Genomic DNA, 57,671 nt, shown 5'->3' with positions numbered 1-57,671 from the left:
AGCTCGCCAACCGAACGCACCCGGCGGTTTCCGAGATGGTCAATATCGTCGATATCACCGCGACCATCGCGCAAGTCGACCAAGGCTTTGACACAGGCCACGATATCTTCGCGGCGCAATGTGCGCACGGTATCTTCCGCATCCAAGGCCAAACGCATGTTCATTTTTACCCGGCCCACTGCAGAGAGATCATAACGCTCACTGTCAAAGAACAAGTTATCAAACAAAGCGGAGGCCGCATCGACGGTGGGTGGCTCGCCGGGACGCATCACGCGATAAATGTCCATCAATGCTGTGTCGCGAGACATGTTCTTGTCCATCGCCATTGTGTTGCGCATGTAAGCGCCCACATTCACATTATCGATGTCGAGCACTGGGATTGTGGTGATACCCGCATCCAGCAGCTCTTTCAAAGAGCCGCCGATGACTTCGCCATCTTTGCCCAGCTCCCAAGTTAACTCATCACCGGCTTCCACATAGATGGCACCTGTTTCCTCGTTAATGATATCTTTGGAAACGAATTTACCAACGACTTGATCGAAAGGCATCAGAAGATCTGATACAGCCCCTTCGTCGATCAATTTTTTGACCGCGCGCGGCGTCACTTTCTTGCCGGCTTCAGCAATCATCTCGCCAGTTTTTGCGTCGACCAAATCATAGGTTGGACGTGTGCCCCGCACACGCTCAGGGAAGAATTTAGTGACCCAACCGCTGCCTTTTTTGAAGGTAAAGTCGACGGTTTCATAATAGGCATCCATGATGCCCTCTTGGTCGAGACCCAAGGCATAGAGCAAAGTGGTGACCGGCAATTTACGGCGACGATCGATTCGCGCGTAGACAACGTCTTTTGCATCAAACTCAAAATCAAGCCAAGAGCCACGGTAAGGAATGATCCGGCAGGCAAACAGCAATTTGCCTGAGGAATGGGATTTGCCCTTGTCGTGATCGAAGAACACACCAGGGGACCGGTGCATTTGGGATACAATAACCCGCTCTGTCCCATTGACCACAAATGTGCCGTTTGGTGTCATCAAAGGCATATCGCCCATGAAGACGTCTTGCTCTTTAATGTCTTTAACCGATTTCGCACCAGTGTCTTCATCTACATCAAAAACGATCAAGCGCAGCGTCACCTTCAAGGGAGCTGCATATGTCATATCGCGCTGTTGGCACTCTTCCACATCATATTTTGGTTTTTCCAGCTCGTATTTTACGAACTCCAAAATTGCGGTTTCGTTGAAATCTTTAATCGGGAAGACCGACTGAAAAACACCCTTGATGCCTTCGCCGTCGAGCGGCTGCGGGGAGTCACCAGATTTCAAGAACAAATCATATGAGGATTTTTGAACCTCAATCAAATTTGGCATTTCTAAAACTTCACGGATTTTTCCGTAATATTTGCGCAAACGTTTTTGACCTAGGAATGACATAGCCATGCGTTACGTAACCTTTCATCTCGACTGTCGCATTGCCGTCGGGGACCGGCGATGCGCACATCTGAGAACGGGTTGTGGTTCGGCCTATTCTTGAGTGTCGTCCCAAAGACACTCGCCCGACCTATGAACCTACCCTGAAAGACGCCCCAATTTGGGCGCCTATCAGGAGAGATGTGCCGTTTCATCGCACCGGCTTACGCCAGTTACTTTAAGACGGCAAAGGCTGAGGGCAGAAAACTGCCCCCAGCCAATTTCAGAACAGGTCTGAAATTACTTTACTTCGACTTCAGCACCAGCAGCTTCGAGCTTGGCTTTGATGTCGTCAGCTTCCGCTTTGTCGACGCCTTCTTTGACAGCTTTGCCGCCAGCATCGACCAATTCTTTAGCTTCTTTCAGACCCAGGCCAGTGATGGCGCGGACTTCTTTGATGACGTTGATTTTAGATCCGCCCGCAGCAACAAGAATTACGTTAAATTCTGTTTGCTCTTCAGCTGCACCACCACCACTATCGGCAGGACCAGCCATCATGACAGCGCCGCCAGCAGCAGGCTCAATGCCATATTCATCTTTCAAAATAGTTTTCAGTTCTTGTGCTTCAAGCAGTGTCAGACCTACGATGTCTTCTGCAAGTTTTTTCAGATCAGCCATTTTAGACTCTTTCCAATTAATAAGTGTGTTCCAACGAAGGGTTTAAACCCACGAGGATGTTTTGGTTGCTTAAGCAGCTTTCTCTTCGATCGTCGAGAGAATGTTTGCGATATTGCTTGCAGGTGCGCCAATGGCCCCGGCGATGTTGCTGGCAGGTGCACCAATGCAACCCACGATAGAAGCAATAAGCTCCTCGCGACTTGGCATTGCGGCAACAGCTTTGACACCGGCGACGTCCAATGCGTTATCGCCCATCGCACCACCGAGGATATCCAGTTTTGGATTGCCTTTTGAGTACGCCTCAACCACTTTGGCAGCCGCCACAGGGTCTTCGGAATAAGCGAGAACGGTCATACCCGTCAGAAGGTCTGCGATGCTTGCGCAAGGCTTCCCATCAAGGGCGATTTTGGCGAGCCTGTTTTTGGCAACACGCACAGACCCACCAACTTCACGCATTTGCGCGCGCAGGTCCTGCATTTCAGCAACTGTCATACCCTCGTAGCGGCTAACCACCACGACGCCAGAGCTTTCAAAGATTTGACCGAGTTCTTCGACCAACTTCCCTTTCAGTGCTCTATCCACAGTTTCACTCCAAATTATGAGGGGCTTTTAAGGTCCCCTCGGCTCATTTCTGTGGCAGTTTCCTGCCACGTTAGAGTCCATGATATGAGACCAAAGCCAAAATCACCCAAAGGAAGCCTTCCGGAAATTCGTCCTAATCTCCATCTCAGGCAGGAAATTAAGCCTCGCGACACCCACCATCTCGGACAGAATGACACCCCGGTCACAATGTGCCAGGGGTGTCGAGGCTTCGTTTAGGGGATTCGCAAGGATTGGGCAAGGGCTCAAATGGTTTTTGGCAAAGACTAAAATCCACGCGCCCTGGAGCCGCCACAAACGAAAAATGGCGGGCCCAAGAGCCCGCCACTTCTATACATGCTATGACAAGCGCAGCTTATTGGCCGGTGGCGTTGTCAACGTTCAAAGTTACGCTTGGGCCCATTGTTGAGCTCAAAATGATTTTCTTCATGTAAGAGCCTTTCGAACCTGACGGTTTCGCCTTGGACACTGCATCCACAAATGAGCGCACGTTCTCAGCCAATTTCGCATCATCAAAGGACACTTTGCCAATGCCGGCGTGAATAACGCCAGCTTTTTCGACTTTGAATTGAACCTGACCGCCTTTGGCCGCTTCCACCGCTTCTTTGACATCCATCGTCACCGTCCCGATTTTCGGGTTTGGCATCAGGTTGCGTGGGCCCAGCACTTTGCCCAAACGACCGACAACGGGCATCATATCCGGTGTCGCAATGCAGCGGTCAAAGTCGATCTTGCCGCCTTGCACGATTTCCATCAGATCTTCCGCGCCAACAACATCCGCACCGGCGGCCAAAGCTTCTTCTGCTTTCGGGCCACGGGCGAACACAGCAACCCGAACGGATTTACCTGTGCCGTTGGGCAGGTTCACTGTACCGCGAACCATTTGATCGGCGTGACGCGGGTCAACACCAAGGTTCATCGCAATCTCAAGTGATTCATCAAATTTCGCAGTCGCGACGCTTTTGATCAACACCACAGCCTCTTCAACTGTGACCATAGATTTACCAGCGAATGCAGCGCGTGCGGCGGTGGTGCGTTTTCCGTATTTTGCCATCTTACTTCACCTCTATGCCCATAGACCGAGCTGAGCCCAGGATGATTTGCATTGCGCCTTCGATATCGTTGGCATTCAGATCTTTCATTTTCGCTTCGGCGATTTCTTTCACCTGAGCGACTGTAACAGTTGCCACAGTTTCACGACCTGGATTTTCCGCACCGCGTGGGCGGTTGCGTTTGCCAACAGGTTTCAAGCCCGCGGCTTTCTTAAGGTAGTAAGAAGCTGGTGGGGTCTTAACATCCATCGAGAACGATTTGTCCTGATAATATGTAATCACAGTCGGGCAAGGTGCACCTTGCTCCATATCTGCTGTTTTCGCGTTAAACGCTTTACAGAATTCCATTATGTTGATCCCGCGTTGACCCAATGCCGGGCCCACTGGCGGGGAGGGGTTGGCCGCACCTGCAGGGATCTGCAGTTTCATCGTACCAGCGATTTTTTTAGCCATATCGGCTGCTCCTTTTTCAAACACCCATGATCGCGATCATTGGGCTATGTTGATGTGGTCCGGCCTGTCACGCGTGACAGAAACCTCCCACATGCCCCAACGGGCAGATTGCGCCAAGGGCGCAGATCGCTCAAACCTGTTTTGAGACCTGAGTGAATTCCAATTCTACGGGGGTGGCGCGGCCAAAAATAGACACGGTCACTTTCAAGCGTTGGTTCTCATCATCGACTTCTTCCACGTTGCCATCAAAGCCTTCAAAATGACCACCGTTGATTTTAACCTGCTCACCAATGTCAAAGTGAATCAATGTACGCGGGGTATCTTCACCCTCCTGAACCCGGTTCAATATTTGGTTGACCTCCGCATCACGCATGGGCATTGGCCTGCCCTGTGGACCCAAAAATCCGGTGACGCGATTAATAGAAGTGATCAAATGATATGCCTCGTCAGACAGCTCCATCCGCACCAAAACATAACCCGGCATAAAGCGACGTTCTGTCGTTACTTTCTTACCACGGCGCACCTCGATTATCTCTTCCGTAGGGACCAAAACCTCTTCGATTTGCTCTTCCATATTGGAATCGGTAGCCGACTGGCGAATGGTTTCTGCGATCTTCTTTTCGTAGTTCGACAGAACACTTACGGAGTACCATCTTTTTGCCATTGTATGGCCCTTCACCTTGATCGGGCCTGGCCCGAAAATTCAAACTTCAACGCATTCGGCGCTAAATGAAAACGGGCGTGAGGCCGAATCGCCGCACGCCGCGAGTTGTTCGTAAGCCCAGTACCCTCCATGGCCCCTATTTTCAAGAGCCGGCATCGGAGTTGTTTAGAACATTCCTAAGACAGAGCGCAGCCCCAAGCGGATAACAAAATCCACGCCAGAAAAGAAAATCGCCGCAATAATCGCCAGAAGCAAGACCATCGCAGTGGTGATCAACACCTCGCGGCGGGTCGGCCATACAACCTTTGTGATCTCCGCCCGTGTCTGCTGGATAAATTGAAATGGGTTCGTGCGCGCCATGATGATCCTCAGAACATTTGTGATTATGCGCAGATACGCTGACTTGACCGGTGTTTCAACCCTTTGAAACACATCATTCGAGAACTGAGATTTTGCCGGCTCGGCCAAGTGCCTGAATATCCTGCCCATAGGCAGCCTGGCTTTCGCGCACAAGTTCCTCCGGCCAGGGCAAAAACTTCGGGTAGGAGTCAGAAACGGCGAAATCTTCCCGCGCCACCGCACCAAGGCGCCCGCCATAGCCTGCCGCATGCCAGGTGCAACAGGCCTGCACTGCGCGCTCTGAAAGCCCTTCGTGCATCCGTTTTCCCATATGCGATGGAATGTCCGGACGCGGCTGGCCCAATAGCGTGTCCAAAATTTGCAGTAACAGCCTGTGATAGTCCTCATATCGCCATATCGAAACCTCAGCCACGCCAGGAATCGCAGCGATGGGGCACAAAATATCAGACCATTTTACAGCCGTCGGATCTAAGCCTTTTGAAAACCGCTCCCAAGTTTAGAAGCGTCCTGAAAGCAGCAATTGATTGTAGACAGACACATAATAGCTGGAAGGTTACCGCACGGCCATGGCGATTTGCAACAGATTGGGCGCGACGAGCTGCGCCAGTCGAGCAAATCGCTCAATAGCTTTCGGGCATAGGATTGCCCGATTGGGGCCGTTCATCAAATCCTTAAACCCGCCAATGATATTTTCTTCCGAGATCAAAAATCGCGGTTGGCCAGCCGCCAAGGCAGCAAGTTTACGTTTCTGCTCATCCGGCGTGTCGGACCTGCCTAATGCGCGCCACAATGTGCCAAACGCATCCCGAATTTTCTCAGGCCCCAAATAGGAGCAGCCGCTTTTCACAAACAGGTTTTCATTCTCGAGCAACCTATTTTGTAGATGAGTACTAGCGGTCTTATGCGCTCCAGCGTGTATAATTATTTTAATAAATTTATTTTGCATTTCAATTGCAGCATTTAACATTGGGTCTGCATTACCCATACCATTACAAATGTAAAGGAATTGCAATTTCTGGCGCAATTAGCGCAAGTCCAAGTTTTGTTGTTTATATTTATATTATCGCATTGAGAGATTTATTTATCTATCTAGGATTGGCGATGACCTACTCTCCCACAGCTTGAGCTGCAGTACCATCGGCGCGACCATGCTTAACTTCCGAGTTCGGGATGGGATCGGGTGTTTCATTGGCGCTATGATCACCAAACCAAGATAGACAAATTCTGATTGTTATTAGCAATCAAACTTTGTGTTCCAAGTTAAGTATTTTATGCGGCAATTGTGTATGGCTTTTGGATCAGTATTGGCGTGTCTGCCTTCTACTGGATCAAATCAAGCCTATCGGACCATTAGTACCAGTCAGCTGAACGTGTTACCACGCTTACACCTCTGGCCTATCGACGAGGTGGTCTACCTCGGTCCTCAGGGATACCTTGTTTTGAGGGGGGCTTCCCGCTTAGATGCTTTCAGCGGTTATCCTGTCCGATCATAGCTACCCAGCACTGCCGTAGTCGACAACTGGTCCACCAGTGGATCGTTCACCCCGGTCCTCTCGTACTAGGGGCAACTCCTCTCAAGTATCCTACACCCACGGCAGATAGGGACCGAACTGTCTCACGACGTTCTAAACCCAGCTCACGTACCTCTTTAAACGGCGAACAGCCGTACCCTTGGGACCTGCTCCAGCCCCAGGATGAGATGAGCCGACATCGAGGTGCCAAACGGTGCCGTCGATATGGACTCTTGGGCACCATCAGCCTGTTATCCCCGGCGTACCTTTTATCCGTTGAGCGATGGCCCTTCCACTCGGGACCACCGGATCACTATGGCCGTCTTTCGACTCTGCTCGACTTGTCAGTCTTGCAGTCAGGCTGGCTTCTGCCATTGCACTCAACGAGCGATTTCCGACCGCTCTGAGCCAACCTTCGCGCGCCTCCGTTACGCTTTAGGAGGCGACCGCCCCAGTCAAACTACCCACCATACAGGGTCCTGGATCCGGATAACGGACCGCAGTTAGATAACAAGCAAAACAAGGGTGGTATCTCAAAGGAGGCTCCACAAAAACTGGCGTTTCTGCTTCAAAGCCTACCACCTATTCTGCACATGTTGTGCCTGTTATCAGTGTAAAGTTGTAGTAAAGGTGCACGGGGTCTTTCCGTCTAACCGCGGGAAGCCTGCATCTTGACAGGCAATTCAATTTCACTGAGTCTATGTTGGAGACAGCGGGGAAGTCGTTACGCCATTCGTGCAGGTCGGAACTTACCCGACAAGGAATTTCGCTACCTTAGGACCGTTATAGTTACGGCCGCCGTTTACCTGGGCTTCAATTCGGAGCTCTCACCCCTCCTTTTAACCTTCAGGCACCGGGCAGGCGTCAGACCCTATACGTCGTCTTGCGACTTCGCAGAGCCCTGTGTTTTTAGTAAACAGTCGCCACCCCCTGGTTTGTGCCCCCAGCTTCCAGTTGCCTAGAAACCGGGCCTCCTTCTCGCGAACTTACGGAGGTATTTTGCCGAGTTCCTTCAACATAGTTCTCTCAAGCGCCTTGGTATACTCTACCTATCCACCTGTGTCGGTTTAGGGTACGGTCTGATGGAGGGCTATTTCCAGGAACCACTGAACTGCTGGGGCAACTACGCCTGATCCAACAATCTTCGTGATCCGTCACTTCCTCCTGGCCCAGGAATATTAACCTGGTTCCCATCGCCTACGGCTTTCGCCCTCGGCTTAGGGGCCGGCTTACCCTGCTCAGATTAGCTTTAAGCAGGAACCCTTGGATTTTCGGCGAGGGGGTCTCTCACCCCCTTTGTCGTTACTCATGTCATCATTCTCACTAGTGATCTCTCCACCGGATCCCTCACAGGCCGGCTTCACAGAAAGCTCCTTGCGTCCAGTATTTTACGCGCAACCACAAAGGCTCGAGAGCCCGCGCAGTCCGCTATAAAACGAAGGACGCATGGAACTATGTCACACTACGCTCCGCTACCATGCATTAAATGCATCCGAAGTTTCGGCTCATGGCTTGAGCCCCGTTACATCTTCGCCGCAGGACAACTTGATTAGACCAGTGAGCTGTTACGCTATCTTTAAAAGATGGCTGCTTCTAAGCCAACTTCCTGGTTGTTTTGGTCGTCCCACCTGCTTTCCCACTTAGCCATGAATTAGGGGCCTTAACTGTCGGTCAGGGTTGTTTCCCTTTTCACTACGGGCGTTAGCACCCGCAGTGTGTCTGCCATCTAGTACTCCCGGGTATTCGGAGTTTGGTTAGGATCAGTAAGCCTGTGGGGCCCCATTACCCATCCAGTGCTCTACCCCCCGGGGTATTCGGATGACGCTCTACCTAAATAGATTTCGCGGAGAACCAGCTATCTCCGAGTTTGATTGGCCTTTCACCCCTAGGCACAACTCATCCCGATCTTTTTCAACAGATGTGGGTTCGGTCCTCCAGTTGGTGTTACCCAACCTTCAACCTGGTCATGCCTAGATCACTCGGTTTCGGGTCTAATGCATCTAACTCAATCGCCCTATTAAGACTCGCTTTCGCTGCGCCTACACCTAACGGCTTAAGCTTGCTAGATACACTAAGTCGATGACCCATTATACAAAAGGTACGCTGTCAGGCCGCAAGGGCCCTCCAACTGATTGTAGGCGTCCGGTTTCAGAAACTGTTTCACTCCCCTCGTCGGGGTGCTTTTCACCTTTCCCTCACGGTACTGGTTCACTATCGGTCAGTAAGGAGTACTTAGCCTTCGGAGGTGGTCCTCCGATCTTCGAACAGGATTTCACGTGTCCCGCCCTACTTAATACGTCCAATCATGCTTCCTATACGGGACTGTCACCCACTTTGGTTGTGCTTTCCAACACATTCTAGTCACACTCATGGCTCGGCTGGTCCCCGTTCGCTCGCCGCTACTAGGGGAGTATCTAATTGATGTCCTTTCCTCCGGGTACTTAGATGTTTCAGTTCCCCGGGTTTGCTTTTATAACCCTATGTATTCAAGTTATAAATACTTGGTTTTGCATCTAGATAAGCGCGCAACATATAATAACCAACTCGTGTCTTAATCCCAAAGGATCAAAATTTACCGGACAAGGTCCAGCACGGGGTGGTTATCGCTACGCGATAACTAGAAACAATCAAGTGGGTTGCCCCATTCGGAAATTTATGGATCAAAGCTTATTCTCAGCTCCCCATAACTTATCGCAGAGTATCACGTCCTTCATCGCCTCTTACTGCCAAGGCATTCACCAAACGCCCTTTTCGCGCTTGATTTGATCCAGAAGAAGACAGGCCTTTTGCATGTCCTGCCAACATCATCCGAAGATGACTAAATTCTGAACCAAAAGTCATACAAAATTATTCCCATGGGCCCCCGCTGGTTCAAAGAGGGGGCAACATTCGTGCCGCCACTGCCCGGATAGAGCAGCGACGATGAGTAAAACCTTGCGGAATTACTCAGGTATAATTGTACTTAACTTGGAACAAAATTACTTTGTGAACTGTTGCTATAAAAGACAGCGTGACAAAAGAATAAGATAAATCCTACCCCTCTTACACGATGCCAAACAACATCACGATACACCCTACTTGGTGCACCAGTAATTCTGATGTTTGTATCTCTCTTTACGATGTCAAGTCAGCCCGAAGACCGATCAATGTCCAAGTTGGACAGCAAAACAACAAAAGTTGCTTAACTTTCAAACTTAAATCCTTGGTGGAGCGTATCGGGATCGAACCGATGACCCCCTGCTTGCAAAGCAGGTGCTCTCCCAGCTGAGCTAACGCCCCCTTTAAGGGTGTAATATATGGTGGGTCGAGGAGGACTTGAACCTCCGACCTCACGCTTATCAGGCGTGCGCTCTAACCACCTGAGCTACCGACCCAGTGGATCTTGCATAACAAGATCGACAACGCCCGACAGGTGACTTGCAAAACAAGTCTGCCGAAAGGGCCGGTGGTGGTCCAATCAGGCGGCTGATACAAGCCGAAGGCTTGCAATTTCTGAAGAGATATGAGGACGGCTCGGCCCAAGTCCATCAAAAGATGAACTGATGTTTTGATATGCAAAGGACATATCATGCTAAGTGATCTACGAGTAAGACAAAAGTCTTGCTGCTAAGATCATCCTTAGAAAGGAGGTGATCCAGCCGCAGGTTCCCCTACGGCTACCTTGTTACGACTTCACCCCAGTCGCTGATCCTACCGTGGCCGCCTGCCTCCCCGAAGGGTTAGCGCAGCGTCGTCGGGTAGAACCAACTCCCATGGTGTGACGGGCGGTGTGTACAAGGCCCGGGAACGTATTCACCGCGTCATGCTGTTACGCGATTACTAGCGATTCCGACTTCATGGGGTCGAGTTGCAGACCCCAATCCGAACTGAGACAGCTTTTGGGGATTAACCCATTGTCACTGCCATTGTAGCACGTGTGTAGCCCAACCCGTAAGGGCCATGAGGACTTGACGTCATCCACACCTTCCTCCCGCTTATCACGGGCAGTTTCTCTAGAGTGCCCAGCTTAACCTGCTGGCAACTAAAGATGTGGGTTGCGCTCGTTGCCGGACTTAACCGAACATCTCACGACACGAGCTGACGACAGCCATGCAGCACCTGTCACTGCGTCCCCGAAGGGAACGTACCATCTCTGGTAGTAGCACAGGATGTCAAGGGTTGGTAAGGTTCTGCGCGTTGCTTCGAATTAAACCACATGCTCCACCGCTTGTGCGGGCCCCCGTCAATTCCTTTGAGTTTTAATCTTGCGACCGTACTCCCCAGGCGGAATGCTTAATCCGTTAGGTGTGACACCAACAAGTATACTTGCTGACGTCTGGCATTCATCGTTTACGGTGTGGACTACCAGGGTATCTAATCCTGTTTGCTCCCCACACTTTCGCACCTCAGCGTCAGTATCGAGCCAGTAAGCCGCCTTCGCCACTGGTGTTCCTCCGAATATCTACGAATTTCACCTCTACACTCGGAATTCCACTTACCTCTCTCGAACTCAAGACTAGCAGTATTAAAGGCAGTTCCAGGGTTGAGCCCTGGGATTTCACCTCTAACTTACTAATCCGCCTACGTGCGCTTTACGCCCAGTAATTCCGAACAACGCTAACCCCCTCCGTATTACCGCGGCTGCTGGCACGGAGTTAGCCGGGGTTTCTTTACCAGATACTGTCATTATCATCTCTGGCGAAAGTGCTTTACGACCCTAGGGCCTTCATCACACACGCGGCATGGCTAGATCAGGGTTGCCCCCATTGTCTAAGATTCCCTACTGCTGCCTCCCGTAGGAGTCTGGGCCGTGTCTCAGTCCCAGTGTGGCTGATCATCCTCTCAAACCAGCTATAGATCGTAGGCTTGGTAGGCCATTACCCCACCAACTACCTAATCTAACGCGGGCTAATCCTTCTCCGATAAATCTTTCCCCCGAAGGGCGTATAAGGTATTACTCTCCGTTTCCAGAGGCTATTCCTTAGAGAAGGGCATATTCCCACGCGTTACTCACCCGTCCGCCGCTCACCCCGAAGGGCGCGCTCGACTTGCATGTATTAGGCCTGCCGCCAGCGTTCGTTCTGAGCCAGGATCAAACTCTCAAGTTGAAATACAGTTACCTGTATATCCTTGACGTTCGAACCTCTGCACATCGTCCCGCTGTTCAGGCGGGACATCATTTCTGTCCATTGTGCTTCAGTTTCAAAAGAAACAAAAACCTAACAAACAGTGAAGCTGACCTTACATCATCGGACATCCTCATAAGAAGTAGCCCTAGTAAGTCGATATGCAGTTGTTTGTTCATCGAATGAACCAAACCGCCCACATATCTCTTCAGATACCAATATTTCAAATAACGTGACACAAAAATAATCAAATTACGCAATTACTTATGCGCAAAATGAAAAACTCGTATCGGTTGTACTTCTCCGAACCGTAGTCCTAATGACCCGTCGTTCGCACCGGTGTCGCTCAGCGCCGCCGGTAGACGTGGGTTTAAGGTTCCCTGCTGAGAGTCGCAAGAGCTATTTTCATCTTTCTTTCATTTTTTTCATTTCCCACAATTTCGGCGAATTCTGGAGGAGCTACGCAATATTTGAACCCAAAACGAAGAGCCAGAGAAACAATCAATCACACCGAACAACTCAAAGCAATCTTTGGCTGCCGGGGGCTATTATTTGAAGCACCAATCAAAGAAACAGCCGCGAATCTATGCGCCTGCGCCGCGCCTTTTTCGTCCCGGGCCTGGCCGTCCAGCTAGGATGTTGTGGTCACGGCGATTCCCACCAGCACCAAAACCAAAGCACTGCGCGCCACCATAGGCAGGATCTTCATCAGCTTAGGGTTCAGGGCCTGCCCTTTTTTTGCCATCGCCTGCGGATAGGTATTTATAAAGATCACCACCCCGAGCAAACCAGTCGCCCCTAGAAGTTTAATGTTGAAAGCCAGCCCAAGGTTCATGCCCCCATAGACACGATATGCCAATCCAAACCCCGTTACCCACAGCAAGACAATCGCCACCAAGCCGATCCGCGCCAATTTCGCCATTGTTTTTTTGCGTCGCGGCAGACGGCAGTTCTTTTGCTAGTTGGTGCTCTTTCATCAAAAGATTATTGGCAACGCCCAAGCCACCAGCCAAAAATAGCCCTAAAAAGTGAAAGAATTTCAAAGCTACGACAGATATCGTATGACCAACCTACTCACTAAATGATTATTTATCTACAGAAAGCCATATTCTTAAAGCCAGGTCAAACAGCATTGCCTTCGCAGCCTGCATGACACATGAACACGTCATAGCGCGTGGATTTTCCCAAAATCTGATACGAGTGAGGTTTGATACCAGGCATTGGTGCGGCTTTGGCCGGCCATTTCAGGACCACCCGCTGGCGCGCATGGCGAAGTGCCACCTGCATCAGCGCCACTGCATCCTCATCAGTGCCGACAATCTCCCTCACCTGGCGCAGCTCGCGTTTGACCAAGGCGGAATTCTTACGCGGCGGGTGCATGGGATCAATCAATATCGCCTCAGCGTTCAATTTTGGCAAAAGCGCTTTCGCATCCCCATGCAAGACAGTCATCCGCGAAAGAATCGTGCCAAATATACCCCCCTCCTGCCGCGCGCGCGCCATGCCGTCTTGCAGTAAACCATGCATGACGTCAGAGCGCTCAATCATAGTCACCTCGGCACCAAGTGAAGCCAAGAGAAAGGAATCGCGACCAAGGCCTGCTGTAGCGTCGACAATTCTTGGCGTTTTACCAGCGCGCATACCCATCGCCTTGGCCAAATCCTGGCCGCGCCCACCACCAAAGCGCAACCGATGCGCCACAGCTCCAGTCACGAAGTCGACCCGTAAGGCGCTTTTTGCTGATGTCACGACAAGATATTTGGCGACAGGTAAATCAATTTGGGGCGATCCGAGTCGAAAGCCGCTGTCACCGCCTCTTGCATCTGCACCAATGTCTCTGGCGCAGACGCATCTGCCCCATAGGCCCTCGCCAGTTCCAGAAAATTTGGATTTTTCGCAATGACCGCATTGGGTGCAATCTGTGCGCTGCGCATACTGTCCTCAATTTCCTTCAACCTGCCATTGTCCCAGAGGATAATCGGTAGCGGTTGGCCAAGCTCAACGGCTGTGCCCAGCTCTTGCACAGAATACTGAAACCCATAATCCCCCGCAATCGCCAGCGTCGGTTTGCCGGGCCGCGCCACTGCACCACCAATAGCGGCCGGCAGCGCATAACCCAGCGTACCAAAACCCGAGGGATGGTGCCAATGTTTCGCGCGGGTCATCGGCCAAATTTCATTGGCCACATAGGCAAATTGCGTCATATCTGAGTAAATCATCGCATCATCGGGAATAACCGCATGCAAAGCCTCAGCGATCGCAATTATCCCAGGGCGCTCCGCTGCAATTTCGCCCCGCCAAAGTTCGCGTTGATCCGCCACCGATCCGGCCTGCCACTGCGAACGGGAATCCGCCATCAAAGACCTGAGGCTGGCCATCGCCTCTTCAGCCCGCGCGAGGATCGCCAACTCCGCGCGCTGCGTATCCGCCAGACACTCGGGGTCAATATCAATCCGGTACAGAGGGCAGAGATGCCCCAGATGCGCACGCCATAAATCCACCTCCGCCAATTCAGTCCCAATTGCGACGACGCAATCTGCCTGTGCCACAATTTGCGCCGAACTGGGGCGTGCCAAAGCCGCCCCAAAATTGAAAGGATAATCCCAGGGGACAATCCCGCGCCCTGCATAGGTCTCAAAACAGGCCGCCCCGCAAGCCTCAAGAACCGAAGCGATATCGGCGCCAGCTTCCGCCGCCCCGCCGCCAATGACAAATAACGGCTTAGAAGCCTTAGAAAGCTCCTCGGCGAGTGGGCGCAGATCCGCAGAATACGCTCCAACTGCTTCAGCAAGCCCCACCGGCCGGCGCGGCGCAGGGTCCGCCAGCCCTTCCAACTGAGCGATGGGCACTTGGATATGCTTGCTGCGGGGGCGGTGAGTTTGAAACTCAAGTATGGCGCGGTCAATCAAATTATAGGCCGCCTCGGCTGTATTGGCCTGATAAGACCAATCACAAACGCTCCCAGCGGCAGCCTCTTGATCCAACATTTGATGCAACTGCCCGCGCCGGGCCGCGGTTTCATCCAAACAGCTCGACAACACCAACATCGACACGGAATCCGAAAAGGCTTGAGCCATCGGTGTCATAATATTGCACAGACCCGGTCCGGTAATGACATAAGCCACACCCGGCTTGCCAGTGGCCCGCGCGTAGCCATCAGCCATAAAACCCGCGCCCTGCTCATGGCGCGCCAGGATGTGGCGAATACCGGCCTCTTCAATACCGCGGTACATTTCCTGATTATGTACACCAGGAATTCCAAAAATGACATCCACGCCGCGATCTTTTAGCATATGTGAAATCTGTGCCCCTAGGGGTTTGGTGTCCGACATCAATTCCTCCAGAACCTAAGTGTGAATAATGTATAGACCGCCAGAAGCTCCAACCGTCCAAGCAACATTGTGAAGGCCAAAATCCATTTTGCGCCATCGCTTAATGTGCTGTAATTGCCCGACGGGCCAATCACCTCTCCCAAACCCGGCCCAATATTGGCCAGAGCCGCCGCCGCGCCAGAGAAGGCTGTCAACAAATCAAGCCCAGTGAGCGCCAAGGCCATCGCCGAGACCCCAAGCGAGACGAAGAATATCACAAAGAAAGAAATCACCGAATTGATGACGTCCATACCCACAATTCGGCCCTGATACCGCAGGTTGAAGATGCCGTTGGGACTGTGAATTTTGCGCAGCTGCATGTGAATGGCTGAGACCAATAGTTGATAGCGAAACACTTTGACCGAGCAAGACGTTGACCCGGCGCACCCCCCCACAAGCCCGGCATAGAAAAACACCACCAGGGCCACCGGGCCCCAGCTGCTGTAATCGGCGCTGGCGTATCCCGTCCCGGTGGTGATCGACACCACATTAAAGAGCGCTTTTCGAAAGCCCAATTCACCCGAAAATTGATACCCCTGCCACAACACCAGAGTTAAAAACCCAACAGTCACCAAAAGCACGATGAAAAATACGCGCACTTGAGAATCGTGAAACAACGAGCCAGGCGCCCCGTTGATCAGCTGCACATAGCGCACGAAAGGCAGGGCCGCCAAACACATGAACACCACAGCGGCATATTCCGTTGAGGCACCAAATTTCACAAAAGAGCTGTCATAGGTCGAAAATCCCCCCGTCGCGATGGTGGTCATCGCATGCAGCACCGCATCAAAACTGCGCATACCCGTTGCGATGTAGATCACCGCACAGGCCCCCGTGAGCCCGACATAGAGCCAAGCAACTTGCGCGGCGATTTCCGTTGCGCGGGGCAAAATTTTACCGAAGGTGTCAAAGCCCTCTGATTTAAAGATTTGCATCCCGCCCACGCGCAGCTCCGGCAAAAACACCATAGCCACAACAATAATCCCAATCCCGCCCAACCATTGCAGGATCGAGCGCCAGAGCAAAAGGCCATCGGGCAGGTAATCCAAACCTGAAATCACCGTCGCACCTGTGGTGGTCAGCCCGGACATGGCTTCAAAAAACGCATCGGTAAAACTCGAGTCCGTTGCGCCCAAGGCAAACGGCAAGGCACCAAAAATCGGCAGGGCCAGCCAAACCCCTGAGGTCAGCAAAAACGTCTGTTGTAGGGTGAGGCCCCGCGCCGCCTCTCGTCGCGTCGCCAAATACATCACACTGCCAGTCAAACAGGTGATCAGAGCAGATTCCAAAAAAACGCCCGCATGCCCATTACCTCGAGACATATCCAAGGCCATGGGAAACATCATAGTGAGCCCCAAGCAACTCACCAGCAAACCGATCACATTGAAGACGGGGCGTACATCAAACATGCGTTAAGCGATGGCAATGAATGCCCCGCAAGTCAAGCAATCAGCCAACGTGAAAGAGGTTTGCAAATGTGCTTGGATCCATACTGGTTTGCGCAAAAGTTGCACCCTCGGTCAGAACAGAAATAGCATCATGGCTGTGAAGACTTTCTTGATGGCTGGCGATCACGCGGAAATCTCCAATGCGCGGGTCACTTTGCAATTGCTCACAGAACAACCGAGCGGCATCTTCGACAAAAATCGGATTGGCCGCGTTTAACTCCGCAAAGGCTTGCTCATCTTCACGTTTGACCATAACCTGTGTCTCGGTTGCCACCGCTTTGCGGCAAAGTTCGACCAAATCTTCAAACCAAAGGCGCGGCTGCCCCTCTGCCAAGACAACCGAGATCCGCGCCACAGACCGCTGCGAATGCGGCGTGGCCAACTGCCCACGCTCACGGCGCGCGTGCTCGGACAACTCCAACGAACACGGGCAGGTAGACGAATAGACATAATCGAGATGCACAATCTTGTGACGCGCCCCCGCGCGCTCCACAACTTCCAAAGCAATGTTGTAATATTGAAAGCCACTCAACCCGCTGCGCAGGCTTTGCACCTGCATCGGAAAAGACAGGCGCATTTGCAGCCGTGCATCAAAACTCTCTAAGTCAGTTTTGTAATCATCCAGCGTGCGCGCCATCACATCGAAGCTAAAGGTCTCCTCCGCCTGGCGATAAAATGTGCGCATAATGCGCGACATATTAATACCCTTTTTCTCTGCATCCAAAGAAACCGAACCAGTGACTGAGGCCTCCAATACCAAAGGATCAGAGTCCCGCGTTTGAAACCGGATCGGTAAACGGAAATTGGAAATCCCCACATGTTGGATGAATTTTTGCGCACCGCGGATCAACGAGGTCGGGCCGTTTTGTAGATCAGGCAGGGTGCGGATGTAGTCGGCATCCGCCACAAAATCCTGCGCATAATCACGGCTCAGGTCTTGCGTTTCATCTGAACAGCCCACATTCGATGCGGCGTCATCCATGGATGGAAGGTGAATATTCACGGCAATTTCCCCTTTCAAAGGTGCGGGCCTAATCCCAGTTATTTTGGGGATCGTCGGGCAGGATTTCAACTTTTTTCTACTCGAGTTAGTTTGCATAGAAGAATTTCAAGCGCCTTTAACCGATTATACCGCTGTACCCGCCGCATCCAGCGCCGCCATTAGGTCAGCCTCAAGATCTCGAGCACTCTCAAGCCCCACCGAAAACCGCAACAATCCCGGCGTGATGCCCAGCAGGTCTTTTTGCGCCTGCGGCAAGCGCTGATGTGTTGTGGTCGCGGGATGGGTGATAATTGACTTCGAATCCCCTAGGTTGTTGGAAATAAGAATGATCTCCAAAGCATTCATAAACCGAAACGCGCGTTCCTTGCTGCCAACATCCAAAGCCATCACTGTCCCGCCCGCGCCCATTTGCGCCTGCGTCAGAGCAAACTGCGGATGGGTTTTCAAGCCAGGATAAATCACGCGCGCGAGATCTTTCCGGTACAGCAAAGACTCTGCCAATACATTGGCCGTCTCAACCTGTGCACGCACACGCAGTTCCAGAGTTTCCAAACTTTTCACCATCATCCAAGCGTTAAAGGGGCTCATCGCGCCGCCCGTATGCTTCATAAATGGCTCTATGATGCCACGAATGACATCTTTCGTTCCCAGAACCACCCCGCCCAAGCCACGTCCCTGCCCGTCGATGTGTTTGGTGGCAGAATAGATCACCACATCAACGCCCAATTCGATTGCCTTTGAGTAAACGGGTGTTGAAAACACATTGTCCACCACCACATAAGCGCCCACCGCATGGGCGAGCGCAGAGACCTGCGCGATATCAATCACCTCCAGGGTCGGGTTGGAAATACTCTCAAAGAATACCAGCCTTGTCTGCGGGGTAATCGCCTCAGCCCAAGCTTGCATATCCAAACCATCCACCAAAGTTACCCGTACGCCAAAGCGCGCCAAAACATCTTCTAAAACGTAAAGACAAGAGCCAAACAGCGCCCGCGCCGCCACCACATGATCACAGGCTTTCGTCATTGCGACCAAAGCCCCATGCACCGCCGCCATACCACTGGCCGTGGCAAACCCATCTTCGGTACCCTCCAAAGCGGCGATCCGCTCCTCAAACATCCGCACAGTGGGATTGCCATATCTGGCATAAATAAATTCATCCGTCCCGGCCTGCTCAAACCGCGCCTCCGCCGCCTCGGCAGAGGCATAGGCAAAGCCCTGTGTCATATAAATTGCTTCAGACATTTCAGAAAACTGCGAGCGCCGGGTGCCGGCATGCACCGCGAGTGTACGTTTATCGCGTGTCATTTGACCCTCCTTAAAGGCACAAAAAAACCCACCGGTGAAAGGCGGGGTCTCTGTCATATCCCAAACCCTTTTAGCAGCTTATTTAACGTGGCCCGCAATCCGGTAACAAATCGCCACGCGTCACGAATAATGACCCAGCCCAAGAGGGTCAACAGTCAAAATCGCCCATTTGCCCCTTGCGCTCAAAGCGATAGCCCGAATACTGGCCCAAAGCGGCAATAGGACAGGTGCGATGATCGATTTTTACTACTGGCCCACACCGAATGGATGGAAAATCGCAATTGCGCTTGAGGAAATGAACCTTCCCTACACCGCGCAGCTGGTGAACATCGGCAAAGGTGAGCAATTCAATCCCAATTTCTTGAAAATTTAGCCCAACAACCGCATGTCTGCTATTGTCGATCATGACGGCCCCGACGGCGCGCCGCTCGCCCTCTTTGAAAGCGGCGCCATCTTGCAATATCTGGCGCGCAAGACAGGGACATTCTATGGCACAACCTATCGCGACCAGCTGGCCGTCGATCAATGGCCAATGTGGCAAATGGGTGGGCTTGGCCCCATGGCAGGGCAAAATAACCACTTCAACAAATACGCCCCGCTTATGGGTGAGGATTTGACCTACCCCCAAGACTGATACACCCAAGAAACCGCCCAGCTGTATCGGGTGCTCAACACCCAGCTGGAGCAGAACGACTATGTGGCAGGTGCTTTTTTCTATCGCCGACATGGCGATCTGGCCCCGGGCGTCCCTATGGGAGGGCCAAAACAGACACTCGAGGATAAACCGCATATGGCCCGCTGGCTGCAAGCCTGCGCCGCGCGCCGCGGCGTTTCCGCGGGCCATGGGATACATTTAGATCTGCGCGCAACCCCGCAATCCAGTGACAAAGACAGCTTTAATCACCTCTTCAAAGCGACATAGCCACTCTGGCCCAGCGCCTTGAGCCTGCCGGAGGCAGGCGAGAGGAAAAAGGTCATGCGGCGCAGCCGCACCGCGCGGTCACGCCCGGTCAGTCATCTTTTTCCAGCGCATATTTTGCCAATAGCGCCGCTTGACTCATAAAAAAGCCAAATAACACCGCCGTTAGGCCAAAGGTTTTAAAATACACCCAAGTCTCCGTCGAAAAGAACCTCCAAATCACCTCATTGAGCAGAGCCAATCCAAAAAACACCGCCGTGAACCGGCGTGTCAAAATCATCCAGCCCTCAGCCTGCATCGGCAACGCGTCCTGCATCACCAACCGGAGATAAGACTGCCCGCGCAGCAATCCAAACCCCAAAAGCCCTGCAAAAATAAGATAGATCAGCGTCGGTTTCATTTTTATAAATTGCGGGTCATTCAGCCAAACCGTTAACCCGCCAAAGACGGTCACCAAAAGCGCCGTCATGATCTGCATAGGAGAGATTTTCCCCGTCAGCTTCCACAAAATCGCCGTGCACAGCAGAAGCAACGGGACAAACAGCGCCGTAACCAAGATGAACCCATCATAATCAGACCCGCCGAGGGTATAGCTCGTGCCCTTCATCTTCAGATAGGCGACAAAAAAGGCCAGTACTGGCCCAAACTCTAAAAGCGGCTTCACCCATTTTGGTAAATTTTCGTCAGACATAATTAGGCCTTCCTTTTATCCCGCAAATTCAACTATCACAGCCCCCAGCGCAATCAAAGCCATTAAAGCCAAACGGCGCGGCCCGACGGTCTCTTTCAAAAACAACCAGCCAATGAGAGCGGCAAAAATAGTCGAGGTCTCGCGCAGCACAGCCGCTTCTCCAACCTTATCCAATCGCGTGGCCAATAAGATCGCGCCAAAGGAGGCCATCGCCACCAATCCCCCAATCGGCGCGCGCCACATAAGGCCCTGCCGCACCAAGGCAATGCCTTTGCGCCGTGCATGGGCCAGTGCCACAATCGGCATGCTCCAAGAATCAATCACAAAGAACCAGGCCAGAAAAGTAAAAGGATCCGCCGCAGCTCGGATGCCATAGGCGTCATAGGTCGTATAAAACGCCACAAAAAATCCTGTGAAGAGCGCCAGCACCAAGGCCAGACCCAATGTCTCGCGCTCCAGTTTCACCGTGCGCATATTATACACAGCCAGGCCAAAAATCCCGCACAGAAGCACAGCCACCCCCAGCCATTGCCCAACAGTGAACACTTCGCCAAACAATAAGTATGCCCCAATCACCGTGAAAAACGGCCCCGACCCGCGCACCACGGGATAAACAACCGTATAGGCGCCACGGGTGAAGGCCATGGCCTGCAAGATTTTATAAACAGTATGGATCGCCCATGCCCCTGCCAAAATTGGCCATAAATGCGCCTCTGGCCAGGGCACCACGAACAGAGCAAAAGGCAAGGCCATCAAACCGTAGCTGGCATCCATAGCCCCGCGCATCACCCAGGGGTCAATTCTCCCCTTTTGCATCGCGGCAAAAACCGCGTGCAACACAGCGGCCAAGAGCGCCAAAAGCATAGCGACCAATCGGCCCGTGTGACTGCCTTCAATCGCAAGGATCCACTCGGTCACGCAGAGACCCCAGTCAAGGCCGCAGCAAATTCCTCTGGATCAAAAGCGTCAAGATCGTCTATCCGTTCACCCACGCCAATGGCGTGAATAGGCAAAGCAAATTTATCCGCGAGAGAGACCAACACCCCGCCTTTGGCGGTGCCATCCAATTTGGTCATCACCAGACCAGTAACATCCGCCATTTTGCAAAACACGTCCACTTGGTTGACCGCATTTTGCCCGGTTGTCGCATCGAGGACCAAGACCGTGTTGTGCGGTGCATCAGGATCTTTCTTGCGGATAACACGAATGATTTTGGACAATTCCTCCATCAAATCTGCCCGGTTTTGCAACCGTCCCGCCGTATCAATCATCAAGAGGTCAGCGCCATCTTTTTCCGCCTGCGTCATGGCGTCAAAGGCCAGGCTTGCCGGATCGGACCCCTCAGCTGCTGTCATCACCGGCACCCCGGCCCGCTCCCCCCAAACTTGCAATTGCCCCACCGCGGCGGCGCGGAACGTATCGCCAGCCGCGATTACAACAGATTTCCCAGCCTTCTTAAACTGGCTAGCGAGCTTGCCGATCGTGGTGGTTTTCCCCGAACCGTTCACACCCACCACCAAAATCACCTGTGGTTTCTTATTGTAAATCGGCAAGGGCCGGGCCACAGGTTCCATCACGCGGGCAATTTCTTCGGCCAAGGCTGATTTGATTTCCGCCGTGGAGAGTTTCCGACCAAAACGCCCTTCGGCCAAATTCGCAGTGATACGCACAGCCGTATCCACCCCCATATCCGAGGAGATCAACAGCTCTTCGAGCTGTTCAAGCATATCATCATCCAGCACGCGGCGTGGCGCACGCCCGAAAACCCCAGTTTTCTGGGGCAAGGGATCCACCGGCTTTGTGTCCACCTCCAAAGGGTCAATCGCAACCTTTGGCGCGCTGACGCCTGGCTCTGCCTCTGCTTCTGGCGGCGCCACCTGCGCGCGCTTTTGCTCTAGCGGGCTGTCTCCTACAGGGTCGGGCGCGCGCAAAACCTCGGGCTGCGCCACCTGCGCGGCCACATCCGTGATGACCAGATCTGAAGGCTCCTCCTCGGGCGCAATATCTTCTTGGACGATCGCCTCCAGACCCTCTTCAAGCTTGGCAGAGGATTTAAAAAGTTTGGATTTCAACTTACCAAAAAAGGACATCAACACGCTCCATTGTTCGCCGCGGGCTTCAAAGTCGCCGCAAACGGTGACGCGAATGTAATCCTAGCCCCCGGCAATGCCAATGGCAGCCGCGCGCTAAATTTCGCTTGGGAAATATTTGATGACCGATTTGATCGGATTGGGCGCCGCTTGCCCAAGCCCGCAGATCGAAGCCTCCACCATCGCCGTGGTCAAATCCTCTAAAAGCGGCTGATCCCAGGTCTCTGCCTGCATCAATTTTACCGCCTTTTCACAGCCAACCCTGCAAGGGGTGCACTGACCACAGCTTTCGTCCTCAAAGAATCGCAACATATTCAAGGCAGCAGCCCGAGGGCTGTCCTGATCCGACAGAACCACCACAGCGGCCGAACCAATGAAGGTTCCAAGCGGCTGCAATGTGTCAAAATCTAAGGGCACGTCATGGATGGATGCCGGCAGAAGCCCTGAAGACGGGCCACCAGGTTGGTAAGCTGAAAAGATATGGCCCTCCAACATCCCGCCACAGGCGGCAATGATATCGGTAATCGTGGATCCCGCAGGCAACAGATGCACACCGGGGTTTTTCACGCGACCAGAAACCGAGTAACTGCGCAGACCCGTCCGGCCTTTGTGTTCCACCGCGTTCAGGCACTCCGGCCCTTCGCGCACCACGCGCGCAACCCAGAGCAAAGTTTCAACATTATGCACCAAAGTGGGGCGATTGTGGATCCCCACCGCCGCCACAAAGGGAGGGCGATGGCGCGGCAAGCCGCGCTTGCCTTCAATGCTTTCGATCATCGCGCTTTCTTCACCGCAGATATAGGCCCCAGCCCCGCGCCGCAGATCAATATAGCCCGCAGGCACGAGCCCCGCCGCTTCCAAGGCAGCAATCTCTTGGGCCAGAATGTGCAGAACCGCCGGGTATTCGTCGCGCATGTAGATAAAACAGGTTTCCGCCTCGACTGCCCAAGCGGCAATCAACATGCCTTCGAGAAACAGATTCGGTGTGCGCTCGAGATAGTAGCGATCCTTGAACGTTCCAGGCTCGCCCTCGTCTCCATTCACCGCCAAATAGCGCGGCCCCGCATTGCTGCGCACGAAGCCCCATTTTGTGCCGGATGGAAACCCCGCACCACCCAAGCCGCGCAGACCGCTTTGCTTTATCTGCGCCTGGACCTCTTGCCAATCACCACCGGCGCGCAGCTCTTCAAGCCGCGCATAGCCACCGGCAGAACGATAGGTCGCGAGGTCTTCATAATCGGGAATCTCAGCATGGGTATGGCCGGCGGAAATTGCTGCCAAAACCTTTTCGGGCGTTGCATGATCAATGTGATGGTGGCCCAACTCAAGCACCGGGGCGGTATCACAGCGCCCCATGCAGGGCGCGCGGACAACCCGCACAGATTTGGGATCTAACCCCTGCTGCAAAGCCTCTTGCAATTGAGCCGCGCCGGCCAATTCGCACGACAAGCTATCGCAGACCCGCACGGTCAAGGCCGGCGGTGGGGTTTCCCCCTCTTTGACCACATCAAAATGCGCATAGAACGTCGCAACCTCATAAACCTCAGCCTGGCTCAAACGCATTTCTTCGGCCAAAGCGCGCAAATGCGCCGCCGAGAGATGGCCATCAGCATCTTGAATAAGGTGTAAAAATTCGATCAGAAGATCGCGCCGACGCGGCCGTTGCCCGAGCAAGTCTTGCACCTGTGACCATGCCAAATCGTCGAGCTGACGCCCTTTTGGTCGCACCCGGCCTCTGCCCGGTCCAGATTTCCAAACACCTTTTGACGATTCGATAGACATGATCTGTTCCTCAATTCATTGTGGCTGATTTAACCCGCAACGCGGCCCTGACATAGGTCGAAATACGACACCACTTGCAACAGATGCGTTTTCTCATGCCTCAATAGACATCACCTGACCACAATCAGAACAATTGTCCCTGCTCAGGTGGGGTCGGCTTGGCGCGGCCTGCGGGACGGGCGGCGGCGCTTTGCCCCACCGCAAAGCGTCCATCGGCAAACTCGATCTCCAGAGATTTCGCTGCCTCAGCCTTCGCCACATTGGTGATCAAAGCCTGCCCAGACCGCACCACCGCATAGCCGCGGCGCAGAGTCTCGCGGTACCCCAGTGTTTCGCGCAACCGATCACAGGCCACCAGCTGCTCGCGGCGTCTTTGCAATTGCCGTTCAAACGTTTGCTCCAACCGCGTTTCAAGATCATCGAGATCTTTGCGCAACCGCGCAACCCGCTCCGCCAGGGGTGCCGGACGCAGACGCGATGCGCAGACCCGTAGCATCTGCCGGGCCGAGAGCGCGGCCCGGTCCAAGCCTGCCGGTAGGCGCTGCCCCAAGGCCTGCAATTGCCGCGCCTCCTGCACCAATATCCGCCCTAATGCAGAGGGCTTAATCTGCCCCGCAGAAGCGGTCAGGCGCAGCTGTTGTTTTTGCACCAAGCTGCGCAGCGCCAGTGGCAAACGCCCCTCCCAATGGTCCAAACGCTGCTGCGCCGTCTGCGTCAGGCTGTCTGGACGCGGCAAAGCGCGGGATACATCGGCCAATCTTTGTTTGCGCCGCGCCATGATATTGGCCAAGCCCTGCGCCGCCCGGGCGCCCTTAGCACGGGTTTCGGCCAAAAGGTCCAAGCGTACCGGCACCGCCAATTCAGCGGCGGCGCTGGGGGTGGGCGCGCGCATGTCAGAGACGAAATCAATCAATGTGGTATCGGTCTCATGGCCCACAGCGGAAATTAGGGGAATCTCAGAGGCCGCCGCGGCGCGTGCAACAATTTCTTCGTTGAACCCCCAAAGATCCTCAATGGAGCCCCCGCCGCGCGCCACGATCAGCAAATCTGGCCTCGGCAGAGCCCCACCCGGGGTCATGGCATTGAACCCAGCAATCGCGCGCGCCACTTCGGCGGCGCAATTGGCCCCTTGCACCGCAACCGGCCAAACCAAGACTTTCCGCGGGAAACGGTCGCGCAGGCGGTGCAAAATATCGCGAATCACAGCGCCAGTGGGAGAGGTGACGACCCCAATCACGTCGGGCAAAAAGGGCAAAGCCTGTTTGCGTGCCGGATCAAACAACCCTTCGGCGGCCAAAGCGGTCTTTCGCTTTTCCAACATGGCCATCAATGCCCCCACCCCGGCAACAGCCACATCATCGACATTCAAGTTGTATTTGGACTGCCCGCCGAAGGAGGTCATTTTGCCACTGACAACCACCTCCATCCCCTCCTCGGGGAGGACAGAGAGTTTTGACACCTGACCTTTCCAAGTGGTGCAGGCCAGGGCGTTGCGTTCATCTTTTACATCGAAATACATATGCCCCGAACGGGCCTGAACCACACGCCCCACTTCGCCCTTCACCCTTATGCGGCCAAATTCCGCCTCCAGAGTACGTTTCACGGCACCAGAGATTTCTGAAACCGTAAATTCTGGGGCATTCTCGCCAAGACGGGGATCGTCAATAAGATCAGACATAGTGCACCTTGTGACCAGAGTTGATGCAGCTTAGAACGCGGGCAAGCAAAGGCCAAGGGGAGCGCGTGTCATGAATATCTTAATTTTAGGCAGTGGAGGCCGCGAGCATTCATTGGCCTGGGCCGTCGCGCAAAACCCAAAATGCGATCGGTTGATGGTTGCCCCAGGCAATGCCGGCATCGCTAAAATTGCTGATTGTGTGGATCTGAATATTTTGGACGGCGCCGCTGTTCTCGCCTTTGTCCGCAGTCAGGCAATTGATTTTGTGATCATTGGTCCAGAAGCCCCTTTGGCTGCCGGTGTCGCCGACGTCTTGCGGGCCGCAGATGTGCTCTGCTTTGGCCCCAGTCAGGCGGCGGCGCAGCTGGAAGCCTCAAAATTCTTTACCAAATCGATCTGCGATGCCGCAGGTGCGCCCACTGCCGGATATGGCCATTTTACCGACCAGCCAAGCGCCGCGGACTATGTGCGCAAAATGGGCGCGCCGATTGTGGTCAAAGCCGATGGGCTGGCGGCGGGCAAAGGCGTCATTGTCGCCATGAGCGAGCAAGAAGCTCTTGAGGCTTTGGATGATATGTTCAGCGGCGAATTTGGCAGTGCAGGCGCAGAAGTGGTGATTGAAGAGTTTATGGAGGGCGAAGAGGCCTCATATTTCATCCTCTGTGATGGCCGTGATGTTTTGGCCATTGGCACCGCACAGGATCACAAGCGCGTGGGCGAGGGAGACACCGGCCCCAACACCGGCGGCATGGGCGCCTATAGCCCCGCGCCGGTTTTGACAGATGAGATTGCAGAGCAGGCTATGCGCGAAATTATCAAACCCACGATGGCGGAAATGGCCCGGCGGGGCACGCCTTACCAAGGGGTGCTTTATGCCGGTTTGATGATTAAAGACGGCAAGGCCCGCTTGGTGGAATATAATGCTCGCTTTGGCGATCCAGAATGCCAAGTGCTGATGATGCGGCTCGGTGCACAGGCGTTGGATCTGCTGCTGGCCTGTGCTGAAGAACGGCTGTCAGAGGTTCAGGTCAATTGGGCCGCAGACCATGCTTTGACGGTTGTCATGGCCGCCAAGGGCTATCCCGGCGCTTATAAAAAGGGCACAGTGATTTCCGGGGTGAACGCCTTGCCAGACAGCTCTTCGGCCACCTGTTTTCATGCCGGAACCGCGCAAATTGGCGCAAATCTCACCGCACAGGGCGGGCGGGTTTTGAATGTCACGGCGCGCGCTGCAAGCCTGAGCGAGGCACGGACCATGGCCTATGACATGGTCGATCAAATCGACTGGCCCGAAGGGTTTTGCCGCCGCGATATCGGTTGGCGCGCGCTTTAAAAGCGCCTGTGGCCGCAGTTCAGAACATTGCGGCCACTTCAGTGTCGACAGGAGTTTAGATCTGGCGTTCTGGCATCCGCACAACCAACCCATCCAATGCGTCAGAGACGCGCAATTGGCAGGTCAAACGGGATTGGCCTGGTTTGGGTTCAAAGGCAAAATCCAGCATATCTTCTTCCATGCCATCCATTGCGGGCAGTTTCTCGACCCAGGCACTGTCAACATAGACATGACAGGTTGAGCAGGCGCAGGCGCCGCCGCAATCGGCTTCGATGCCAGGAATGTTATTGTCCCGGGCGCCCTCCATGACGGTCAGCCCATTGGCGACCTCCACCACATGTTCCGCGCCACCGTGTTCAATATAAGTAATTTTAGCCATGTCTTTGTATCTCGCTAGACTGTTTCTTCTCTGAGGTAACATGTAATTCAAAAAATTCTACCCCCCATGAGGGTGGAATAATGCCACTTGCGATATTGCTCAAATGTTCTATTTTTGTTCTATGTCATTCGACTCTCCCAACACTTGGCCCAAGCCCCCCGCCGCCCTGCCCCATGCTATGCTGGAGCTGCCACCAAATGGTGCAAGGGTTACTGTGGCGGGTCTGGTCCTGGTGCGCCAAAGACCCGGCACGGCCAATGGAGTCATTTTCATCACGCTGGAGGATGAGACCGGAGTTTGCAATGTGATCGTCTGGCGCAAACTCTATGAGCAGTACCGCCGCGCCGTAATCGCGGGGCGTATGTTGCGAATCACAGGGCGCATTCAACGCGAAGGCGCTGTGTGCCATGTGATCGCTGAGCATGTGGAAGATATATCTTTCATGCTGGATGATCTCTTGCTGCCAGAGGCCAGCCGCGCCACCGAGCAGCCATAACCGCGCTGAACCCAAAAAGGGCGGCCCTAGAGCCGCCCCTTTCACCACCGTACCGCTGCATTTATTGCTGTACAGTGAGGGCCAAAAACCGGGGATCGCCGCCGCGGCGCACGAGCAAAAGCATCGTTTTACGGCCGCTCTCAATGGTCGCGCTCACTTGCTCTTCAAACTCAGCAAGTGAGGTGACCTTCTCTTGGCCGGCCTCCACAATCACATCCCCTGATTTCAAACCTTTTTCAAAGGCCTCGGAGGTTTCCACAACATCCACAACGACAACGCCTTCCAATCCAGCCGCAAGGTCCAAACCCTCACGAATTTCATCGGTCAGGTTGGACAGGGTGATCCCAAGGTCCTCATAGTCTTTTGGCGCATCTTCATTGACCGCTGGCTCATCTGCGCGGGCCAGTTTTTCGTCGTCGCGCAGGCCAAGGGTGACGCTCAATGTCACCTGCGCACCATCGCGCACCACAACCACATCAACCGCTTTGCCAACTTCTGTGTTGCCGACAGTTTGCACCAAATCGCGCACGTCCTCGACCTCATGACCATCAAAGATCACGATCACATCGCCCTGTAATATTCCGGCATCTTTCGAGGGGCCTTCTGGCACGCCTGTCACAACGGCCCCGGCGGCCCGGTCCAAACCGTCAATGCTTTCGGCAATGTCTTCATCAACATCTTGGATCCGCACGCCCAGCCAGCCCCGGCGAATTTCGCCGTATTCCGTCAATTGATCAACGACCCGGCTGACCACATTAGAGGCCATAGAAAAGCCAATGCCGATAGAGCCGCCATTGGGCGACAAAATCGCGGTGTTCACACCGACAACTTCTCCATCCAGATTGAACAAAGGCCCGCCAGAATTGCCCCGGTTAATTGCGGCATCCGTTTGAATATAGTCGTCATAAATCCCAGACAATGCCCGGTTTCGGGCCGAAACGATTCCCGCAGAGACCGAGAACCCCTGTCCCAAAGGATTGCCCATCGCCACCACCCAATCGCCCACGCGCGCTGTGTCACTGTCGCCGAAACTGACGAAAGGCAGCGGTGCATCCGACGTGACCTTCAGCACTGCGATATCCGTATTCTTATCGGTGCCGATGACCTTAGCGGCCAGTCTTTCACCGGAGAAAAATTCTACTTCAATCTCATCGGCCCCTTCGATCACGTGATTGTTGGTGACGATGAATCCATCAGCAGAGATCACAAACCCCGATCCCAATGCAGAGGAGCGGCTGGCCCCACCATTGCCGCCACGGCGACGATCTTCGAACTCCCGAAAGAACTCTTCAAAAGGCGAGCCCTTGGGCACAATACCACGCGGCATTTGATCGGCGCGACCGGCAATCACGGTTGTTGTGGTGATATTCACCACGGAGGGGCTGATCTCATCGGCAAGATCGGCAAATGTATTTGGCAGCATTTGAGCTGCGGCCTGTAGAGCTTGTAAGATCAGCAGACAAAGCGCCGCCGCAAAAACCCAAGTGGCACGGTAAACTGCAAAATCCTTGCGCTTAGATAAGGCAATCGAATTCATCTTTATCTCCATTCATGCCCATCTACATCACGTAGATTGGGCGCCTGTTGTCTTTATTAACTTAATGTAGTTCGGCAAGTTTTCAACGCAATGACCTGCCAGGCTCAGTCACCATCTCGTGACGGCCAATTTCGGCGGAAAAACACTTATTTCGAACGCCGGGCCGCCTATAGGCTTAACGCCAATAGAATGCACCCAGCCATACAAAGCAGAGCCCCCATCTGCCGGCGCGCAGAGATCGACAGGGTTTTAAGAGTTTTCAGCAGGGTCTCAAGGGCATGAGGGGCTAGTAGATAAACCAGCCCCTCAGAAATCATAACAGCCGCAAAGCCGAATAAGATCTTGTCAATCACTCAGCAACACGCGGCGTTGCGGATTTCATATAGGTTAAAAATTCATGATCTGGTGGAATCACCAAAGTTGAATTTTCACCAAGTATGGAAGATTCATAGGCCGCAAGCGACCGATAGAAGTCGAAAAATTCAGGATCCGCGCCGAAGGCATCGGCCAAAATACGGGTCCGTTCCGCATCCGCTTCCCCTTCGATGATCAAAGCATCCCGCTTCGCAGCGGAGAGCGTTTCCTCATGGGTCCGATCCGCAACAGCTGTGACTCGCTGCGCCGCCTCACGGCCCCGGGCGCGTTCATCGGTCGCTTCGCGTTCCCGCTCTGCGATCATACGCTGCAAAGTTGCATCGAAGTTTTGCTCTGGCAAGTTGGTTTGACGCAGACGCACATCAACTACATCCAACCCCAAATCCTTAGCACGGGTTTGAGCCTCAGCACGGATCAGCTCCATCAAACGGGACCGTTCCGGCGACAGAATGGCATTTGACGTCACCCCATCAGCTCCAAGAACCGCCCGGATCTGACCGTCGAGAATATCATTGAGCTGAATACTGGCTTCGCGCTCACCGCCCGCGCCCAAAGCCTGACGGAATTTCACAATATCTGCGATGCGGTACATAACAAAGGCATCCACCTCGAGGCGACGGTCATCAGCTGGCGTCACCTCGATCACCGGGGTTTCCAAAGACAAAATTCGGTCATCAAAGCGTACAACTTGATCCAGCCAAGGGATCTTAAAGCCCAAACCAGGGTCTGTTTTGACCTGTTTGATTTGACCAAACCGCAGCACTAGCACTTTTTCGCGCTCATCCACGATGAACAAGGACATCAACCCACCAACCGCAATCACGGCGGCTATGATCACTGCAATACGAGATCTCATAGACATTAGTTTGACCCTCCTTGTGAAGATTTACGCAATTCATTCAATGGCAAGTAAGGTACAACACCCTGGCCGCCTTCGCCATTGTCCATGATAATCTTATCCACATTGCTCAACACTTTTTCCAAAGTCTCGATATATAGGCGACGACGCGTCACCTCTGGCGCTTCTTTATATTCGGTCAAAACAGCTGAGAATTGGCTGGCCTCCCCCAAAGCGGCATTTACGACAGAGGCACGGTAGCCTTCTGCTGCCTCTAACAACTGCGCCGCAGCACCCCGCGCTTCAGCAAGACGTTGGTTGGCATAGGCATCCGCTTGGCGCTCGCGCTGATCGCGCTCTTGCTCTGCGGCTTGCACATCGCGGAAGGCGTCAATCACCGAAACGCGTTTTTGCGACCCATCAGCAGCGGTCACGATCACCTGACGGCTGGGCGGATCCACTTTGTTAAAGTTGACCCGGACAACAGAAATACCAGTTTTGCGCTCATCCAAAGTTTTTTGGATCAATTGCCGCACATTCGCCTCAATCGCAGCACGATCTCGGTTCAAAATTGGCGCCAATTCCGATTGCGCAATCACTTCGCGCATCGCAGCTTCCGAAATAGCCCGGATAGATTGCTCAGGTGCTTTCAGACTAAACAAAAAATCCGCCGAGTTTTTAATGTTCCAAACCACCTGAAAGTCAATGTCCACGATGTTTTCATCCGTGGTTAGCATCAAGCCCAAACCACTGTCACGGCTATCATTGAGCCCAAGGGATTCGGTTCTGTTGGTGGTGACATTGAACTTCTCATAGGTCACAAAAGGCCAAGGCGCGAAATTGAGACCGTTGGTGCCAATTTCATTGAATTCGCCGAGGAAGAGCTCAACAGATTGCTCCTCTGGCTTGACGGTATAAAAGGACGCGAACAGCCACATGCCAACAGCAGCAAGCCCAGCCAGCACGAAAGTGCTGCGCGGAATGCCTGCGTCTCCACCGCCAGCTCCACTGCCACCACCGGTGCCACCGCTGCCTTTACCTCCCATCAACACGCGCAATTGCTCTTGGCCTTTGCGCATCAACTCGTCAATTTCTGGGATTTGCGGTCCGTCTGGACCCCGATCATTCCCACCGCCATTGCCTTTGTTGCCTCGATTGCCGCCGCTTCCGCCGCCGCCCCAAGGTCCACCGTTATTATCCGACATTCAGCTGTTTCCCTTCACAGTCATTCTGAGTCTCTGTTCTATTTGTGCTCTGCTTTGTATATTTCAAGCACTCCGCACCGGAGTTTTCATTGTAACAAGTTCCTCTGAAACCGTGGGATGCACGGCACACACACGGTCAAAATCTTCTTTTGTTGCCCCCATTTTCGCCGCTATCCCTACCATTTGGATCATTTCACCGGCACCATCTGCGACGATGTGACAGCCCAAAATTTTGCGGGTCTTTTGGCTCACAACCAATTTCATTAGCACTTTGTTCGGCGCATCAATAAAGGAAATATTCATTGGGCGAAAGGCAGTTGCATAAACTTCGATCGGCTCTTGTACACGAGCTTGCTCTTCGCTGAGGCCAATTGTGCCAAATTCCGGTTGGGTGAATACGGCCGTTGGGATCAATGCGTGATCCACAGGGGTCGGATTGCCTTTCAGGGCGGTCTCAACAAACGCCATGCCTTCGCGGATCGCCACGGGCGTCAGATTGACACGGTTGGTCACATCTCCGACCGCATAGATCGACGGCAATGAAGTCTGAGAAAACTCATCGACCTGAACCGCGCCCGCGTCATCCAGACCAATGCCCAGCGCCTCAAGTCCCAAGCCGGTGCTTTTAGGCTTGCGGCCTGTGGCATACATCACAACATCAAAGTCATGGCGCGCACCTTGGGCATCTGTCACGCTGTAGCCGGCGCCTTGCCGGTCGATTCGGGCCACATTGGTGTGCATCTGCATTTGGACACCACGCTCTTGCATGCCCTGCACAATCACATCGCGAGCCTCTTTATCAAAGCCGCGCAATACCGCCTCGCCCCGATACCAAAGATGGGTTTGCACCCCAAGTCCATTGAGAATTCCGGCAAATTCACACGCAATATAACCGCCTCCCACGATCAATATCCGCTTGGGCAAAGTTTCCAGATGAAAAACCTCATTAGAGGTGATGGCATATTCGGCTCCGGGAACATCGGGCACCGAGGGCCAGCCGCCCGTGGCCAGCAAAATCACCTTGGCCGTGACGACCTGGCCATCGGCCAAACGCACCGCATGCGGACTGTCGACTGTCGCGCGCATGTCGAAGGTCTCAACTCCCGAGTTGTGCAACAGGCGGCGATAAATGCCTTCCAGCCGATCGAGCTCACCTTCCAGATTGCTCCGAAATCCCGACCAGTTGAAACCGCCCATCCGCACGTCCCAGCCATAGGCGGCAGCCTGCTTCATAGCAGGCGCATAGGTTGAAGCAAACACCATCAACTTTTTCGGAACGCAACCCCGGATGACGCAGGTGCCGCCATAGCGGCTTTCTTCAGCCAATCCGACTTTGGCCCCGGTGTCCGAAGCTGCAACGCGCGCCGCGCGTACACCACCCGAACCACCGCCAATTACAAAAAGATCATAATCATAAGACATATTCGTCCCCTATTGAAGTCAGAAGCCCAACCGCCTGGCGTGTTACGGCCGAAGGTGCTCCTCGATGCGCCCATCGCTAGCACCCAAAATCACGCGATCACAAATATTTATAAACAGGCCATTTTCAACCACGCCCGGCACTTGATTGAGCACAATGGCCAGGGCGGGCGCATCCGGGATGTGTTCCAAATGCAAATCAAGAATGAAGTTGCCTTCGTCGGTCACAAAGGGAGTGTCGCCCTGCATGCGCATTGTGATATCGCGCCCAGCCAATCCGTGATCGGCTAAAAGGCGGGCAATATGGTCGCGCGACGAAGCCAAACCAAATCCCAAAACCTCCACAGGCAAAGGGAATTTACCGAGCTGAGGGACATGTTTATCAAAATCAGCAATCACAATCATCTGATCCGAGGCGGAGGCGACGATCTTCTCTTGCAAAAGCGCCCCACCCCCACCTTTGATGAGAGACAAAGCGGAATCGAATTCATCCGTACCATCAATGGTGATGTCCAAATGCCCAGTTTGATCCAGGGTCACCACTTCCAAGCCCAGCTCACGGGCCAGATCTGCTGTGCGGGTCGAAGTGGGCACGCCTTGAATGCGCAGCCCTTCAGTCTTCACCCGCTCCGCCAAACACAGCACCATCCAAGCCGCCGTTGAGCCGGTTCCAAGCCCGAGCTTCATACCATCTTCAACCAATTCGACGGCCCGTTTGGCCGCGACGTATTTTGCCTGATCGGCGAGGGATAAATCGGCAAACATGTAACGTGGCTCCTGATGATTTGCGCCCCTATATAGACCGAAGTCCCCCCAATGCGCGAGGCCCGATTTCATCTTTCAAGCCCAGCATCGGCCGGGCTTCGCATGGGCACTGCGCCGCATATTCTCTTGCTGTGCGAGAGACGCAGACGTAGACCTAGATGAAAGCGTCGTATTTCCACCGACACGGCCTGTCAAACCATGATCAACCCAAGCCATGCACTTCTAAGAGGTCTTCAATGTTTCTATCTGTTTTTGATATGTTTAAAGTCGGCATTGGGCCAAGCTCATCGCATACGATGGGACCAATGGTTGCGGCGGGCATGTTTTTGGATCTGCTGCGCGCCAGCCCATTTGAGGCCGCAGGCCTAAAAGCGCGGTTGCATGGCTCCTTAGCCTTCACCGGTGTGGGGCATGCGACAGATCGTGCCACACTTCTTGGATTGGCCGGGTTTTCCCCCGAAACCTATGACGCCATCAAGGCTGAAGCTGCGCTAGAGACCATTACACGCAACAAAACGGTCGACCCGGATGGGCTCGGAACACTTAAACTCGATCCAGCCAGTGACATCGTATTTGACTTCGGCCCCTCTCTTGAGGGTCATGCCAATGGCATGGTCCTAATGGCGACAGATGCACAGGACGATGTGATCTTGCAGCAAACTTATTATTCGATCGGTGGCGGCTTTGTGGTGACAGCCGAAGAATTGGCCAGTGGCGTGTCCATCGGCGACATAGCCCCCTACCCGCATGAGTTTAATACGGCCAATGAATTGCTGGCCCTATGCGCCGCCCAGGGAAAATCCATCGCACAGATAAAACGTGAAAATGAATTGAGCCGCCGCAGCGCCGCAGAGCTCGACCGCGGCTTGACCAAAATCTGGGACGTAATGAACGATTGCATCAATCGTGGGCTGGAGCGGGGCGGCATATTGCCCGGCGGTCTGAATGTGAAACGCAGAGCCAAACCCATTCACGAGGCTTTGATGGCCGAACGGGGACTGAATATGCCCGCCCCACATACGATCAATGATTGGATGAGCGTTTACGCCATGGCGGTCAATGAAGAGAATGCCGCCGGTGGGCAGGTCGTGACCGCACCGACCAATGGCGCGGCCGGTGTGGTCCCTGCCACTCTGCGCTATTGGCTTGATCATGTGCCAGGCGCCACGCCAAAGCGCATCTCGGAATTTTTACTCACCGCCGCCGCCATCGGCGGGCTGATCAAATTCAACGCCAGCATCTCCGGCGCGGAATGCGGTTGCCAGGCGGAAGTGGGCAGTGCCTCTGCCATGGCCGCCGCCGGTCTCTGCGCCGTCTTGGGCGGCAGTCCGGCGCAGGTGGAAAACGCCGCAGAAATAGCATTAGAGCATCACTTGGGCATGACCTGCGATCCGGTCAAAGGCCTCGTGCAAGTCCCTTGTATCGAGCGCAATGGGCTAGGCTGCATCAAAGCAGTCTCCGCCGCCAGCCTGTCTATGCGCGGCGATGGCACGCATTTGGTATCATTGGATGCCTGCGTCGAAACAATGCGACAAACCGGTCTGGACATGCATGAAAAATACAAAGAGACTTCACTCGGTGGGTTGGCGGTAAATGTGCCGAACTGTTGACCATTCCAAACCTTGATATGAAAGTGCACTATGGCTCAGGATAACAACCGTTTAGGCCTATTTTTGATGATTGGCTTTTGTGTTCTAGCGCCGGCAAGTGATGCTTTGGTCAAAATTTTAGGCGATGGAATTCCTTTGCTACAGGTGGTCATTGCTCGGTTCATCACCCAGCTTCTTTTGGTGCGCCGCAACCTTTGGACAAGTCGCCACGACACTTGGATGCGGGCAGATCGGATTGGCTACGTCATTCTGCGCTCGGTTCTCCATCTGGTGGCAATTTCTTTTTTCTTTCTGTCGCTCCGCTACCTGCCCCTCGCCGATGCCATTGCCATTGCCTATGTCCTGCCCTTCCTGATCTTGGGCGTTGGATGGATGACCGGAGATCGAGCAAGCCCTTTGAGCCTTGGACTCTGCCTGCTTGGTTTCATCGGCACTTTGATGGTGGTTCAACCCAGTTTTGCCAAGGTCGGTTGGCCTGCGCTTTTGCCGCTGGTCGTGGCCGTTTTATTCACTGGCTTTATGTTCATCACCCGCAAAATTTCAAAACATATCGACCCCATTGATTTACAAGCAGCGAATGGCGTCTGCGCTATGGTGATCCTCTTGCCCATTGCCGCTTTCGGCTCGGCGTTGGACCTACCAATTTTGACAATGGTCCCAGTCACCGGATTTGAATTTTCTGCATTGCTCGGCCTTGGGATCTTGGGCACCTTAGCGCATTTGAGCATGACTTGGGCGCTGCGCTATGCCTCGGCGCCCACAGTGGCCCCAGTGCAATATCTCGAAATTCCGTTTGGAGCACTCTATGGCCTGGTGCTCTTCAGCGAGCTGCCCAATGGCATTGCTGCGGTTGGGATCATCGTGACTGTGACTGCGGGGCTATTGGTCGTGCGCTTTACCAAAACCTCTGTCTAATGCTGCGAAAACAGCTTCAAGGTCACGGCGCGGCAGAATCGCCAGCAAGCCTGGCCGATCCACCGTAATTTCCAGCGCGCCACCTAAGGCGACGTTTGAAGTCGCAATTTGCCCCATCGGGCTCATAACCGCATTTGAAAGCGGCCAGCGCACCCCGCGCAAACTCGCTTCAACAGGAACCATGGGATAAAACCCCACGGGTGTTTCGGCTTCCAGATCTATGGAAAATTTTTGCGGTACAACAAAAACCAACTGTGCCTCATCCATCAAGATCACCGGTCGCGGTTCATTTAAGAGGGCAGAGAAAGCTGCCAACTGATGATCCAAACGTCCGCCGAGAAACCCCACACCCAAAAAAATGTGAGCATCACAAACTGAGAGGCATTTTTGGAAATCCGTGGTCTCCTGATCTGTGATATGCGCCGCAGCCTGACTGGCCGGCAGATCTAGTTGCGAATCCATATCGCCCACCACCAAAGCCACTTCAAGCTTGGCTTGTTGCGCAGAATCGAATCCCCCATCTGCAGCCACAATCGCGTCAAAATTTAACGAAAGTTCTGCGATCAACTCTGGGGTTAAAGGGCCCGCACCAATCAGTAAAATTTTTGGTGCGCGACATAGGTATTTTTTATGAACCATTTCGTCACCTTACTTCTTTTGAGCAGCTCAGTTTAAGGGCAACGCGTGCAAAAGACAAATGTGGGAGTATTAATATTTTTGAAGTTCAACTATCGTAACATGGTCTCGAACAGATTTTCATTGGATTTTTTCATGCTCACCAAGCGGCCTACCTCATTTCTCCTCACGCTGCGGTACCGCGTCGACGCATTATAGCTGAATGGCACAGGTCCAGACGTCAAGGCCGAAGCGCCTCCTCCCGCAGCCCCCGGGGGCGCTCCCTACGGCCTCCGCCGAATTGCACGGGCTCGAAGGGCTGCTGCGCAAACCAGATCCGAAAATTACACTCTCCTTGCCGGAAGATGCTGAGCTGATAGATCAGTTGCTCAAAATAACCGGGAAAATGCCGAAATTTGCGCAATTCAACCCACCACCAGCCGCACCCACACCGGCGCCGTCTCCATCCCCCCAGCGCATGGAGGCCGAGGCGGCACAGTCGCGAAGCGTGACCAACGCAGAGCCACCCGCAAACACGCCTTGGCAGGTGAGGCGGCAGGTCCATGAGCATGGTTCTCGTCAGGGAGCGCCGCATTTACCTCTCACGGTAGACGGCTTTGAGCGGCTTAGGAATCTTCATCCGCATCCGGATCCACTTGACCGATGCCTTTAAAAACAAATTTCAAGGGGAACGCCCAAGCGGTGCCGAGCACCACATAAAGGATAAATTCCAAGACCTTTGGCAACACCGGCAGCAGAGCCACGAAATTTACCGCCAGAACGGCGTAGACCGGCAAGCCAATAACCAAAATCAACAGCGACCAACGGCGGCGGGCTTTGTAACTCAGGGCCATCAGTCTGCAAACGGATCTGTAACGAGGATGGTATCTTCGCGCTCAGGCGACGTCGAGACCAACGCCACCGGGCAATCAATCAGCTCCTCAATGCGCCGAACATATTTAATCGCCTGCGCAGGCAGCTCGGCCCAAGAGCGCGCGCCGGCTGTACTGCCGGACCACCCTTCGATGGTTTCATAGATCGGTGTCACGCGCGCTTGCGCATCGGCGGCAGTGGGCAGGTAATCCAACCGCTCGCCATCCAAATCATAGGCCACACAAATTCTGAGCTCTTCAAACCCGTCCAAAACATCCAATTTGGTCAGTGAAATGCCATTAACGCCAGAGGTGGCACAGGTTTGCCGCACCAGGCAGGCGTCGAACCAACCGCAGCGGCGCTTACGTCCGGTGGTGGTGCCAAATTCATGCCCTCTTTCGCCCAGTTGCTGACCATCAGCATCCTCCAGCTCCGTGGGAAAAGGGCCTTCCCCGACCCGGGTTGTATAGGCTTTGGTGATGCCCAAGACATAATCAATCGCACCCGGACCAATGCCCGTACCTGTGGCCGCTTGGCCAGCAATCACATTTGAGGAGGTCACGAAAGGATAGGTGCCAAAATCTATATCAAGCAATGCACCCTGCGCACCTTCGAACAAGATCCGCTTCCCAGCCTTACGTTTTTCATTCAACACTTTCCAGACCGGCGCTGCGTAGGGCAATATCTTCACGGCGATTTCACGCAACTGCACCAGCAAGTCCGCCCGGTCTACAGGCTCAAGGCCAAGACCTTTGCGCAGCGGGTTGTGATGCAGCAAAGCGCGATCGACGCGCAGTTCCAGAGTAGCCGTATCCGCCAAATCTGCCACGCGGATCACCCGGCGACCGACCTTATCTTCGTAACACGGACCAATGCCGCGACCCGTGGTGCCAATCTTCGCGACCGACACCTGCCCTTCGCGCGCCCGATCCAGCTCACCATGATAGGGCATAATCAAAGGCGTGTTTTCCGCAATCATTAGGTTTTCTGGCGTGATGTCCACGCCTTGGTTGCGAATGCCCTCAATCTCTTTGATTAGATGCCATGGATCAAGAACCACGCCATTGCCAATGACCGAAAGTTTTCCACCGCGCACGACACCAGAGGGCAAAGCATGCAACTTATAGACCGCCTCCCCAATCACGAGCGTATGACCGGCATTGTGGCCGCCCTGAAAACGCGCGATCACATCGGCACGTTCGGAAAGCCAATCCACAATCTTGCCTTTGCCCTCGTCACCCCATTGGGTGCCTACCACAACAACATTGGCCATAACATGTCCTCTTTCGGTCGGATCAAAACGTGGGCCGTATAGCGGGGATCAAGGGCAAGGGAAACTGCTAACTTGCCGCGGGAGGACAAAGCTGCATTTTGGAACAATCCAGAGCGCAAATTACGCCACCGGCCCAACCCAAGCCCCCTACAGCCACCTATCGGGGCCAGTGTCCCAGTTTTGACTTGGCAAATGGCTTATCCTTGCTTAGATAGCCCCTGACCTGAACTGGGAAATTCGTATGCAAAATGTCGTCTTGATCATCCACCTTCTTCTCGCCATCTCTTTGATCGGCTTGGTTCTGTTGCAACGCTCTGAAGGTGGCGGCCTTGGCATGGGCGGCGGCGGCGCTGGCGGTGGAGCGATGTCTGGTCGCGCGGCAGCCTCGGCTTTGACCAAGCTGACTTGGGGTCTGGCGATTGCCTTTATCTGCACCTCTCTTGCCCTAACGATTCTTCAGGTTCAAAAATCCTCTGGCAGCTCGGTTCTGGATCAGTTAATGCCCGCCGCGCAGCAAGAAACACCGATTGATGCGGATGCGCTCTTGCCGCCTACGGAAGAAAATTCCGCGCCGCTCTTGCCGGTCGCTGAGTGATCCACACCTAAATATGGCGGCTGTGGCAAATTTAGCCGCCTTATCTTGATCATCAGATTGCAGAATCATCACGGAGCTGTTACTGCTTTAATCCCGTGGTGAGGATCATTTTTCTTGCCGAAAATTCGAAACTACGGGGATCTCAGTATTTATGGCGCGTTATGTATTTATCACCGGTGGTGTTGTGTCTTCTCTTGGCAAAGGCTTGGCCTCTGCAGCCCTAGGCGCCCTGCTGCAGGCCCGTGGATTTTCCGTGAGACTGCGAAAACTCGATCCCTATCTCAACGTTGATCCTGGCACGATGTCGCCCTTCGAGCATGGAGAGGTCTTCGTCACCGATGATGGCGCAGAAACAGATCTGGATTTGGGCCATTATGAACGCTTCACAGGCGTCGCCGCGCGGATGACTGATTCTGTCTCGTCGGGGCGCATCTATTCAACGGTGCTGGAAAAAGAACGCCGCGGCGATTATTTGGGCAAAACCATCCAAGTGGTGCCCCATGTTACCAACGAAATTAAAGATTTTTTGAAAGTCGGCGATGATGAGGTCGATTTCATGCTCTGTGAAATTGGCGGCACCGTAGGCGATATTGAAGGCCTGCCATTTTTCGAAGCCATTCGCCAATTCTCCCATGATAAGCCACGCGGGGAATGCATTTTCATGCATCTCACGCTGCTGCCCTATCTCGCGGCGAGCGGCGAGCTGAAAACCAAACCCACGCAGCACAGCGTGAAAGAATTACAATCCATTGGCATTGCGCCAGATATTTTGGTTTGCCGATCCGAGCATCCAATTCCCGACAAAGAGCGTGAGAAAATCGCCCTATTTTGCAATGTGCGCCCGGATGCGGTGGTGGCCGCCTATGATCTTAATTCCATCTATGAAGCCCCCTTGGCCTATCACGCCCAGGGGCTCGACCAAGCCGTTTTGGATGCCTTCAACATCTCCCCTGCGCCGCAGCCGGACCTAAGTAAATGGGAGGACGTGCAAGATCGTGTGAACAATCCCGAGGGCGTGGTGAATGTGGGCATCGTTGGCAAATACACGCAGTTAGAAGACGCCTATAAGTCAATCAAAGAGGCCCTCACCCATGGCGGCATGTCAAACCGGGTGAAGGTCAATGTCGAATGGGTTGCTGCCGAAATTTTTGACCATGAAGACGCCGCGCCACATCTCGAGGGATTTCATGCCATATTGGTCCCCGGCGGGTTTGGCGAGCGCGGCACGGAAGGAAAAATCAAAGCGGCGCAATTCGCGCGTGAGCGCAAAGTGCCCTACCTCGGCATCTGCCTGGGCATGCAAATGGCGGTGATCGAGGCCGCCCGCAACCTGTCAAACGTCGCAGATGCTGGCTCGGAGGAATTTGACCATGAAGCTGGCGAAAAGCGTTTCACCCCGGTCGTCTACCACCTGAAAGAATGGGTTCAGGGCAATCACCGGGTCCGGCGCAACGAAGACGACGATAAGGGCGGCACTATGCGCCTTGGCGCCTATAATGCCACGCTAAACCCAGATTCTTTGGTGGCTAAAATCTATGGCGGCACTGCCATCGAAGAGCGTCATCGCCACCGCTATGAAGTCGATATCCAATTTCGAAAGCAGCTCGAAGAAAAAGGGCTGATCTTCTCCGGCATGTCTCCTGACGGTCGCTTGCCAGAAATTGTTGAAGTTAAAGATCACCCCTGGTTCATTGGTGTTCAATTTCATCCAGAGTTGAAGTCGAAACCATTCGCGCCACATCCTTTGTTCCGCGATTTTGTCCGCGCCGCCAAGGAAATGAGCCGTTTAGTTTAACACACAAAGGAGGGCACTATGGCCAAAGGATATTGGATCGCCCACAATCAAATCAGTGATGTTGACGCCTATGAGGCTTACAAAATCGCCGCTGCGCCAGCCCTGCGCGACTACGAAGGTAAATTTCTTGTACGGGCGGGAGCGGCCGAATTCCCCGAAGGTCAGCTGCGCACCCGAACCATTGTGATCGAATTTCCAAACCTGCAAGCGGCGCAAGATTGCTATAACAGCGCGACTTATCAAGCCGCAAAAGCCCTACGCACTCCAGTTTCGATTGGGGATATGGTGATTGTCGAAGGATATGACGGCTAATCATCGCCGCAACCCCAACCCTGGAGGCTCCTCATGTTTGCATCATTGTTTTCGTCCAAATCCCCAGGCAGTGAGCGAGATATCAGCGCCTCTGAAGCCATGGCTGCCCTCATGGTGCGGATCGCCAAATCTGACGATGACTATTCCGCAACGGAAATAGCAAGGATCGATGCCGTGCTTGGCTTGCTGTATCAATTATCCGCCGATCAAGCCGCCAAGCTGCGCCAGACTGCTGAGGCGCTTGAGGCTGAAGCGCCCGACACTGTGCGATTCACCCGTGCGATTAAGGAAGAGGTGCCCTATGAAGAGCGCTTTGATGTCGTGCGCGCGCTGTGGCAAGTTGTTTTGGCCGACGGGGCCCGCGATTCAGAAGAAGATGCGCTGATGCGCCTTTTGGCAAGCCTGCTCGGCGTCAATGATCGCGACAGCGCCCTGGCACGCAAACAGGCCTAGGCCCATGATCGCGCATCTGCCCATGTATGATGTTCCAGCCAATCGCGCCGCACACCGGCGCCTATGGCAGGCCGTGCAAGACCACTTACCAGATGCGCCGGACCTCACACCACCGAGCGAAAATCTTATGGTCGATTGGCTCAGCCCAGAGCTCTATCTGTCCCAAACCTGCGGCCTGCCCTATCGCGCGGCGCTGCATGGCCAGGTGCAGCTGATCGCCACGCCAGACAACCAAATTTCAAATTGTCCGCCGGGCTACTACTGCTCGGTGCTCCTGGCCCGCAAAGGCGCCACTCCAAACCTTGCCGCCAATGACTTTACCTTGGCCTACAATGAACCGCTGTCACAATCGGGCTGGGCCGCACCGCAGTCTATCGGCCTCACCGGCGCCAAACGGCTGCAAACGGGCGGGCACGCAGCCTCAGCCCGCGCTGTTTTGCAAGGACAGGCTGATCTGGCTTCCGTGGATGCGTTGACCTGGCATTTTCTGACGCGCGATTGGGATAAAGCTTCTGGGTTAGAGATCTGCGCCACCACTCCTGCCACGCCAACTCTGCCCTATATTACCGCATTAGGACAAAACGCAGCCGCCCTGCGTGACGCTCTACGGCAAGCGATTCTCTCAATTGGTCCAAAAGACCGGCAAACACTCCAAATATTTGACCTCATCGAGATCAGCGCAGAGACATATCTGCAATTTCCGCTGCCTCCAGCCCCTTAATTTCATCGGATGCCGCTTTTAGATTGCGAGCCGCACCCTTCCTCGCCTAATATCTTCTCTGGTAAGATGGGGGCTGTCGTGAGTGACCAAAATATACCGGTGATTGAAATAAGAGACCTCCATAAAGCCTATGGTGATCTTGAAGTTCTGAAGGGCATCAACATCACCGCCAAACGTGGCGATGTGGTGGCGCTGATTGGCTCGTCTGGATCGGGAAAATCCACTCTGCTGCGCTGCTGCAATATGCTGGAGATCAGCCAAGAAGGCGCGATTTTGTTCCAAGGTGAGGCCGTCCGCTGGAGCTCTGAGGGCCACAACCGACGTCCCGCAGATGCCGCTCAAGTCACCCGGCTGCGCACCAACCTGTCGATGGTCTTTCAGCAATTCAACCTTTGGGCGCATATGACCATCTTACAAAATGTCATGGAAGCTCCGGTAACCGTACTCAAGCAGGATAAATCCGAAGTAGAGGCCCGCGCCCGCAAGCTTTTGGACAAAGTGGGTATTGGCGAAAAATGTGATGTCTACCCTGCCCAGCTGTCTGGCGGGCAACAACAAAGGGCTGCCATCGCCCGCGCCTTGGCTATGGAGCCGGAAGCACTTTTATTTGATGAGCCGACCTCCGCTCTCGATCCAGAATTGGAGCAGGAGGTGATCGGCGTCATCAAGGATCTGGCCGCGGAAGGGCGCACCATGCTCATCGTCACCCATGATATGGCCATGGCACGCGATGTGGCCAATCACGTTATTTTCTTGCACCAAGGGCTGATTGAGGAACAAGGTCCCCCCGAGACCCTCTTTGGTGCACCGAAATCACAACGGCTTCAGCAGTTTCTTTCTGCCGTCGCTTAAACAAACTCAGCCACATATCTTAGGGAGATAAATATGAACAAGCTGATCTTGACCACCGCCGCTTTGGCACTGACCGCTGGCATGTCCTTTGCCGATACAATCCGAATGGGCACCGAAGGTGCCTACCCCCCCTATAACTTCATCAACGATGCTGGCGAAGTTGACGGTTTCGAGCGTGAATTGGGCGATGAGCTCTGCGCGCGTGCCGAGTTGACCTGCGAATGGGTTGTCAACGACTGGGACAGCATAATTCCAAACTTGGTGTCCGGCAACTACGACACCATCATCGCCGGCATGTCGATCACAGCCGAGCGTGATGAGGTGATCGACTTCACGCAAAACTATACCCAACCTGATCCGTCTGCTTATATGGCTCTCTCGGCTGATGTGGATCTCTCAGGTGCTGTGATTGCTGCGCAAACCAATACCATTCAAGCCAGCTTTATTGCCGCCTCTGGCGCCACACTTGTAGAATTTGCAACGCCGGAGGAAACCGTTGCTGCCGTGAAAAATGGCGAAGCTGATGCGGTGTTGGCGGATAAATCCTATCTCAACCCCGTGGCAGAGGGCGATGCCGATTTGGTGCTCCTCGCGCAACAAGAGTTGATCGGTGGCGGCGTTGGCATGGGTCTCCGCGAATCCGATGCAAAGCTGCGCGGCAAATTTGACGCAGCGATCGCCTCTATGAAAGCAGATGGGTCATTGAACGCCTTGATCGCCAAATGGGAAGTTGGTGAACAGTTCTAAATAACAAACCTTTGGGGGCGAGGTTCGCCCGCGCCCCCATTTTCCCATAATTCCGCCGCATTGGGCGCATTTATAACTTTAAACCAAACAATCACCGAAACAGGCCAGCAGACGCCACACCGAAGGTGCCAGTCCGATTTTTAGCTTTTGTTCAGATCCAAGCCTCCTTACCAGCCTGCCCTGGCTCAGCTGCTATCTGACCACGGGCAAACACCTGTTGTTTTATCAATCCTTCGCAACTGTGCTGATCCTCTTGGGTGTCACTGCCCCAACGGCGCTTGTATTTGGCTTTGGCGGCGCCATTCTGGCCCGCGCCCGGCTCTTGCCATTACGCCTTGTCGGTAAAACCTATATCTCCGCTGTGCGCGGCGTGCCCGATATCGCTTTTTTCCTATTTTTCGTCATCGCGCTCGATCAGGGTTTCGAATGGCTGCGCCATCAAGCGCTTTGCCCTGATTGGGACGAACCTATTCGCCAGGGCAATGATTTTGTCGTCTGCGCAGCTGCCAAGCTGCCCCTGGGTACTGCCCCACAATATGTGCATGAAATTTACGGTTTTTTCACAGCGGTTCTGACGTTCGCTATCGTCTTTGGAGCCTTTGCTGCAAATGTTCTATATGGCGCCATGCGCGCCGTACCCCAAGCCCAGATAGAAACGGCGCAGGCCTATGGAATGCACCCAGCGCAGGTGTTTTGGCGCATTTTGGTGCCGCAAATGTGGGTCTATGCCCTGCCGGGGCTGTCTAATCTTTGGATGGTCTTGATTAAAGCCACACCACTGCTGTTTTTGCTTGGCGTCGAAGACGTTGTCTACTGGGCCCGCGAATTGGGCGGCACGAAACAGGCAAAATTCTCCAACTACCCCCATGGTGACTGGCGGATGCAGTATTTTTTGTTTCTGCTGGTCTTTTACCTCGCCTTCACCAAACTCTCAGAAGTGGTGCTTGAACGCGTGATGAAACGCCTCACCCATGGGCAGGGCACATTGGGAGCACCGTCATGAGCTGCCAGCAAACCATTTTAGACTATGGCCTGCGCGCTTTGGGCTATGGAGAACGCCTGCTGCCCAAGTCGGATTTCACCCTCTGCCAGCATTTCACGCTGATTGGCTCGGGCCTGATTTGGAATATCTATTTCGGAACCTTGGCGCTGTTGATCGGATTTTTCATTGCCAATGCGATGGCGCTCGCCAAGGCCAGCACCCACGCTGTCCTGCGCCAACCGGCAGAATGGTTTATTTTGATTTTCCGCGGATCCCCGCTGTTTATCCAATTTTTCTTGGCCTATTTCATCTTTCTTCGCCTCAAACAGCAAGGTCTTCTGCCTTGGCTCACCGCGGCACAATTTGGAGCGCTCTTGGTGCTGATCCTCAACACCGCCGCCTATTCTGCCGAAATTTTCTACGGCGCGTTGCGTTCCGTGCCAAAAGGAGAGGTTGAGGCTGCCGATGCCTATGGCCTTTCGGGCTGGTCGCGCTTCCGCCGCGTGATCTGGCCCACCAGCCTACGCCTGGCTTGGCCAGCCTATACCAATGAGGCAATTTTTCTGTTTCATGCGACCACCTTGGTGTTTTTTTCAGGCTTCCCAGCCTGGCAACAGCGCGGCGATGCCCTCTATTACGCCAGCTATTTCGCCGATAAGACCTTCAACCCCTTCATCGCCTATCCTATTTTGGCCTTTTATTTCATCCTGCTCACTTTTGTGATCATCGGCTTTTTTGGCCTTGTCAACGCGCGTCTCAATCGACATCTTCCAAGCCAAGCGCGCCCGAAGCTGCGCTATAGGCCACAGGTCATAAGATGAGTAAATCCCTTCGTGTCGCAGCTGTTGATCTCAATGGTCAATTACGTGGCAAACGCGTCCCCAAAGGCATGAGCGGCAAGCAAATGCGCATGCCGCTGTCCGTCCTCAATATTGATGTATTCGGGGCAGACATCCAAGGGTCGCCGCTTGTGTTTGAAACCGGCGATCAAGATGGCATTATGGAGCCAGCGGGCCGTGATCCTGTCCCTCTGCCTTGGGTGGCCGGTGAGGCGGAATTGGACCTAAGGGTGATGCACAATGAAGACGGCTCCCCCTTTGAAGGCGACCCGCGCATTGCCTTGAGCGATGTTTTAAAGCGTTATGCCGATCATGGCTGGCGGGTGATTGCCGCCTGTGAACTGGAATTTTTCTTGCTCGAAGATGGCGGCAATCTTGCGCCACCGGTGAATCCCAAAACCGGCCGCCGGTTGAGTGGAACCGAAATTTTGTCCCTGCGGGAATTGGATGGGTTTGATCACTTCTTCAACGATGTGTCCGAAGGGGCAAAGCTGATGGGCATAGGTGATTTGACCATCACCACAGAAGCCGGCGTTGGGCAGTTTGAGGTCACGATGACCCATGGCCCGGCACTTCACATTGCAGATAATGTCATTTTGCTCAAAGAACTGATTAAAGGCACCGCACGCAACCACGGCATGGCCGCAACCTTCATGGCCAAACCTTTTTCCGATGAGAGCGGCAACGGGCTGCATACGCATTTCTCGGTCATCAATAAGGCGGATGAAAACATCTTCTGCAGCCAGGACAAGTTACAATCCGCAATTGCAGGCTGTCTTGAAGCCTTCGAGGCCAGCACATTGTTTTTTGCCCCCTATATCAATAGTTTTCAACGTTTCGTAGCGGGCGCCCATGCGCCAACCTCCGCCACCTGGGGCTATGAAAACCGCACCGTCGCAATGCGTATTCCCAGTGGTCCAAAAGCCGCGACACGGATTGAACATCGCGTGGCCGGCGGCGACGCCAACCCTTATTTGCTGTTTGCCGCTATTTTCGGCGCCGCTCTCGAGGGTATAGAACGCAAAGCCGTGCCGCCCGCACCCATTGAGGGCAACGCCTATGAGCACCCCGCACAGCCGCCTGGACTGCTGCCTGATCTTTCTGCGGCGATTGAAGGGCTGGAGGCGCCACTGCTTGAGCAGTTCATGCCCCCTCTCATTTTGGAAAATCTCGCGGCCACAAAATCACAAGAACGCGATCTTTTTGATAAGCTTTCGGATCATGACGCCCTCATGGCTTTGATCGACACTGCCTAAACACGTCTTTTCAAACCAGCGGAACCCGCATAAGATCCGCGCAATCTACAAGAGGTTCCAATGCTGATCGGCATTTTACAATGTGGCCATGCGCCGGACGAGGTCCGTGCCAAGCACGGCGATTTCGACGCTATGTTTGCCACTTTGTTTCAAAGCTATGACTTCACCTTCCAAACCTGGAACGTGGTGGATGGAGATTTTCCCGCCGCCATTAACGCGGCAGACGGATGGTTGATCTCCGGCTCCAAATATGGCGCCTATGAGGATCACGCTTTTATCCCCCCTTTGAGTGAATTAATCCGCGAGATCTATGCCAGCGCGCGCCCCATGGTGGGCATATGCTTTGGCCACCAGATCATTGCGCAAGCGCTGGGCGCGCGCGTGGAGAAATTTGAAGGGGGTTGGGCTATTGGCCGACATGACTACAGCTTTAATGGCCATGGCTCGGTGACGTTAAATGCTTGGCATCAAGATCAGGTCGCGACCCTACCTCCCGAAGCGCAGGTCATCGCAAGCAGCCCGTTTTGCCAATTCGCCGCGCTGATTTATGGGCAAAAAGCTTTTACTGTTCAGCCGCACCCCGAGTTTAGCAATTCAGTCTTTGATGATTATGTGAAATCGCGACGCTCAAGCCCAGTCTATCCGCTGGCCCTCATGGAACGCGCGGATCAATTGCGCAATGTACCGATCCAGAATTCCGCAATCGCGCAGGATATGGCCGCCTTCCTCAAAGGAAAGTATATACCGGAGATACGCTCATGAGTTGGAAAGACAGCCTACCGGCCAGTGCCAAAGCCTATATTGGCGAGCGGCAGTTAGATGAGGTCGAGTGCATCATTTCTGATTTTCCGGGCGTGGCGCGCGGCAAAGCGGTTCCGGCCTCAAAATTTGCCAAACAAGAGCATTTCTACCTGCCCAACTCAATTTTCCTGCAAACGCTCACTGGCGAATGGGCGGAAGCAGCAGGCGAGGAGGGCTGGGTGGAGCCTGATATGACACTGCGTCCCGACCTCGACACCGCCACCGCAGCACCTTGGGCGACCGATGCCACCTTGCAGGTCATTCATGACGCCTATGATCGCGATGGTGCGCCGATACCAACCGCGCCGCGCAATGTCCTCAAGCGCGTGGTTCAATTGTTCCGCGACAAGGGGCTTGAGCCTGTGGTAGCGCCAGAGATGGAATTTTTTCTTGTCGCGCGCAACACAGATCCGGCGCAACCGATTGTGCCAATGATGGGGCGCTCAGGCCGGCCAGCGGCGGCGCATCAAGCCTACTCGCTTTCCGCTGTTGATGAATATGGCCCAGTGATCGACGATATTTATGACTTTGCGGAGGCCCAAGGTTTTGAAATTGATGGCATTACCCAAGAGGGCGGCGCGGGTCAGGTTGAGATAAATCTACGCCACGGTGATCCGGTGAAACTCGCCGATGAGGTGTTCTTTTTCAAACGCCTGATCCGCGAAGCCGCCTTGAAACACGATTGTTTTGCAACATTTATGGCCAAACCCATCGCCGATGAGCCTGGCTCCGCCATGCACATTCACCACTCATTTTTGGACGCAAATGGCGACAATATTTTTGTCGGCCCACAGGGCGGTGAGACTGATGTGTTTTACCATATGATCGCCGGGCTGCAAAATCATCTGCCATCGGTCATTGCCATGCTGGCGCCCTATGTGAACAGCTATCGGCGCTACGTCAAAGATCACGCAGCCCCAATCAACCTCGAATGGGCCCGCGACAATCGCACCACAGGAATTCGCATCCCCCTGTCTTCACCGAAGTCACGCAGGATTGAAAACCGTCTCGCGGGAATGGATTGCAATCCCTATCTTGGCATCGCCGCCTCCCTAGCCTGTTGCTATCTTGGGCTTGAAGATCAGGAGCGCCCCGACAAACAATATCGAGGTGACGCCTATGACAGCGAAGAGGCGATCCCTTATGACCTCTTTACCGCCATGGATATTTTTGATGAGGCCAAGCGCCTGCATGATGTGCTTGATCCCGAATTTGCCCGGGTCTATTCGATCGTCAAGCGCACGGAATATAGCGAATTTTTGCAGGTCATTTCCACTTGGGAGCGCGAGCATCTGTTACTGAATGTCTGATTTTCTCTACACCAATGATCAACCGGGCCGCTATCCCGCCAGCTGGTATGCTCAAAGCATTCCGGAGCAGCCGGCACGCCCGGCACTGAACGATGTGATATCCTGCGATGTCTGCGTCATTGGTGCGGGCTTCACCGGATTGTCGTGCGCGCTGCATTTGGCGCAAAAGGGCTATCGTGTCATCGTGTTGGATGCCCATCGGGTTGGCTTTGGCGCCTCTGGTCGCAACGGTGGGCAGGTCGGCTCGGGGTACAACCAAAGTCAACAGACGCTTGAGAAGATGCTGAGCCATGATGCGGCGCATCAGCTTTGGGATATGACACAGGCCGCCAAGTCTTTGACGCGAGACCTGGTGGCCCGCCACGCGCCCGAGGCTGGCTATCAACCCGGGGTCGCCGAAGCAGACTTCAGCACAAAGGACCGGGCCAGCAGCCACGCAAAGGCGGATTATCTGGCCCAGAATTATGGCTATGAAGACATTGAATGCCTCAGCGAAATGGATATCGCAGATCTCATCAAATCCCCGCGCTATGCAGGCGGGGTCGTTGATTGGGGCGCGGGGCATCTTCATCCGCTGCGATACGCGTTGGGTCTGGCCAATGCCGCTGAGGCGGCCGACGCGCGTATTTTTGAAAATAGCGCCGCAGTTTCTGTGCAAGACGGCCCGCCAAACCTCGTGCGTACCGCTCAGGGTCAACTGCGCGCCGACTATGTTATCCATGCCACCAATGGCTATCATAGCAGCCTCAATCCGAGCCAAGCCGCCAAGGTCATGCCGATCAATAACTTTCTCGTGGCAACCGCGCCGCTGGACCGGCCGCAAGAGGTTTTGAGCAAGCCTATCGCTGTTGCCGATAACCGTTTCGTGCTCAATTACTATCGCCTCAGCCATGACAATCGACTGATTTTTGGTGGTGGCGAAAGCTATGGCGCCCGGTTCCCAAAGGATATTTTTGCCAATGTCCGCAAGCCGCTGCGCGAAATTTTCCCGCAATTGGCCAATGTGCCACTGACCCATGCTTGGGGCGGAACCCTTGGGATCACCACACGACGTCTGCCACTTTTTGCCCGTGTCGGGCCGCAACAGCTCACCGCCTCGGGATATTCCGGGCATGGGGTGGCGCTGGCTGGATTCGCCGGGCAGGTCTTGGCAGAAACCATTGCAGGAGATGCAGAGCGCTTTGACCTTTTGTCTCAGCTTCCGACCCCCTCCTTTCCGGGTGGGCAAAGCCTGCGCAGCCCAATCATGACTTTGGCAATGACATGGTTCGCTTTGCGCGATAGGCTGGGCCTATGACACAGGTTGCCCCTTGCAATTTCACCACAAGATCCGTGCCCGCCACCGGCTGGTTTGGCGTGGCCAATGGCACATGGGCTTGGGCGGGAGCGCCGCCCAAAAATCGCGGCACTGTTCTCATCCGGCCCTAAATTTTTGAGGCCTCATGTTTTCGAGCCGGCGCCCAAGCCCCGGCCCCTCCAGACGAAGGTCCCCCTATGAAAGACCAATCCCCCAACAGCTGGGAAGCACGAGCAGACGCCCATTCCTTCTACGGCTTCACCGATCTGCCAACAATTGAAAATCGCGGCGCAACGGTCCTCACCCACGGCAGCGGTCCCTATGTTTTCGACGTGCATGGCCGACAATTTTTGGATGCCAACTCGGGCCTTTGGAATATGGTGGCCGGATTTGATCACGCCGGTCTCGCGCAGGCTGCCAAGGATCAATATGACCGCTTTCCCGGCTATCACGCCTTTTTTGGCCGAATGTCGGATCAAACTGTGATGCTGTCCGAAAAGCTCGTTGAAGTCTCACCCTTTGAGAGCGGCAAGGTGTTTTACACCAACTCTGGCTCCGAAGCCAATGACACGATGGTCAAAATGCTCTGGTTTTTACATGGATCCGAGGGCCATGATCACAGGCGCAAAATTATTACGCGCAAAAATGCCTACCACGGGGTCACGGCGGTTTCAGCCTCGATGACCGGCAAGCCCTACAACTCTGTCTTCGGCCTCCCATTGCAGGGCTTTTTGCATCTGACCTGTCCGCATTATTGGCGAGAAGGCCGGCCAGGCGAGACAGAGGCTCAATTCACCGCCCGGCTCGCGGCGGAATTGGAAGACATGATCGTCCGCGAGGGCGCAGACACCATTGCCGGCTTCTTTGCAGAGCCTGTGCTGGGCGCAGGCGGGGTCATTCCACCGCCGGAAGGCTATTTTCAGGCGCTCCAACCCATTTTGCAAAAATATGGTATCCCATTGATTTCCGATGAGGTGATTTGCGGTTTTGGGCGCACCGGGCATACTTGGGGATGCGAGGCCTATGGGTTTGTACCGGATGCCATCATCAGCTCCAAAAACCTCACGGCAGGATATTTCCCCATGGGGGCGGTCATTCTTGATCCGCAATTGACCCAGCGTTTGCAAGCAGCCTCAGAGGCGATTGAGGAATTCCCACATGGGTTCACCGCATCCGGCCATCCGGTTGGCTCCGCAATTGCGTTGAAAGCCATTGATGTCATCATGAATGAAGGGCTGGCTGAGAATGTGCGCCACCTAACCCCCTATTTCGAAGCGCATATGCAAAGGCTCCTTGAAAACCCAAATATCGGTGAGGCAAGAGGCAAGGGCTTGATGGGGGCTTTGGAGGCAGTGCAGGATAAAGACAGCAAAACTCCCTTCGCCGCCGAGTTGTCTGTCAGTGAGCGAATAGCGAATACCTGTACCGATCACGGATTAATCTGTCGGCCTTTGGGGCAATCTATCGTGCTGTGTCCGTCGTTCATCTTTACCGAGAGCCATATCGATGAGATGTTTGAAAAGTTGGAAGCTTCTTTGAAAAAAGTGTTCGGTGAAGTGGCCTAGTGCCGGCGTCGGGCGGACTCTTCCGCTCGATATAGCTTTATAATTTCGACAATTTCTCTTGCAGCTCGGCCAATTGTGACTTGATGTCATTCAGTTCATCGGCGCTCGCACTGGCGGTCGGCTCTGCATGGCTGACCGGGGTTGAGGCCGACAGACCGCCAGTCATGGCCTTCATAAATGCCTCTTGCTGCGCCTTCATCATCTCAATGCCTGGCATGGCCGCCATTGGATTGACCGCTGTGAGATTTTCCATAGCTTTAGATTGTCCGTCGCGCAACATCTCAAAGCTGGCTGCAAGAAATTGCGGTACAACAGATGTGGCTTGTGATGCATAGGAACGCACCAAATCGGTGAGCACATCCACCGGCAAAACATTTTCACCACGGCTTTCGTGCTCGGCAATGATTTGCAGCAAATATTGCCGCGTCAGATCATCGCCCGACTTGAGATCAATAATTTGTACCTCGCGCCCGCCGCGAATGAACCCGGCGATATCATCCAAAGTCACATAATCGCTAGATTCGGTGTTGTATAAACGCCGGCTCGCATAACGCTTAATCAGAAGCGGTTGTGTTTTTTTGTTCATATCCCAGCCCTTTGCAGCGACTCACCGCCTTTGCGCGGCACTGCGGCAATGCTATGCAAACGCAGCACAAAAAGAAAGGGCGCAGCAAGTGCTGCACCCTTCAATACCGGTTCACCTAACTTTGGGAGGACTGATAACCCTGAATTTTCGTCGTCAATTAGGCAGCTTTTGCAGCTTTGCCGGCTTTTTTCACAGCAGCAGCTGCTTCAGCGCTGACTTCTTTACCAGCAGCCATCATCAACTCAGCAGAGTCGAGTTGCACTTTTTTCGCAACACCGGCCATCGCAGCCATATTTTCAGCAGCCATTTCAGCGGACGAAGATGCAAAATCTGTCAATGTCTGAGCGGCAGCGGCTGGATCTGCAGTACCTTTTGACAAGTCCGCAACTTTTTCCAAAGAAGCCTTTGTCCAAGCGGAAGAAATCTCAGCCGATTTCATCGCAGCTTCCAAAGCCACGGCAGACATTTTCTCGCCAAAAGTCACTTGCGCTTTATAGGCATCTTCAAAAGCAGACATGTCTACTGGGAATTTACCCATCATGTCTTTGAACATTGCAGTGTAATCAGGTGTCTTTGTCATGTGCTTAATCCTCAAGTGTGTTGTCTCTCTGAGTCCTGTATAAATGCTGCGTCGCAGCATTGCAAGTTTTTTCTGCATTGCGGCATAATTTATTTCAACACATACTGCCCAGGGGCATTACCTAATTTCAGTCCTTTAGGAAATTTTGGCTTGCGCGGCTCAATGCTCTTGCCGCTATGCAGCATTAACCATTCCTTCCAGGCAGGCCACCAACTTCCTGCGGTGTAGGCAGCTGAAGATTGCCAATCTTCTGGGCTCTCGACCAAAGATTTTTGAGTATAATAGCCATATTTATTGCGCTGCGGTGGATTGATAATGCCCGCGACATGTCCAGATTCAGCCAAGATGAAGTGGCGATCGGCGCCAGTCATTTGCTGGACGCCCAGGTAGGATTGTGCCCAGGCGGCAATATGATCTGTCTCACAGGCTACAGCGCAGACTGGCACAACAATATCGCTCAATTGCAGCCGCGCGCCGCAGCCCTCAAACCCGCCATCGGCAAATTGATTCTTTTGACAAAGGCCGCGCAGATACTCAACCGCCATACGTCCCGGCAGATTGGTGCCATCGCCATTCCAATACAAAAGGTCAAAGGCTGGAGGCGTCTCCCCCATCATATAATGACGAATGGCGGGACCATAAATCAAATCATTTGAGCGTAAAAAGGAAAAAGTTCGCGACATAAACAATTTGTCTAAGACACCATTCTCTTCCACTTCAGCCGCGATTCCATCCACAAAATCATCGTCCAAAAACACGGACATCTCTCCCTGTTCGGAGAAGTCCGTCAGAGTGGTGAAAAGGGTGGCGGATTTCACCGATGTGTCGCCGCGCTGCGCCAAAAGCGCCAAGGTCAGAGACAGGGTTGTGCCCCCTATACAATAGCCCGTGGCATTGACCTGCGGCACGTCGCAAATCTTTTTGACCTGCTCAATGGCAGCTATAAAACCATCTTCAATATAGGTATCTACACCCGTATCACGCATAGCAGCATCTGGATTGATCCAGCTGACCACAAAAAGCGTGAAGCCTTGCTCGACGATCCATTTCACCAAACTGTTCTCTGGCCGTAGATCCATAATGTAAAATTTGTTGATCCAAGGCGGGAAGATGACCAAAGGCACCTCCTGCACTGTTTGCGTGGTTGGGCTATATTGAATCAATTCGAACAGGTCATTGCGAAATACAACTTTACCCGGCGTCGTCGCGATATTGCTGCCAACATCAAAAGCGCCTTGATCGGCCAGAGTTACCATAAGATCGCCATTATTGGCCTCAATATCTCGCACAAGATTTTCCAGCCCGCGCACGAGGCTCTCCCCATCGGTCTCAACCGCCCGGGCTAAGGCCTGCGGGTTGGTGCCAAGAAAATTGCTTGGGCTGAACATATCCATGATCTGTCGACTAAAGAAATCAAGCTTTTGCCGCTCGCGCGTGTCGAGATTATCCATCTGCGCAACGGCTGTTTCCATAGCCTTCGTATTAAGCAAATATTGCTGTTTAATAAAGTTAAAATAGGGGTGCTCATTCCACATCGGATCTGAAAATCTGCGATCTGCGGGTGCGCTTTGACTGTCGACGAAATGCTGCAAAGATTGCCCCCAATAAGCAATTTGCTGCTCTATCATACGGGATGGATTGCTCATCATCTCAGTGACATAGGCCGTTGCGGCCTTGGTAAACAGATCGTGACCCGGCCCCTGAAGCGCTGGTCTTACGGGCTTTTTATGAGAAACTGCTGCCAAAAGCCGCTGGGTCAACGCTTCGACACGTTGTAAATTTTCGGTCAATCGCTCTAATCCAAGCTCAGTGCTGCCGTTATCAGTTGTCATGTCGGCAAAAGCCCCCTAGTTTGCAGTTGCAGCATAAATGAAACTTTAGAATTATCAAAATATAAAGTTGCATAGCCGCCATGCTAGGAGAGAAACGTCGATGCGCTATATGTCCACTTATGATGTGATGGAAACACTGCGGAACACCAATCAATGGATGGGTGCAACAGCAAAAGCGATGGCCTCTTATCCTATGTTTTCCATGGTTCCAAATCCAGCTTTTCAATGGATGTCGGCTTGGGGGGAAGTCACCGAACGGGCCTATGCGCGCATGGTGATCAAGCCCGGCTGGCTTTTAGATTTTGTCTCAACCGAAGATGGCAAAGATCATTTGGTTGAAGTTGGAACCGTATTGGCCAAACCTTTTGGCGACTTGATCCATTTCGCGGTACCTGGCCGCACACCACGGGACCGCAAAGTCCTACTGGTGGCTCCCATGAGTGGACATTACGCCACGCTCCTGCGCTCTACGGTGCGCAGCTTACTGCCCGATTGTGAAGTCTATATCACAGATTGGCATAATGCCCGCGATATTCCCGTCAGCGCCGGCAAGTTCGACGTGGAAGACTACACACTCTATCTGGCAGAATTCATAAGGGAACTTGGAGCGGACACTCATGTCATCGCTGTGTGCCAGCCCGGACCCATTGCGCTTGTCGCAACAGCCTATCTGGCCGCCACAACCCCCGAGGCGCAGCCCGCGAGCCTCACTTTGATTGGCGGCCCGATTGATCCAGATGCCAATCCAAGCGACGTCACCGACTTTGGTAATCGCGTCCAAATGGGGCAGTTGGAAGAAACAATGATCCAACAAGTTGGGTTCCAATATGCTGGTGTCGGTCGGAAAGTCTATCCGGGGCTGCTGCAATTGATGAGCTTCATGGCCATGAACAGCGACACCCATAGCAAGGCTTTCACGGATCAAATCATCCGTACAGCTCAAGGCGAAGCGCGCGACAATGATAAGCACAACCGCTTTTACGACGAATACCTCGCCGTGATGGATATGACAGCGGAATTTTACCTCTCAACCGTGCACCAGATATTCAAGCAACGTGAAGTGGCGCGCAACGCATTTTATGTGCAAGGGATTCATGCAGATATCTCGAAAATCACATCTGTTCCGGTCATTGTGGTAGAAGGGGAGAATGATGACATCTCCGCGCCGGGACAATGTTTGGCCGCGCTGGATCTGCTCACCGGGCTGCCGCAATCCCTAAAAGCCGCACATCTCGAACCGGGCGCTGGCCACTATGGAATTTTTGCGGGAAAAAGCTGGCGCAATAATATCCGCCCCTTGGTTCTTGAATTTATCGCCGGCGCGAAGCAGCACAGAAAGCCAAAACCATCGAAAGCTTGAGCCTGCGCGCGCTGGGCTGGTCAGAGCATTTTGCCG

At 53.8% G+C, this 57,671-nt stretch carries 52 protein-coding genes, 2 tRNA genes, 3 rRNA genes, 3 pseudogenes and 1 riboswitch (2 of these 61 only partly in view); of the genes and pseudogenes, 22 read left to right on the top strand and 38 right to left on the bottom strand.

Annotated features, from left to right (window positions below):
- From rpoB to metZ, 20 genes and pseudogenes are all read right to left on the bottom strand, one after another.
- Positions 1-1,436, bottom strand: partial view of a DNA-directed RNA polymerase subunit beta gene (rpoB, locus tag ABLW18_RS08230; protein ID WP_347824325.1) — the beginning only. The gene continues 2,698 nt to the left of window position 1, outside the view; 1,436 of the gene's 4,134 nt are visible here — the first part of the coding sequence; its start codon is at positions 1,434-1,436; its stop codon lies beyond the left edge, outside the window.
- A 270-nt stretch (positions 1,437-1,706) separates the two neighbouring features.
- A complete protein-coding gene (gene rplL / locus ABLW18_RS08225; protein WP_347824324.1) occupies positions 1,707-2,084 on the bottom strand; it encodes a 50S ribosomal protein L7/L12 in 378 nt (125 codons plus the stop codon).
- A gap of 69 nt (positions 2,085-2,153) precedes the next feature.
- On the bottom strand, positions 2,154-2,666 hold the full coding sequence (rplJ, locus tag ABLW18_RS08220) for a 50S ribosomal protein L10 (RefSeq protein WP_347824323.1): 513 nt from the start codon (positions 2,664-2,666) through the stop codon (positions 2,154-2,156).
- A 373-nt stretch (positions 2,667-3,039) separates the two neighbouring features.
- A complete protein-coding gene (gene rplA, locus ABLW18_RS08215; protein ID WP_347824322.1) occupies positions 3,040-3,738 on the bottom strand; it encodes a 50S ribosomal protein L1 in 699 nt (232 codons plus the stop codon).
- A gap of 1 nt (position 3,739) precedes the next feature.
- Positions 3,740-4,189: a 50S ribosomal protein L11 gene (gene rplK, locus ABLW18_RS08210; protein WP_347824321.1), complete on the bottom strand. Its 450-nt coding sequence runs from the start codon at positions 4,187-4,189 to the stop codon at positions 3,740-3,742.
- A 130-nt stretch (positions 4,190-4,319) separates the two neighbouring features.
- Complete coding sequence (gene nusG / locus ABLW18_RS08205; RefSeq protein WP_347824320.1) at positions 4,320-4,853, bottom strand: transcription termination/antitermination protein NusG; 534 nt, start codon at positions 4,851-4,853, stop codon at positions 4,320-4,322.
- Between the two features lie 165 nt (positions 4,854-5,018).
- On the bottom strand, positions 5,019-5,213 hold the full coding sequence (gene secE / locus ABLW18_RS08200) for a preprotein translocase subunit SecE (protein WP_347824319.1): 195 nt from the start codon (positions 5,211-5,213) through the stop codon (positions 5,019-5,021).
- A 73-nt stretch (positions 5,214-5,286) separates the two neighbouring features.
- On the bottom strand, positions 5,287-5,652 hold the full coding sequence (locus ABLW18_RS08195) for a hypothetical protein (protein ID WP_347824318.1): 366 nt from the start codon (positions 5,650-5,652) through the stop codon (positions 5,287-5,289).
- Between the two features lie 114 nt (positions 5,653-5,766).
- Entirely contained in the window at positions 5,767-6,060 is a 294-nt protein-coding gene (locus ABLW18_RS08190) for a hypothetical protein (protein WP_347824317.1), read from the bottom strand.
- Positions 6,061-6,306: 246 nt separating this feature from the next.
- Positions 6,307-6,421: ribosomal RNA gene (rrf, locus tag ABLW18_RS08185) — 5S ribosomal RNA — on the bottom strand.
- A 121-nt stretch (positions 6,422-6,542) separates the two neighbouring features.
- Positions 6,543-9,487, bottom strand: a 23S ribosomal RNA gene (locus ABLW18_RS08180).
- Positions 9,488-9,927: 440 nt separating this feature from the next.
- Positions 9,928-10,003, bottom strand: a tRNA-Ala gene (locus ABLW18_RS08175).
- 18 nt (positions 10,004-10,021) lie between these two features.
- A tRNA-Ile gene (locus ABLW18_RS08170) sits at positions 10,022-10,098 on the bottom strand.
- A 248-nt stretch (positions 10,099-10,346) separates the two neighbouring features.
- Positions 10,347-11,811: ribosomal RNA gene (locus tag ABLW18_RS08165) — 16S ribosomal RNA — on the bottom strand.
- Together the 16S, 23S and 5S rRNA genes with 2 tRNA genes alongside form the textbook arrangement of a ribosomal RNA operon.
- Before the next feature lie 649 nt (positions 11,812-12,460).
- The gene (locus ABLW18_RS08160; RefSeq protein WP_347824316.1) at positions 12,461-12,751 is read right to left on the bottom strand and encodes a hypothetical protein; all 291 of its coding nucleotides are present in this window, start codon (positions 12,749-12,751) and stop codon (positions 12,461-12,463) included.
- A 200-nt stretch (positions 12,752-12,951) separates the two neighbouring features.
- Positions 12,952-13,578 carry a class I SAM-dependent methyltransferase gene (locus ABLW18_RS08155; protein ID WP_347824315.1) on the bottom strand — a complete coding sequence of 209 codons (627 nt, stop codon included), beginning with the start codon at positions 13,576-13,578 and terminating at the stop codon, positions 12,952-12,954.
- Complete coding sequence (locus tag ABLW18_RS08150) at positions 13,575-15,161, bottom strand: thiamine pyrophosphate-binding protein (RefSeq protein WP_347824314.1); 1,587 nt, start codon at positions 15,159-15,161, stop codon at positions 13,575-13,577. Before ABLW18_RS08150 ends, ABLW18_RS08155 begins: the two co-directional genes overlap by 4 nt.
- Positions 15,161-16,609: a TrkH family potassium uptake protein gene (locus tag ABLW18_RS08145; RefSeq protein ID WP_347824313.1), complete on the bottom strand. Its 1,449-nt coding sequence runs from the start codon at positions 16,607-16,609 to the stop codon at positions 15,161-15,163. The genes ABLW18_RS08150 and ABLW18_RS08145 overlap by 1 nt, the downstream gene beginning before the upstream one ends.
- A gap of 40 nt (positions 16,610-16,649) precedes the next feature.
- A pseudogene (gene folE2 / locus ABLW18_RS08140) lies at positions 16,650-17,585 on the bottom strand (GTP cyclohydrolase FolE2); the annotation flags it as partial.
- Between the two features lie 189 nt (positions 17,586-17,774).
- Positions 17,775-18,959, bottom strand: a complete 1,185-nt coding sequence (gene metZ, locus ABLW18_RS08135; protein ID WP_347824312.1) for an O-succinylhomoserine sulfhydrylase — start codon at positions 18,957-18,959, stop codon at positions 17,775-17,777.
- A gap of 49 nt (positions 18,960-19,008) precedes the next feature.
- A riboswitch (SAM riboswitch) is annotated at positions 19,009-19,086 on the bottom strand.
- Between the two features lie 105 nt (positions 19,087-19,191).
- On the opposite strand from metZ, the pseudogene ABLW18_RS08130 reads away from it, so the two are divergent.
- Positions 19,192-19,881, top strand: a pseudogene (locus ABLW18_RS08130) (glutathione S-transferase N-terminal domain-containing protein).
- Positions 19,882-19,969: 88 nt separating this feature from the next.
- On the opposite strand, the gene ABLW18_RS08125 reads toward ABLW18_RS08130, so the two are convergent.
- The 5 genes from ABLW18_RS08125 to xseA all read right to left on the bottom strand — a co-directional run bounded on the left by ABLW18_RS08125 (position 19,970) and on the right by xseA (position 26,119).
- Positions 19,970-20,569: an inner membrane-spanning protein YciB gene (locus tag ABLW18_RS08125; protein ID WP_347824311.1), complete on the bottom strand. Its 600-nt coding sequence runs from the start codon at positions 20,567-20,569 to the stop codon at positions 19,970-19,972.
- A 15-nt stretch (positions 20,570-20,584) separates the two neighbouring features.
- Positions 20,585-21,487 carry a DMT family transporter gene (locus ABLW18_RS08120; protein WP_347824310.1) on the bottom strand — a complete coding sequence of 301 codons (903 nt, stop codon included), beginning with the start codon at positions 21,485-21,487 and terminating at the stop codon, positions 20,585-20,587.
- Positions 21,484-22,659, bottom strand: a complete 1,176-nt coding sequence (gene ftsY, locus ABLW18_RS08115) for a signal recognition particle-docking protein FtsY (RefSeq protein WP_347824309.1) — start codon at positions 22,657-22,659, stop codon at positions 21,484-21,486. Before ftsY ends, ABLW18_RS08120 begins: the two co-directional genes overlap by 4 nt.
- Positions 22,660-22,755: 96 nt before the next feature.
- A complete protein-coding gene (locus ABLW18_RS08110; RefSeq protein WP_347824308.1) occupies positions 22,756-24,441 on the bottom strand; it encodes an NAD(P)H-dependent oxidoreductase subunit E in 1,686 nt (561 codons plus the stop codon).
- Positions 24,442-24,565: 124 nt separating this feature from the next.
- Positions 24,566-26,119, bottom strand: a complete 1,554-nt coding sequence (xseA, locus tag ABLW18_RS08105; protein WP_347824307.1) for an exodeoxyribonuclease VII large subunit — start codon at positions 26,117-26,119, stop codon at positions 24,566-24,568.
- Positions 26,120-26,189: 70 nt separating this feature from the next.
- Here xseA and purD point away from each other — a divergent pair, with 70 nt between their 5' ends.
- Positions 26,190-27,452, top strand: a complete 1,263-nt coding sequence (purD, locus tag ABLW18_RS08100; protein ID WP_347824306.1) for a phosphoribosylamine--glycine ligase — start codon at positions 26,190-26,192, stop codon at positions 27,450-27,452.
- A gap of 55 nt (positions 27,453-27,507) precedes the next feature.
- Here the strand turns inward: purD and ABLW18_RS08095 are convergent, their stop codons facing one another.
- Complete coding sequence (locus tag ABLW18_RS08095) at positions 27,508-27,831, bottom strand: 2Fe-2S iron-sulfur cluster-binding protein (RefSeq protein ID WP_044050843.1); 324 nt, start codon at positions 27,829-27,831, stop codon at positions 27,508-27,510.
- Positions 27,832-27,952: 121 nt separating this feature from the next.
- Between ABLW18_RS08095 and ABLW18_RS08090 the strand changes: the two genes are divergently transcribed.
- A complete protein-coding gene (locus tag ABLW18_RS08090) occupies positions 27,953-28,327 on the top strand; it encodes an OB-fold nucleic acid binding domain-containing protein (protein ID WP_236631368.1) in 375 nt (124 codons plus the stop codon).
- Between the two features lie 61 nt (positions 28,328-28,388).
- Here the strand turns inward: ABLW18_RS08090 and ABLW18_RS08085 are convergent, their stop codons facing one another.
- The 6 genes and pseudogenes from ABLW18_RS08085 to rpiA all read right to left on the bottom strand — a co-directional run.
- Entirely contained in the window at positions 28,389-29,864 is a 1,476-nt protein-coding gene (locus ABLW18_RS08085; protein ID WP_347824305.1) for a Do family serine endopeptidase, read from the bottom strand.
- 167 nt (positions 29,865-30,031) lie between these two features.
- Positions 30,032-30,217, bottom strand: a complete 186-nt coding sequence (locus ABLW18_RS08080) for a DUF2065 family protein (protein ID WP_347824304.1) — start codon at positions 30,215-30,217, stop codon at positions 30,032-30,034.
- Positions 30,214-31,095, bottom strand: a complete 882-nt coding sequence (locus ABLW18_RS08075; RefSeq protein ID WP_347824372.1) for a protease modulator HflC — start codon at positions 31,093-31,095, stop codon at positions 30,214-30,216. The genes ABLW18_RS08080 and ABLW18_RS08075 overlap by 4 nt, the downstream gene beginning before the upstream one ends.
- A gap of 5 nt (positions 31,096-31,100) precedes the next feature.
- Positions 31,101-32,282, bottom strand: coding sequence for an FtsH protease activity modulator HflK (gene hflK / locus ABLW18_RS08070; RefSeq protein ID WP_347824303.1), 1,182 nt, complete (start codon positions 32,280-32,282; stop codon positions 31,101-31,103).
- A 63-nt stretch (positions 32,283-32,345) separates the two neighbouring features.
- Entirely contained in the window at positions 32,346-33,704 is a 1,359-nt protein-coding gene (gene gorA, locus ABLW18_RS08065; RefSeq protein ID WP_347824302.1) for a glutathione-disulfide reductase, read from the bottom strand.
- Positions 33,705-33,764: 60 nt separating this feature from the next.
- Positions 33,765-34,466: pseudogene (gene rpiA, locus ABLW18_RS08060) on the bottom strand (ribose-5-phosphate isomerase RpiA); the annotation flags it as partial.
- 236 nt (positions 34,467-34,702) lie between these two features.
- Here rpiA and ABLW18_RS08055 point away from each other — a divergent pair.
- Together ABLW18_RS08055 and ABLW18_RS08050 are read left to right on the top strand one after the other, a co-directional pair.
- Entirely contained in the window at positions 34,703-36,076 is a 1,374-nt protein-coding gene (locus ABLW18_RS08055; protein WP_347824301.1) for an L-serine ammonia-lyase, read from the top strand.
- Between the two features lie 30 nt (positions 36,077-36,106).
- On the top strand, positions 36,107-36,991 hold the full coding sequence (locus tag ABLW18_RS08050) for a DMT family transporter (protein ID WP_347824300.1): 885 nt from the start codon (positions 36,107-36,109) through the stop codon (positions 36,989-36,991).
- Here the strand turns inward: ABLW18_RS08050 and ABLW18_RS08045 are convergent.
- From ABLW18_RS08045 to ABLW18_RS08035, 3 genes are all read right to left on the bottom strand, one after another.
- Positions 36,956-37,630 carry a thiamine diphosphokinase gene (locus ABLW18_RS08045; protein ID WP_347824299.1) on the bottom strand — a complete coding sequence of 225 codons (675 nt, stop codon included), beginning with the start codon at positions 37,628-37,630 and terminating at the stop codon, positions 36,956-36,958. The genes ABLW18_RS08050 and ABLW18_RS08045 overlap by 36 nt on opposite strands.
- Before the next feature lie 602 nt (positions 37,631-38,232).
- On the bottom strand, positions 38,233-38,460 hold the full coding sequence (locus ABLW18_RS08040) for a DUF2842 domain-containing protein (RefSeq protein ID WP_347824298.1): 228 nt from the start codon (positions 38,458-38,460) through the stop codon (positions 38,233-38,235).
- A complete protein-coding gene (locus ABLW18_RS08035) occupies positions 38,460-39,752 on the bottom strand; it encodes an adenylosuccinate synthase (RefSeq protein ID WP_347824297.1) in 1,293 nt (430 codons plus the stop codon). Before ABLW18_RS08035 ends, ABLW18_RS08040 begins: the two co-directional genes overlap by 1 nt.
- Positions 39,753-39,993: 241 nt before the next feature.
- Between ABLW18_RS08035 and secG the strand changes: the two genes are divergently transcribed.
- The 15 genes from secG (at position 39,994) to ABLW18_RS07960 (ending at position 53,277) form a co-directional block, all read left to right on the top strand.
- Positions 39,994-40,347: a preprotein translocase subunit SecG gene (secG, locus tag ABLW18_RS08030; protein ID WP_347824296.1), complete on the top strand. Its 354-nt coding sequence runs from the start codon at positions 39,994-39,996 to the stop codon at positions 40,345-40,347.
- A gap of 151 nt (positions 40,348-40,498) precedes the next feature.
- Positions 40,499-42,142 (top strand): CTP synthase, encoded by a 1,644-nt coding sequence (locus ABLW18_RS08025; RefSeq protein WP_347824295.1) that lies wholly within the window; start codon positions 40,499-40,501, stop codon positions 42,140-42,142.
- Between the two features lie 18 nt (positions 42,143-42,160).
- Positions 42,161-42,454, top strand: coding sequence for a DUF1330 domain-containing protein (locus ABLW18_RS08020; RefSeq protein ID WP_347824294.1), 294 nt, complete (start codon positions 42,161-42,163; stop codon positions 42,452-42,454).
- A 33-nt stretch (positions 42,455-42,487) separates the two neighbouring features.
- On the top strand, positions 42,488-42,907 hold the full coding sequence (locus tag ABLW18_RS08015; protein WP_347824293.1) for a TerB family tellurite resistance protein: 420 nt from the start codon (positions 42,488-42,490) through the stop codon (positions 42,905-42,907).
- 4 nt (positions 42,908-42,911) lie between these two features.
- Positions 42,912-43,628, top strand: coding sequence for a PhnD/SsuA/transferrin family substrate-binding protein (locus tag ABLW18_RS08010; protein ID WP_347824292.1), 717 nt, complete (start codon positions 42,912-42,914; stop codon positions 43,626-43,628).
- Between the two features lie 78 nt (positions 43,629-43,706).
- A complete protein-coding gene (locus ABLW18_RS08005) occupies positions 43,707-44,480 on the top strand; it encodes an ATP-binding cassette domain-containing protein (RefSeq protein WP_347824291.1) in 774 nt (257 codons plus the stop codon).
- Between the two features lie 33 nt (positions 44,481-44,513).
- A complete protein-coding gene (locus ABLW18_RS08000) occupies positions 44,514-45,227 on the top strand; it encodes a transporter substrate-binding domain-containing protein (RefSeq protein ID WP_347824290.1) in 714 nt (237 codons plus the stop codon).
- Positions 45,228-45,363: 136 nt separating this feature from the next.
- Complete coding sequence (locus tag ABLW18_RS07995) at positions 45,364-46,230, top strand: ABC transporter permease subunit (protein WP_347824371.1); 867 nt, start codon at positions 45,364-45,366, stop codon at positions 46,228-46,230.
- Complete coding sequence (locus ABLW18_RS07990; RefSeq protein WP_347824289.1) at positions 46,227-47,030, top strand: ABC transporter permease subunit; 804 nt, start codon at positions 46,227-46,229, stop codon at positions 47,028-47,030. The genes ABLW18_RS07995 and ABLW18_RS07990 overlap by 4 nt, the downstream gene beginning before the upstream one ends.
- Positions 47,027-48,304, top strand: a complete 1,278-nt coding sequence (locus ABLW18_RS07985) for a glutamine synthetase family protein (RefSeq protein WP_347824288.1) — start codon at positions 47,027-47,029, stop codon at positions 48,302-48,304. Before ABLW18_RS07990 ends, ABLW18_RS07985 begins: the two co-directional genes overlap by 4 nt.
- 60 nt (positions 48,305-48,364) lie before the next feature.
- Positions 48,365-49,066 (top strand): type 1 glutamine amidotransferase, encoded by a 702-nt coding sequence (locus ABLW18_RS07980; RefSeq protein WP_347824287.1) that lies wholly within the window; start codon positions 48,365-48,367, stop codon positions 49,064-49,066.
- Entirely contained in the window at positions 49,063-50,415 is a 1,353-nt protein-coding gene (locus ABLW18_RS07975; protein ID WP_347824286.1) for a glutamine synthetase family protein, read from the top strand. The genes ABLW18_RS07980 and ABLW18_RS07975 overlap by 4 nt, the downstream gene beginning before the upstream one ends.
- Positions 50,408-51,712: an FAD-binding oxidoreductase gene (locus tag ABLW18_RS07970; protein WP_347824285.1), complete on the top strand. Its 1,305-nt coding sequence runs from the start codon at positions 50,408-50,410 to the stop codon at positions 51,710-51,712. The genes ABLW18_RS07975 and ABLW18_RS07970 overlap by 8 nt, the downstream gene beginning before the upstream one ends.
- Positions 51,709-51,843 carry a hypothetical protein gene (locus tag ABLW18_RS07965; protein WP_347824284.1) on the top strand — a complete coding sequence of 45 codons (135 nt, stop codon included), beginning with the start codon at positions 51,709-51,711 and terminating at the stop codon, positions 51,841-51,843. Before ABLW18_RS07970 ends, ABLW18_RS07965 begins: the two co-directional genes overlap by 4 nt.
- 66 nt (positions 51,844-51,909) lie before the next feature.
- A complete protein-coding gene (locus ABLW18_RS07960) occupies positions 51,910-53,277 on the top strand; it encodes an aminotransferase (protein WP_347824283.1) in 1,368 nt (455 codons plus the stop codon).
- A gap of 37 nt (positions 53,278-53,314) precedes the next feature.
- Here the strand turns inward: ABLW18_RS07960 and phaR are convergent, their stop codons facing one another.
- The 3 genes from phaR to phaC all read right to left on the bottom strand — a co-directional run bounded on the left by phaR (position 53,315) and on the right by phaC (position 56,275).
- Positions 53,315-53,863, bottom strand: coding sequence for a polyhydroxyalkanoate synthesis repressor PhaR (gene phaR, locus ABLW18_RS07955; RefSeq protein ID WP_347824282.1), 549 nt, complete (start codon positions 53,861-53,863; stop codon positions 53,315-53,317).
- Positions 53,864-54,020: 157 nt separating this feature from the next.
- Positions 54,021-54,443 (bottom strand): phasin, PhaP, encoded by a 423-nt coding sequence (locus ABLW18_RS07950; RefSeq protein WP_347824370.1) that lies wholly within the window; start codon positions 54,441-54,443, stop codon positions 54,021-54,023.
- A gap of 89 nt (positions 54,444-54,532) precedes the next feature.
- Positions 54,533-56,275 carry a class I poly(R)-hydroxyalkanoic acid synthase gene (gene phaC, locus ABLW18_RS07945; RefSeq protein WP_347824281.1) on the bottom strand — a complete coding sequence of 581 codons (1,743 nt, stop codon included), beginning with the start codon at positions 56,273-56,275 and terminating at the stop codon, positions 54,533-54,535.
- Between the two features lie 100 nt (positions 56,276-56,375).
- Here phaC and phaZ point away from each other — a divergent pair, with 100 nt between their 5' ends.
- Together phaZ and rsgA are read left to right on the top strand one after the other, a co-directional pair.
- Positions 56,376-57,635, top strand: coding sequence for a polyhydroxyalkanoate depolymerase (phaZ, locus tag ABLW18_RS07940; protein ID WP_347824280.1), 1,260 nt, complete (start codon positions 56,376-56,378; stop codon positions 57,633-57,635).
- Positions 57,632-57,671, top strand: partial view of a ribosome small subunit-dependent GTPase A gene (gene rsgA / locus ABLW18_RS07935; protein ID WP_347824279.1) — the start only. 974 nt of this gene lie beyond the right edge of the window; 40 of the gene's 1,014 nt are visible here — the first part of the coding sequence; the start codon lies at positions 57,632-57,634; its stop codon lies off the right edge, out of view. The genes phaZ and rsgA overlap by 4 nt, the downstream gene beginning before the upstream one ends.

Origin of the sequence: uncultured Planktomarina sp. (genome assembly GCA_943788425.1) — a bacterium.
Classification (GTDB): domain Bacteria; phylum Pseudomonadota; class Alphaproteobacteria; order Rhodobacterales; family Rhodobacteraceae; genus Planktomarina.
Note: the sequence above shows the minus strand (reverse complement) of the source record. Positions and strands in the feature narration are given on the sequence as shown.

Coding starts and splice junctions, on each gene's coding strand:
- ABLW18_RS08020 (WP_347824294.1), top strand. CDS start 42,161: ATGGCCAAAGGATATTGGATCGCCCACAATCAAATCAGTGATGTTGAC.
- secE (WP_347824319.1), bottom strand. CDS start 5,213: ATGGCGCGCACGAACCCATTTCAATTTATCCAGCAGACACGGGCGGAG.
- phaC (WP_347824281.1), bottom strand. CDS start 56,275: ATGACAACTGATAACGGCAGCACTGAGCTTGGATTAGAGCGATTGACC.
- ABLW18_RS08045 (WP_347824299.1), bottom strand. CDS start 37,630: ATGGTTCATAAAAAATACCTATGTCGCGCACCAAAAATTTTACTGATT.
- ABLW18_RS07960 (WP_347824283.1), top strand. CDS start 51,910: ATGAAAGACCAATCCCCCAACAGCTGGGAAGCACGAGCAGACGCCCAT.
- ABLW18_RS08110 (WP_347824308.1), bottom strand. CDS start 24,441: ATGTCTATCGAATCGTCAAAAGGTGTTTGGAAATCTGGACCGGGCAGA.
- ABLW18_RS08125 (WP_347824311.1), bottom strand. CDS start 20,569: ATGTCTGACGAAAATTTACCAAAATGGGTGAAGCCGCTTTTAGAGTTT.
- ABLW18_RS07965 (WP_347824284.1), top strand. CDS start 51,709: ATGACACAGGTTGCCCCTTGCAATTTCACCACAAGATCCGTGCCCGCC.
- ABLW18_RS08025 (WP_347824295.1), top strand. CDS start 40,499: ATGGCGCGTTATGTATTTATCACCGGTGGTGTTGTGTCTTCTCTTGGC.
- ABLW18_RS08015 (WP_347824293.1), top strand. CDS start 42,488: ATGTTTGCATCATTGTTTTCGTCCAAATCCCCAGGCAGTGAGCGAGAT.
- ABLW18_RS07990 (WP_347824289.1), top strand. CDS start 46,227: ATGAGCTGCCAGCAAACCATTTTAGACTATGGCCTGCGCGCTTTGGGC.
- rplA (WP_347824322.1), bottom strand. CDS start 3,738: ATGGCAAAATACGGAAAACGCACCACCGCCGCACGCGCTGCATTCGCT.
- ABLW18_RS08055 (WP_347824301.1), top strand. CDS start 34,703: ATGTTTCTATCTGTTTTTGATATGTTTAAAGTCGGCATTGGGCCAAGC.
- xseA (WP_347824307.1), bottom strand. CDS start 26,119: ATGTCTGATCTTATTGACGATCCCCGTCTTGGCGAGAATGCCCCAGAA.
- ABLW18_RS08085 (WP_347824305.1), bottom strand. CDS start 29,864: ATGAATTCGATTGCCTTATCTAAGCGCAAGGATTTTGCAGTTTACCGT.
- ABLW18_RS08010 (WP_347824292.1), top strand. CDS start 42,912: ATGATCGCGCATCTGCCCATGTATGATGTTCCAGCCAATCGCGCCGCA.
- phaZ (WP_347824280.1), top strand. CDS start 56,376: ATGCGCTATATGTCCACTTATGATGTGATGGAAACACTGCGGAACACC.
- secG (WP_347824296.1), top strand. CDS start 39,994: ATGCAAAATGTCGTCTTGATCATCCACCTTCTTCTCGCCATCTCTTTG.
- ABLW18_RS07980 (WP_347824287.1), top strand. CDS start 48,365: ATGCTGATCGGCATTTTACAATGTGGCCATGCGCCGGACGAGGTCCGT.
- ABLW18_RS07970 (WP_347824285.1), top strand. CDS start 50,408: ATGTCTGATTTTCTCTACACCAATGATCAACCGGGCCGCTATCCCGCC.
- ABLW18_RS08160 (WP_347824316.1), bottom strand. CDS start 12,751: ATGGCGAAATTGGCGCGGATCGGCTTGGTGGCGATTGTCTTGCTGTGG.
- rplL (WP_347824324.1), bottom strand. CDS start 2,084: ATGGCTGATCTGAAAAAACTTGCAGAAGACATCGTAGGTCTGACACTG.
- gorA (WP_347824302.1), bottom strand. CDS start 33,704: ATGTCTTATGATTATGATCTTTTTGTAATTGGCGGTGGTTCGGGTGGT.
- ABLW18_RS08075 (WP_347824372.1), bottom strand. CDS start 31,095: ATGAGATCTCGTATTGCAGTGATCATAGCCGCCGTGATTGCGGTTGGT.
- ftsY (WP_347824309.1), bottom strand. CDS start 22,659: ATGTCCTTTTTTGGTAAGTTGAAATCCAAACTTTTTAAATCCTCTGCC.
- ABLW18_RS08150 (WP_347824314.1), bottom strand. CDS start 15,161: ATGTCGGACACCAAACCCCTAGGGGCACAGATTTCACATATGCTAAAA.
- rplK (WP_347824321.1), bottom strand. CDS start 4,189: ATGGCTAAAAAAATCGCTGGTACGATGAAACTGCAGATCCCTGCAGGT.
- ABLW18_RS08145 (WP_347824313.1), bottom strand. CDS start 16,609: ATGTTTGATGTACGCCCCGTCTTCAATGTGATCGGTTTGCTGGTGAGT.
- ABLW18_RS08050 (WP_347824300.1), top strand. CDS start 36,107: ATGGCTCAGGATAACAACCGTTTAGGCCTATTTTTGATGATTGGCTTT.
- ABLW18_RS08095 (WP_044050843.1), bottom strand. CDS start 27,831: ATGGCTAAAATTACTTATATTGAACACGGTGGCGCGGAACATGTGGTG.
- ABLW18_RS08040 (WP_347824298.1), bottom strand. CDS start 38,460: ATGGCCCTGAGTTACAAAGCCCGCCGCCGTTGGTCGCTGTTGATTTTG.
- ABLW18_RS08000 (WP_347824290.1), top strand. CDS start 44,514: ATGAACAAGCTGATCTTGACCACCGCCGCTTTGGCACTGACCGCTGGC.
- ABLW18_RS07985 (WP_347824288.1), top strand. CDS start 47,027: ATGAGTAAATCCCTTCGTGTCGCAGCTGTTGATCTCAATGGTCAATTA.
- hflK (WP_347824303.1), bottom strand. CDS start 32,282: ATGTCGGATAATAACGGTGGACCTTGGGGCGGCGGCGGAAGCGGCGGC.
- ABLW18_RS07950 (WP_347824370.1), bottom strand. CDS start 54,443: ATGACAAAGACACCTGATTACACTGCAATGTTCAAAGACATGATGGGT.
- ABLW18_RS07975 (WP_347824286.1), top strand. CDS start 49,063: ATGAGTTGGAAAGACAGCCTACCGGCCAGTGCCAAAGCCTATATTGGC.
- purD (WP_347824306.1), top strand. CDS start 26,190: ATGAATATCTTAATTTTAGGCAGTGGAGGCCGCGAGCATTCATTGGCC.
- ABLW18_RS08035 (WP_347824297.1), bottom strand. CDS start 39,752: ATGGCCAATGTTGTTGTGGTAGGCACCCAATGGGGTGACGAGGGCAAA.
- ABLW18_RS08090 (WP_236631368.1), top strand. CDS start 27,953: ATGTCATTCGACTCTCCCAACACTTGGCCCAAGCCCCCCGCCGCCCTG.
- nusG (WP_347824320.1), bottom strand. CDS start 4,853: ATGGCAAAAAGATGGTACTCCGTAAGTGTTCTGTCGAACTACGAAAAG.
- phaR (WP_347824282.1), bottom strand. CDS start 53,863: ATGAACAAAAAAACACAACCGCTTCTGATTAAGCGTTATGCGAGCCGG.
- metZ (WP_347824312.1), bottom strand. CDS start 18,959: ATGACACGCGATAAACGTACACTCGCGGTGCATGCCGGCACCCGGCGC.